A 57,671-nucleotide genomic window follows, 5' to 3' on the forward strand; every position below is an offset into this window, starting at 1 on the left:
GAACAACGGCTGGACTTCACTTTGAGCAAATAGCCTACGGATCTTGGCCTTCATGGCCGACATAACCGTATTCAGTTCGCCGGTTACAGATTTGTACTGTTCAACGGCGGTCGCAATGTTCTCAGAGAACTCGTCGTCCTTCTGTTCATGCTGTGGAACCGTCATTGCTGCCTCCTAGGTGCTGATCTGCTCGTTGCTTTAGTCCTTATACTTGCTCTCGCCGGCCGGGATTCTCTATGTGAAATTACGGACGGGAAAGACGCTTGGCCATGTCGTCAAACAACGGGGCCTTATCTTCTACAGGCTTGCCTGGCTTAGCCTTTGGCGCTGCAGCGGTCTGCGGATTCTGGGCGGTCTGGGTGTTTGCCTTGGCGCTGGCGGTTTTTGCATCAGCGCGTGCGCTGGCGGTTTTTGCATCAGCGCGTGCGCTGGCAATACCTTCGGCGCGAGCACGAGCCAGAGCGTCTTGATGCTGCTGTTCCAGTTCAGTCAAACGCTCGGACTCAGCAGTCTGCGCATCGGTCAACGCTGCACTGTATCCATCATCGTAAGCAACACCGTATTTCTCGGCGTTGGCCTGCTCTTCGTCGTATTCCAATTCAGCGCGAAGCTTCGAGGCTTCTGACTTCTTCTGGTACATGTGCACGGTCAAGTGAGTGATGGCCAAGAGAACGATTGGAGGCATGGCTGCCACAAGCGCCGAAACAACCGCTGGCACACCGTTTTCGATGGAATCAACGGTAAGAATCGCGTGGGTTGAGTTTGCGGCCGTGGATACCACTGCGCCGAAGAACAATAGTGACCATGGGTAGACCATGGCCTTGCGGCTAAAGCCGTTCAAGGCGACGATGGCCACGGTTGCGGCAACGATCATACCGTCAATGATGATTGGCCAGATCCAGGCTAGGCGGGGGCTAATTCCTGAACGTTCGGCGAGGTCGGTCAGTGCGGCGAACGACAAAACGAATGCGCCAATGGCGATCAGAACCGTTGCGCCGACAGCGGTACCTAGGACTGCCTTGTGCGGTTCATTCGGGATGTCGAGCTTATTTTCTTCCATGCTGCAGGGCAGACCTAACTTCTCAATATTCGGATATGTCGTCGAAAGCGAGTTTGATAGCCCCAAGTTACTGGTCAAAAAGCCATCAGTTCTTATTTTAGCCCCACATGATCAGTGCTATTGCGCCGGAGGTCTTATTGCTCGACGATCAATAAATCCGGTGCCACTAACCATGGCCGCCAGTCCCCGCAATTGTGAATCTGCAAGGAAGAATACCGTGCTAATTACCATGTACGCGGTGAGCACCATATTCAGTACTGGGTAGGGACTTAGATCGGTGATACTGGTGGAAATTTGGAAAAGGAAGGTAACCCCGCCGAAGCCAAGAACGCTTCGCAGTACCGCTCGCCAGGCCGGCGCCGGGCCACCGTTTTCTCCGGTAACCATGAGCCAGGCGCAACGCTGTCCGAGCGATGCGCGCCCTGGGGTGAGGTTGGGCAGCAAGAAGACGAAGAAGACAACCACTACTGGGATCCACAGATTCATCAGCTTTTCGTTGGTCACCGGCCCGCCTAGTTTTTCTACCAGTGAGCGTGCGCCTGAGATAACAAAAACGGCGCCGGTAGTGATCGCTAGATCAAAAACGTTGGCCAGTACTCGGCGTGCACGACTAACCCTGCGTGGAGCTGCGAATCGCGCGTCCCCTTCCCTTGGACCAGTCAGGAAGCTGAACACGGGCAAGTAGGCAAAGACTGCGCCAGCTAGTGTCCCGGCGGTATTCACGATTATGTCATCAACATCAGCTACGCGGTAGGCGCAGTCGTACAGTCCCCAGATGCCGGTGTACTGGGTCAACTCAATTGAAAGCGACGCTGCAAAGCCAAGCACGATGGCGGTGAAGATATTTCCTCTGAGCCAGCGCACGGCCAGAAGTCCTAAGGGCATGAACAAAATGACGTTGAAGATCACTTGCCACAGGGTAAAACTGGTCGCAAAACCACGCATCCCTTGCTCGGCGATAGTTAGTTGAAAGTCGTTAACAAAGTGCCCCGGGTTTAGCTGCGGAAGACCGCGCCCCGGAACGCAGGCCGTACTACGCGAGCTAGGCAGTGGCAACATGGTGTAACTGAATAAACCGAAGCAATACACCGCTGCCGCAGCAGTGGTAATGGTCCTACGCCAAGACAGTCGACCATGCCGACGGTACTGAAGTGCCAATAGGAAAATGCCTGCAGCGCCCAAGAAGAGGGCACCACCAAGCATGGCTATGGTCGCTGGCCAGAACATCGTTTGCATAGTTCAATCTAAGCCGATGCTCCACAGTAAGCCCTGTGCCCGGATGTGTGATCTTGACTATCTAGGATTTTTTGTTGCGGTGTTCCGCGCTGTCCAAGGGCCCGAACGGACCATCAAGAACCCGACGCGTAGTCGAATCAAAGCGGAAGAGCCCGACAAACAGCAATACAGTCAGCACACCAGCAAAAGTCTTCATCGTCCATGCTGTGTGCCATTGCTCTATGGAAAGCTGGTCAACAAAAACGGCAACCAGAATGAGGCTGGAAGCATAGATCATCAATTTTTCGGAGGTCCAAGACACCCGGTGCGAGATGGCGAAAAATGCCATGAGCCAAAGAATGTACCAAGGCTGAATGATGGGTGCCAGCAGGACCACTGCAGACAGGGACCAAGCTGTGAGGCGTACCGGATTTGAGATGTTCTTGGCCAACGCAAGACGAGCCACAATGGCCAGGGCAAATAGTTGGAACAGCTGAACGACAATGCTGTTCACTAGTAACGCGTTGCCACCAAGCAGTCCGGCCAGTTTGCTAAGGCTCCAACCGACCAGGCCCACCGGTGCATAGGGGAAGGCCGCATCGCCGGCGCTGAACATCGCAGGGATCCAACCGAACCAGAGGTTTGTCACCGCACCAATGATGGTCAACCAGATCAATGACAGGACAGAGACTTTGGCCCAGACCATCCAACGAGCACGTTTGGATGGATTTTTGTTCAGGAGAATCAAGCCGATAAATGGCAGTGCCAGAAGCACGATCGGTTTAACCGAAACTGCCATCGCCAAGGCCATCGTTGAGGCAACAGGGCGCCGATCATAGGCATAGGCCAACGCGCTGAAGACACCGGCAATCATTAGTGCGTCGTTATGCACGCCGCCAATCATGGTCAGCAAGAACAGTGGGTTACCTACAATTGCCCAATTGGCCCAGTTAGGATTCTGTCCCATCTTCTTGGCCAACTTTGCGGTGAAGTGATAACAGCCAAGTACACCCAGGGCCGCAACAATGCGAAGCAGGCCCACTCCGATTTCCGGAATGCCATTCGAGGCAAAAAAGATGATGCGGGCCAAAACCAAGAAGAAGGGACCGTAGGGCGACGGAGACTGCGCCCAGAGGCCGTCTGATCCTCCATCGAACCAGCCGGGTAGGGCTGAAATCCCTTCAGCGTAGGGAGACTTGTCGGCATGCAACATTCGTCCCTGAGCAAGGTAGGAATATACGTCACGGCTCAGAATGGGGAAACTCAACATGAGCGGTGCTGACCACATCGTGATGAGCTTGCCCAATTGTCCTGAAGTAATGTCAGTTGACTTCTGAACCCGTGGACGGGTGACAACCCACGTTCGGGTCAGCCAGACCATGCCCAAGGCCATGAGCACAATGCAGGTAATGACGCCGCTCGACTCGGTACGAAATTCGATGAAGAATCCACTCCGAGCTATCGGCGAGAGCTGATTGCGCGGAAACCAGCCAATCCCCCAGGACGCGACGGTGATCATCACCGACGCTGCAAAGCCCTGCCATCCAAGCGATCGCAGACTTTCCCCTGTAATTTCCGGCGAATTTCCAGCACTGTCACTAGGCCTTCTTTTCCTTTGTCAGCCAATTAGTTGAGCTCAAGAGGTCAGGGACAATTGACTTGGTTTTCCGATCAAAGAAGACAAGATAGACGGCGCAAGCGATGGAGGTTCCCCAAGAAATCATTTGTACGCGAGGCACCAGGGATTCTTGCAAGAATTGCCAGACGAAAATTTGGTCGGCAGCTTGGTAGGCCAAGAAGAAAATAGTGGTCAAGTGTAGCCACAGCATCTGCCAGTCATCGCGAAGTCCGGTGACCGCGAAGAACGGCAGAAGCCACAAGAGGTACCAAGGCTGAATGACTGGGGACAAAACCACAATGGCCGAATAGGCAATGGCCATGCGCTGAACCAAATGTGAGTACTTTCCACGGAACATCAACACCATGGCTACGCCAACACCGAGCAGACGACCAATGGTGCTGATGGTTGGGAGCACTCCGGTTGATTCAAGCCCAAACGAGTGGAAGATGCTCGTCATTGCGACGGTCATCAAACCCAGCGGGGCAAAGATTGAGAATCCAGAACCGGTGTAGTGAAGCATGACATCTAGCCAACCGAACCAGTAGCCGTTCAACCAGCCAACGAAGGTCATCAGTGCCAGGAAGATCAGACCTGAATAGACCCAATACAAGATACGGCGTGGCCATTTGGCCTCGGGCCCGGCCCAAAGCAGACCGATAAATGGCAATAGAACCAACGTGATCGGCTTGACTCCGATGGAAGCGGCCAACACAACGATGGCCCAGAAACCGTGACGCTTGCACGCTAGGTAAACGGCCCATACGGACAGTCCAGTCATCAAAGCATCGTTGTGCGCGCTGGCCACAAAGTTCACCAGGAACAACGGGTTTGCCACAGTCATCCAGGTAGCTTTTGCCCCCGATACCCCGTGAAGTTCAGCAAGCTTTGGCACAAAATGCAAGCAAAGAAGAACACCGATAAACGCGATAGCGCGGAACGCGAGGATGGCGGCGTCGGTAGAGCCACCAACCAGTTTGGCTACCAAGTATTCAATGGAAAGAAAGAGTGGCCCATACGGGGTCCCATCTTGAGCCCACATGGTGTCGGTCCCCAGCTGGAACCAATTGTTCAAACTTGAGATGCCATCAACATATGGGTCCTGACCGGCTACCACCAGTCGCCCCTGGCCAAGGTAGGCAAAAGCATCGCGGCTCATGATTGGCAGGGCCACAAACATGGGAATGCTCCACAGCCAGACCGCCCGGCGAACAATCTTCAGTGATCCTTCGCCCCAGTCGCGAAGCTTCTGCCCTAGGCGCCACCAGGAGCGAAAGAGCAACCAGCAACCAAGCGCCAAGAGAATCACGCAGAGGATCACGCCCGAAGATTCGGTGCGCAGCATAATGAAAAACGGATCCCGATTCAGCGGGGAAACGCTAGCTAGCCAGCCAGTGCCGAAAGAGCCAAAAAGTATCAGCGAAGCGCCAATGACGCCACTGAGCAGCGTCTTGTTCACTCCAGCGTTTGGCTGGGATCGCACTGCTTCTAAGTTGCTGGCTGACACACTGACACCTCGTGCTGTAGCGGACCAAAATTCGTGAATTTCAAGGCCTACGTCGTATCAAAAGCTCCCTGACAGAGGGTCTTTTGGTAGCCAGAATTCTCTGCCGATTTTAGCATTGTCTCTCCGCTTAGCTTGGGCAGGACACTGCTTGCACTCGTGCTTTCACCGCGTGCGCTCTCCCACAGGCGCGGTGCAAGTGTAGATTGGTTACGTGGCTAGTAACTCAGAAAAAATTGTATGGATCGACTGCGAGATGACCGGACTGGATCTGGTCAACGACGCACTGATCGAAGTAGCGGTACTGATCACCGATTCCGAATTGGAAATCGTTGATGAAGGAATTCAGGTTGTCATCAAGCCTGAAGATGCTGCTTTGGCACAGATGAACGACTTTGTGCGCAACATGCACACCGTCAGTGGCTTGCTCCCAGAGCTGGAACAGGGTTTGAGCATGGATGAAGCCCAGCGCATCGTGGTGGAGTACATCAAGAAGCATGTTCCTGAAGCCAATAAAGCGCTGCTCGGTGGCAACTCGGTAGGGACAGACAAGAACTTCTTGGCTCGGGATATGCCTGAAGTGATTGAGCACCTGCACTACCGGATCATCGATGTTTCCACGCTGAAGGAACTGAGCCGTCGCTGGTACCCGAAGGCGCACTATGCGGCCCCTGCCAAGACCGGCAACCACCGTGCCCTAGGCGACATTCAAGATTCGATTGATGAGCTTCGGTACTACCGAGAGACCATCATGGTTCCAGCTCCCTGACCAAGCACTGACGAGGCCAAAGCTGTAGCAGCTCAAATCGTTACCAGCGACGACCAGTAGTCGCGCCGGAACCCTTGGGGCGCAGAGTGATGCACTGCATAGCGCCCCTGGGGTTCCCGATTGGCTAATAGGTGAGAAATATGTGTATAGTATTTCTCGTTGCCAGATACGAAATCAGTTTTCAAATGCATTCTGACTAGTAATAAAGCAAACATGGTGGGTATAGCTCAGTTGGTAGAGCGTCTGGTTGTGGTCCAGAAGGTCGCGGGTTCAAACCCCGTTACTCACCCCATATCAAAAGGCTTGATTCGAAACTTAGGTTTCAAATCAAGCCTTTTCTTCGTTCACCCTCTTGCGAGCATCCGGTAATCGGCTGGCGACACCATTGCCCACGCTAGGCTTCCGCTTCTTTTGCGCGCAAGATTTGCCCACAAGGCTCGGATGAATGGCACACTTGCAAAGACGCCCGGTCGGCATTTCGACTCGAAAATGAGCCTCTGGTCACAAACCAACGGCTCACGCTTTCCTGATTAGTATTGAACGGCAAACTACGTGTATAGTATTTCTCGTTGCCCGATACTTAGTCACCAGCTCTAGAGCGTCTGACTAGTATTGAAGTGAACATGGTGGGTATAGCTCAGTTGGTAGAGCGTCTGGTTGTGGTCCAGAAGGTCGCGGGTTCAAACCCCGTTACTCACCCCATATCAAAAGACTCGATTCAGAACTTAGGTTCCGAATCGAGTCTTTTGCATTCTCAGTCCTATTGACGCAGCTCTGGTCCGCGTACTTACATCCATTCAGGGTTCAACAAACGCAACCCAAGAACCGCAGATGCGCAGTTTGCCTCACTTTGAATCAAAAGCAGTGGGCACTGACGCGGAACCTACGGCGAGCGCGTTCCTGATCACCCAGACCGCTCAATGCGGCGCACAAACCGTTGCTCGGTCCCCCACTCAACATGCTTTCGACAATGGGCACAGTATGTAACGTGAATGATTTGACGCCCGTACCTTTCGGAGCAATACCAGTTGGATGCACAGGTCCACGTGGTGCAGAGGAGATTTAGTCCAACCAACTAGCATCGAGGCCTCGCATTACCCTTAGGCCCGTTCAACGCTTGTCTACTCATGCGCATCGAAATACGGATCACCTGACTCGCGCACAATTGGTCGTTACCAGGGGCACCCCATAGAACAGCTGAACTAACCTACTCAGGCCCCTACGTTGCATCAACCGACCGACTCAGGAGGTTTTACCGCAGCTTCGGACTTCCGCACTTTGCGCTGAGTCTGGCTGGGGTTCGGCGAGCGCATGACGTTCCGCTCCAACACTTGTTGCCTTCTTGTCACATTTCAGCAAATTCAACACCATATTCGAAACTATGTTCGAATCTGTTGATTTTTGGGGTCTATCCCCCTGTTTTTCGAGACTTCTAGCGTTATTTTGCGACTTGATGCAAAGTTTTACAGCTCAAATAGGCGCGAGTTGGCTCGACCACCCATAATGGATGTTGTACTTTGGCAGGCCTCTGTGCTTTTTGCCTGCGTCCAATCCACCGAAAGGTACTCCCCTGTGAAACGCGCACTTCTTGAAGAGGACCACGAGCAGTTCCGTGAATTGGCAACGGAGTTCAATACTCGTGAAGTCTCCGGAAAATACGCCCAGTGGGAGAAGGACCACCAGATTCCACGTGAGGTTTGGCAGTCAGCCGGTGAGAACGGCTTGCTTGGGCTTGCTGTTCCTGAAGAGTTTGGCGGAATGGGAATCGATGACTACCGATTCCGTGTCGTTCTTGATGAAGAGTTCGTCCGTGCCGGGCACCTAGCCCTTGCCTTGGCCTTCCATCTGCACGATGATCTGGTTCTGCCGTACTTGATCAATTACGGTACCGATGAACTGAAGGCCAAGTGGCTTCCTCGCATGGTGGATGGTTCTACGATCACTTCTTGCGCCTTCACTGAGCCCGGAGCTGGTTCGGACCTACGCGCTGTGCGCACCAAGGCCGTACGTGATGGTGAGAGTTGGCTGCTCAGCGGTCAGAAGACCTTTATTGGTAATGGTGCATTCGGAGATGCCGCTTTAGTGCTTGCCCGTACTGACGGTGAAAGCGGTCGCGCCACGGCGCAGTCGTTCTCGTTGTTCATGGTTGAGCGTTCCGAGGGCTACAGCAACGGCACTCCCTTCGACAAGATGGGACTGCGTGCCTCTGACACCGCGGAGCTGTTCTTCGATGAGGTCAAGGTTTCTGATGCTGATCGCATTGGTGAGATCGGGCAGGGACTAACCTACGTCAAGGAACAGTTGCCTCAGGCACGCTTGGCTATTGCGGTAGCAGCATCTGCCATCGCCAGCGCATCATTTGAGCAAGCACTGGAGCACGCCTCCAATCGTTCAACCTTCGGGCAGGCCCTCACCGAGTACCAGAACACCCGCTTTGAACTGGCTAACCTGAAAACTGAGGCGCATGTCACCCAGACCTTTGTTGATCAGGCGGTTGTTGCGTTTAACGAGGGCGAACTTAGTGCTGAGGAAGCTGCCGAAGTGAAGCTTTGGGCTAGTGAGAGCGCGAAAAAGCTTTCGGACAAGGCGTTGCAGATCCATGGTGGTTATGGCTACATCATGGAGTACCCAATTGCTCAATCCTTCACCGCGGCTCGTTTGTTGACCATCTTTGGTGGCACAAGTGAGATCATGCGTGAAACTATTGGACGAGCACTTTAAGCACTTTTGAAAGGACCTGATCACGTGCCAATCCGGCAGATCACAGTTTATGGAGAACCTGTTCTTCATCGTCGCGCAGTAGAAGTCACCGAGTTTGATGATGAGCTACGCCAGCTTGTTGCAGATATGCACGTGACCATGGACGAAGCCCACGGCGTGGGACTGGCTGCTCCGCAGGTTGGTATCGGTCTACGTCTATTCACCTATGTCTACGCAGACCAGGACACCGCTCCTGAGCGTGGTGTCATCATCAACCCGAAGCTAACCCTGTCCAAGGTGTCGCAAGCTCCGGCAGACGTTGATGACGAGTCCGAGGGTTGCTTGTCGGTCCCTGGGCTGAACTACCCGCTCAAGCGTGCGGACTATGCCAAGGTTGAAGGTTTTGATGAGTTCGGAAATCCGATCTCCTTCGAGGCTCACGACTGGTTCGCCCGGGTGATGCAGCACGAATACGATCACCTTGATGGTTTCCTCTACGTAGATAAGCTCCAACCTCGCTGGGATAAGCGTTGGAACAAAGCCAAGAAGTCTTTGGGCTGGGGCGTACCTGGCATTACCTGGTTGCCTGGCACCGACGAGGACCCTTTTGGTCACTAACGCTTTGGCTGCCTAGTTTGCAGTCTTGAAGTCAAGATATCGCTGATGTAGCGCCGCACCGAGTGTATCGGTCGGCGCTACATTTGTATTCCACACTTGCGTGGCTCGTCCCCGTTCAATCCAGAATGCATTAAACATGCCGTTGGTAGCTGGCATGATCGCTTTCTGCATGGGTGCATCGGCGATCAGGTGCCGATCCGCGGTGGACAGGTAGTACTCGTCGAACGGGCCTAACAACCGCTTGGGTAGTTCCACCTCGCCAGAGCTCTCAAGCTCTTGATGCGTGGCAGAGCCGGCAACTACGAGGTAATCCTCACCCCGCTCGTCTTGCCCTACTGCCACAAGCTGATCGGCCACCTCATTGGCCGCCTTGCGCATCGTTGTCAGGGTTTGTCCCGTGTACCAAGCGGCACCACGCAAAGTCGCAGGTGCATGGGAGCCTAGGTAGCGAAGCAGCAATTCGTGCATCGGATCTGTAGGCACACGGTGATCACTGATCCAGCGATCTACCAGCACATAGTCTTGGGCGATCAGTTTGGCCTGCGCAGGAATCGGTCCCAAGCAGATCAGCCCGTTTTGTACCAGCACCAAGAGCACATGAAGTCCGCGCTGATTTTTAGTCGGTATCCCGTGACTCTCTAGCTCGGCAAAGATTGTGGCTCTACTGGCTCTTTGGCAGTCAATGAGCAGGTTGGTCACGATGGTAGAGGCGCGGTCAATGGTTTGCGAATCTATCTGCAAAGCGCGCAAATTAGTCGCAGCTGTTTTCAGGGTACGCTCTCTGGCCGCCTGCACCATCCACTTGGCGTCCTGTGCCCTACAGATATGCAGGGTGCCACGCATGGTCCACGAACGAACGAGCTGGCCATCATTGAACAGCTCATTAACCTGTGCTCGGTTCGGTTCGGACGCTACCCGCTGAGCCAAGGCATAACGTCCGGCGGTGAAGTCTTGAGCTTGAATCGCCAACATATGCTCGGCTGCACCCAGCAAGCTTTGTGCAGGCTCACGTAATTTCTGACTGCGCATCCGTGCGGCCAACAACCGCTCTCGTTCCACGTCTTTGCCCTATCTCTCGCACCTAGAGCCGAGCGTAGCAGGAACGGGCTGAGGCTTAAACGACTTTCGGGACCGTACCTCACGCATCATGCGCGAAGTATGGTCCCGAAAAGTCGTACAACTCTAGTTCTAGACGCTGACGGCTTCAGCCTTCACATCTGGAACAGCTACCGGGTGGGTGCCAGCGATCGATTCGATCACGCGCACTACCTGGCAGGAGTAACCGAACTCGTTGTCGTACCAAACGTAGACAACAGCGTTTTTGCCCGAAACGATGGTGGCCAGGCCATCAACGATGCCGGCACGACGTGAGCCAACAAAGTCGGTGGAAACCACTTCTGGGGAATCGATGTAGTCGATCTGCTTGTGCAGGTTCGAGGTCAGCGAGGTTTCACGCAGGTAAGCGTTCAACTCTTCCTTGCTGGTTTCGTTCTCCAGGGTCAGGTTCAAGATGGCCATGGAGACATCTGGGGTTGGTACGCGAATTGCGTTACCGGTCAGCTTGCCTTCGAACTCTGGCAGTGCCTTAGCAACAGCCTTGGCAGCACCGGTCTCGGTGATCACCATGTTCAGTGCAGCTGCGCGTCCGCGACGTTCGCCCTTGTGGAAATTGTCGATCAGGTTCTGGTCGTTGGTGAACGAGTGAACGGTCTCAACGTGTCCGTGGTTAACGCCGAACTTGTCGTTCAGCGCCTTGAGCACTGGGGTGATGGCGTTGGTGGTGCACGATGCTGCGGTGACAATCTTGTCTTCTGCAGTAATCCACGAATCGTTGATGCCGTGAACGATGTTCTTCAAGTCGCCCTTACCTGGAGCGGTAAGTAGAACGCGAGCAACACCCTTAGCTTCAAGGTGCTGGGACAGGCCAGCTTCATCGCGCCAGCGTCCGGTGTTGTCTACAACAATCGCGTTGTTGATTCCGTATTCGGTGTAATCAACGGTTGCTGGATCATTCGAGTAGATGACCTTGATCAGTGTTCCATTGGCGAGGATGGTGTTGTTTTCCTCGTCGACGGTGATCGAACCTTCAAAGCGGCCATGCACCGAGTCGCGGCGAAGCAACGAAGCGCGCTTGACGATGTCATCATCCGAGCCCTTGCGCACAACGATTGCCCGCAGACGCAAGCCGTAACCGCCACGCTCAATCAGGATACGAGCGAGCAAGCGACCAATGCGACCAAATCCGTAGAGTACTACGTCCTTTGGTTCTGCGTCGGTAGCGCCGGCCTTGCCGACCTTTTCGCCCAGTTCGTTGCTGATAAATGAGTTCAGGTCAACGGAGCCAGATTCTTTGAACTTCTTGTTCAAGCGGCCAAGATCAACGGCGACCGAGCCAACATTGAGTGTCTCGATTTCATCGAGAATTGCTTTGGTTGCCTTCAGGCTTAGCTCTTCGCCATCGATGCGGCGCACAACGCGGTGTGCTTTGATGATGTCGATTGAGGACTGATTGATCAGCTTGCGGCCATATACGGAGGGCACCACATTGTTCTTGCGGTACAAACGTCCGATCAGTGGAATCATGGCCTCGGCGAGCTCTTCGCGCCCGCTCCATTCTTGCTGGGCGACGACAGACTGCTGGGTCAAAGGAAAATCCTTCCAATTCAGCCGACTTGCAGATCCATAAAGTCGGTTGGCACCGTGGGAAGCACCATTGCTTTTGCGGTGGTACGAGGTCACAGGATCATCCTCGTAAGTACTAAGTACATTTTCCATTCTAAACTGCGCAGAAATTTTCCGGGCACCAAGATCTGTGAATCATCTCACTTGAGAAGTGAGGAAAAATATGGTGAATGGGATGGCCGATACGCCGGGTTTTGTCGCGCCGAAGCGGGACGGTCATCTATCTACGACTGCCGTTGCCGACAGCCTCTAGCGGTCCACCCGACTGCATGGTGCGAACAGCCCTCATAACGCAGTCTGTCTGACCTTGCTCCGAGTGGGGTTTACCAAGCCATCCCGGTCACCCGGGACGCTGGTGGTCTCTTACACCACCGTTTCACCCTTACCAGGAAACCTGGCGGTCTATTTTCTGTGGCACTAGCCTGCGGGTTACCCCGAGTGGGCGTTACCCACCACCCTGTTCTGTGGAGCCCGGACGTTCCTCGGGACAATTGCTTGCCACGCGACCGTCTGGCCATCCCATTCGTTAACCATTCTAGCCCCGGGACTTTGCCTGCCGTAACGCGCTGAGCGAGGTGTCCGACACGGAGATTCTCCAAAAATACCTAACCACGAACGATTTGATACGCACTGGATGCACGCGTAGCTCAAAGCATCAGCAAGTCTTCATCGACAAAGGTTGAGTGTTGAATTCCGATAGGCTGGAAGGCGTGCTTATTTTGTTGCCGCCTTCTGAAGGCAAGACAGCCCATACTCAAGGTGCTCCGTTTGAATTGGAAACACTCTCGTTTCCGGAACTAAATGATGATCGTCACCAAGTCATCGATTCTCTTGCGCAAGTTTCTGCTCGCGAAGACGCCATGGAAGTCTTAGGCGTTGGAGCTTCACTAGCTAACGAAGTAGCTCGCAATATCTCACTGCACACTGAACCGGCAGCCAGGGCACACGATATTTATTCAGGTGTGCTTTTTGAGGCTTTGAACTACGCGTCGTTGGATAAGCCAGCAAAGCTGCGGGCAGATCAAAGCATTCTGGTCATTTCTGCGTTGTGGGGCGCCGTCAGATTTGATGACCGGATCCCACCGTACCGACTTTCTATGTCCACCAAGCTTGAACCACTGGGCAGGCTCGGGAGCTGGTGGAAGAAACGATTAACTCCAGTATTGGACGAGATGGCCGGGAACCAGCTCATCATCGACACACGCTCAAGTACCTACACGGCAGCCTACAAGCCAAGCAACGGAAATAGCGTGGCCGTCAATGTTTTTCAGTTACGCAACGGTGTTCCGAAGGTCGTATCGCACTTCGCCAAACACACTCGCGGCGAAGTTGCCCGGTTCTTGGTTCAGCAAGAAGTCGAGCCCAAGACGGCGACGGAATTGCTTGAACTGATTCAATCTAAGTGGGAGGCCACCCTGGTGGACGACAAAAAGGGTCAAGCACTAAATATTCTGCTCCCCGAAGACCATCAGTTCACCACCACAAAGTAGTAAGAATCAGCCTCTCGTCTTGGCGCACACGACAAAAGAACAAACTTTCCCTCTTCCGCTTGTGATTCAATTCACATATGCTTCACGTATGACGTCCTACGTCATACGTCCTTCCAATTTTCAGGAACCATACCCCTGCGAGGAACCAGCCCATGCGAAGCCATTTTCGATACGAGCACCGTAGAATCCTGACCGCTGCACTGGCAGTCAGCCTGACCATTCCCCTTTTCAGCGCAAACGGGGCCCTAGCGGCCACCACATTAGAGGAAGCGGACCCTGCGGTGCCGCCGGGAACCTTCAAAGAAATAAATCTCGGAACCGACCGCACCGAAAACAACTTCTTCTATCGCATCCCCGCTCTCGCTCACTTGGGCGACGGGGTAGTTCTCGCCGCGTGGGACGGCCGTCCGGGAAACGCCTCAGATGCACCGAACCCCAATAGCATCGTGCAGCGCAAAAGCACCGATAACGGTGCAACGTGGGGGCCAGTAACCACTGTCGTGGCAGGCTTCACCGGCTCCCCCGAACAAGGAAAGCACGGCTATTCTGACCCCAGTTATGTGGTGGATGACGAAAGCGGAAAGACCTTCGCCTTCTTTGTCTACTCCAAGGATCGAGGCTTCGTAGGGAGCATTTGGGGCCATGACGATGCCAACCGGCAAGTGCTCAGCGCAGCTGTTGTCGAATCCACCGATGACCGAGCCACGTGGAGCAAGCCTCGACTGATTACCGATGTCGTCAAACCAGGAGACAGCGCGGTCCCCGGCACTGTACGTTCGACCTTCGCCACGTCCGGTCAAGGCATCCAGATAACCCGCGGCCAATACGCCGGGCGACTCGTTCAGCAATACGCCGGAGATGTCATGCAGGCCGATGGCACCCGAGCGATTCAAGCCTTCTCGATGTATTCCGATGACCACGGAGCGACGTGGAAACATGGAGAATTCACCGGACAGGCCATGGACGAGAACAAAGTGGTTGAACTTTCCGACGGGCGGCTTATGCTCAATTCCCGTGACAACGCCGGCGGTGGCTATCGAAAGGTAGCTATTTCTAATGATGGTGGCCACAGCTACTCGGAGGTCACCCAGGATAAGAACCTCCCCGATCCCACAAATAACGCACACATCACCCAGATGTTCCCGGATGCGCAGGCCAAAAAGTTGCTGTATACCGGAGCCAATTCACAAACTTCGCGCTCCAACGTTTCAGCTCGAGTTTCTTGCGATGACGGAAAACGTGGCCAGGTTTGCGCACCATTCGTCGTGGTTTCTCCGGGTACTCGGTAGCCGATGTCTTGGACAATGGAAAATTTGGCGTGTTCTACGAAGCTAACTACACCGACGCCATGCAGCTTGCTACGTTCGATGAAGAATGGTTGAACTACGTCTGTGCTCCGATGCAGGCAGAAGCGTTCACCGCCAGCTCAGGATCCACTCTTGACGTTCCAGTGACCATCACGAACCAGGAAGACGAGGAGCTCTCGGGCGCCATCGCGGTGGGCGCCTCAACGCAATTCAGCGCCACAGCAAAATCGGTCACCAATCTTGCCGCAGGCGCCAGCACCACCATCAACCTTCCAGTCACTGTCGCGTCCACCGCGCTTGGAAACCAGAGTCTACCGTTGCAGTTCACGAGTAGTACTGGAAAAACTTCGCAGGTATCTGTGTCCGCTCAGATCACCGGCGAAGAAACCACTGGACTTAACATTTCGGGTCAACGCACCGATATGAGTCGAGACTTGGCCGTGGACCCATATGCGGTCGGTGAAAAAGTTCCGTACAGCTTCCGTGTGAATAGCATTGGAAACATCGCTCAATGGGTCGTACCAACTGCGGGTAACTTCTCACCGTTTGCCGCCAGCCCAATTGGACAGCCCAGCCCGGCGGGCACTTGCCGCTACTCGAACCTGCCCGCGGGTGCTGGCTACACCTGCGCCACTCCACGCCATGAGGTAACCAGCAATGAGCTAGCCAACGGATTCTTTATTCCTCAAACGCACTGGACTTCTGGCCGGGTCGGCAGCAACGCCATCGTGGATGAATACACAATCACGGATCAAGAAGTCGACCTCGTCGATCGCCAACCTAGCTTTACCGTCGAGGCCTCACAGCAAGTTGCCGCTGAGCCTGCTTTGAATTCGTCGCCTAAAGCCGGTGACTGGATTAGCTATGAAGTCACGGTTACAAATACCGGAAACGTTCGACTCAGCGCCCTAGAAGGTTCGGAATTCAGCATTAAGGAGCTTGACGCAGGCGAATCGAAGAGCGCAACCATCACACGCCTTCGCACTAGCGCTGATGCCTCAAGCCGAAGCGCACAGGAAAAATCAAAAATTGCTACCGCTCGCAACGGCGATATCAAGATCCAGGCTGAGATTTCTCAATCCATCGCCCCGTAGGTTGAAAGTGCAAAACCTGACAATGCACTGAAGCAAAAGAAGACTGCCGTGGGCAAGACTTGGGAATTACTATTCCCGAATCCCACCCATGGCAGTCTTCTTTGTTGGTTGAACTTTTGTTGGTTGAACTAACTGCCACCTTGCCCATCAGCGGCGACGAGTTCAATTTCAAAGCCCTCGCCATTTTCCAGATACGCAGCGTAGTGCTGTTCTCCACCAGCGTGTGGATGCTGATCCGAGAACATCAAGGTAAATCCGTGGTCACTAGCCTCGCGTGAAATTTGCTCAACTAGTTCTTTGGACTCAACAGTAAAAGCCAAGTGGTTCAATCCTGGATTCAAGCGTTCGTGGCGTCCATGGCGCACATCAGGCCCGGACTCAAGAACGATATAAAAGTTTGAATGGGCGTAGCTGATCCCATTACTCCACTCAGAATCAATCCGGTAACCCAGACGCGTCAGCAACCATCCCAACGTTGCTTTACTGGCTGATAAGTCATCAACCCAGATTTCCAAATGATGCAGCATGCGGTTCCCTGCCTATGGGGTCAGGACAAAGTCCCAAGGATCCGAATTAATTTGCGATATTTCAATCTCTACCGAATGTCCCAGATCGTTGAGCACATTCTGCAAAGCGCGAGCGCCGGCTGAAAGCCAGACCCACTCGGAGGCAAAATGGGAAACATCAATCAAGTAAGGGAAGCCACCGTTGGCTGCTTCGCGTGCTTCACTGGCCGGGTGATGGCGTAGATCTGCGGTGACGTAGACATCGGCTTGGTGTGAGCGCACCGCATCAAATAACGAGTCACCGGCCCCACCGCATAGGGCGACCTTGCGGATGATCCCGGTGCGGTCACCTGCAACACGTACGCCACCGGCCACGGCAGGGAGCACGGTGTAAACGCGTTCAGCAAAATCTTCAAGCTTCATTGGCTTGTCCAGGAAGCCGACTCGGCCTAGTCCTTCTTCTGGCAATCCGTCCTTGGAATGCACCAGAGGCACACAATCCTTGAGGCCAAACGCGTCGGACAGGGCGTCGTTGACTCCCCCAATGGCGTTGTCAGCATTGGTGTGTGCCGTGAGCAAAGCGGTTCCGGTCTCAATGAGCCGGTGAATCGCTTCGCCCTTAAAGCTGGTTCCTGCTACTTGGGTGACACCACGAAGTAACAGTGGATGATGAGTGATGAGCAAGTCAGCTCCACGCGCGATGGCATCTTCGATCACCACAAGGGTCGGGTCTACAGCCATTACAACCTTGGTGATCTGCTGGGCGCTACGTCCGGTCACTAGACCAACGGCGTCCCAGTCCTCCGCCAAGGATTTTGGCCAAAGCTCTTCTACTGCCTCAAGCACATCGCCCAAAGTAGTTGCAGCCGGTTCCCCATCAACTGGCTGCTTTACTTCTTCGTCGGTCACTGGCTTGAGCGAAGCGGCGTCCGTAACTGACGGCTTCTTATCAGGTTCTTGCGAGTTATTTGCCTTGCTCTGCATGTCACCAACCCTACGCGTTGGGTACATCGATGGAACAGAATGCAACGCCGCATCGTTGTGAACTGTGTGAGTACTCTCAGCCTTCAATCACCGCATCAATTCAGCCCTACAATCGAGCTTCAGGGGGCCAAGCTGACAACCTTCGTGTTGGCAGGTGGCTGCTTCTGGTGCTTGGACGCCATCTACCAGCAAACCCGTGGCGTGCACGCCGTGATCTCCGGATACATCGGTGGGCACACCAGTGACCCGGACTATTATCAGGTCTGCTCCGGAACCACCGGGCACGCTGAAGGTGTTGCAGTCATCTTTGATCCAGAAGTTGTTCCAGCCGAGATCATCTTGGACATGTTCTTCACCGTTCATGATCCAACGTCGCTCAATCGCCAGGGTTATGACGTAGGCACCCAATACCGCTCGGCCATGTTCCCGCTGGATGAAGAGCAGCGGACGCTTTTCGCTGGGGCCATCGCAAAATTTGCGCCTTTATACCCTAATCGGATTGTCACCACAATAGAAGAGTCGAAAGATTTCTATCCTGCGGAGCAAATTCATCAAGATTACTACGCAGCTAACCAAGATGTCGGATATTGCCGAGTGATCATCGACCCGAAGATCGCAAAAGTCAGGAAATATTACGCACAATGGCTAAATGAAGCCTAGCTTGACGGCATGCCTACTAGGGTTAGAAATGAACCTCGAGATGTCCGAGCCATTTAGCCGGTCATCTGCAAGTAACTCGCCGCCAGCAATCGCGGCCGCAATGAGTCACGTAAGGACTGCATAAAACATGGGCAAGATTTACAACAACGTCACCGAAGTTATCGGCCGCACCCCATTGGTAAAGCTGAACCGACTTGACGAAGGCCTAGCCGGCAACGTCGCTGTGAAGCTGGAATTCTACAACCCAGCAAACTCCGTCAAGGACCGCATCGGTGTAGCAATCGTCGACGCTGCAGAAAAGTCGGGCGCGCTGAAGCCAGGTGGCACCATTGTTGAAGGTACCTCGGGTAACACCGGTATCGCTCTGGCCATGGTCGGCGCAGCACGTGGTTACAAGGTCATCCTGACCATGCCTGAAACCATGTCCACCGAGCGCCGCGTTATGCTGCGCGCTTACGGTGCTGAAATCGTACTGACCCCAGGTGCCGATGGCATGCGCGGTGCAGTAGAAAAGGCTAAGGAAATCGTTGCGACTTCTGAGAACGCCGTCTGGGCTCAGCAGTTCGCTAACTCCGCTAACCCTCAGATTCACGCGGACACCACCGGCCCAGAAATCTGGGATGACACCGAGGGCCAGGTAGACATCCTTGTTGCTGGTATCGGTACCGGTGGCACCATCACCGGTGCAGGTCGCTTCCTGAAGGAAAAGAACCCAAACCTGAAGATCGTTGCTGTTGAACCAAAGGATTCGCCGATCCTCAACGGTGGCAAGCCAGGCCCACACAAGATTCAGGGCCTTGGTGCTAACTTCATCCCTGAGGTTCTGGACACTGAACTGTACGACGAAGTTCTGGATGCCAGCATCGAAGATTCGGTTGCTACCGCACGCGCATTGGGCGTCAAGGAAGGTATCCTCGGCGGTATCTCCGCTGGTGCAGCCGTTTGGGGTGCACTGCAGATCGCTGCTCGCGAAGAAAACGCTGGCAAGCGCATCGTGACTATCATCCCTGACTTCGGTGAGCGTTACATCTCCACCCTGCTCTTTGATGACATCCGCGGCTAAATCAGTTTCGGAAAGTTAGAATAAATCGGCGCGAGCCACCGTTGGTCTAATAGAGACCTTAATCGGTGCAGCTCGCGCCGATTTGCTGTGTGTCGTCTTCGGATTCCTGCACAGCGAACTGCAACCCCTAAGGTAGTATTCATGAGTTTTTCTCCCGCCTGCGTGAAGACCTAGCCACAGCTCGACAGCACGATCCTGCGGCACGCAGCGATACCGAAAACTTTTTCGTGTATTCCGGGTTGCACGCTATTTGGCTACACCGCGCAGCTCACAAGTTGTGGCAGAACCCTTCCACCAAGGGAGCCGCACGACTGATCTCGCAGGCTGCACGTGCGCTGACCGGCATTGAGATTCACCCTGGCGCCACCATCGGCCGTCGCTTCTTCATCGACCACGGCATGGGCATCGTCATTGGTGAAACTGCTGAAATCGGCGAGGACGTCATGCTGTACCACGGTGTAACTCTGGGCGGTCGTTCCCTAGCTAAGGTCAAGCGTCACCCAACCATTGGTGATCGTGTGGTCATTGGCGCCGGAGCCAAGGTCCTCGGTCCGATCATCATCGGAGCCGATTCCGCCATCGGTGCTAACGCTGTAGTGGTCAAGAATGCACCAGAAGGCTCGATCGTTACCGGCATTCCTGCACAGAATCGTCCACGTACTCCAGAAGAGCGCAAGCCTGCTGTTGACCCAGCTGAGTACATCGATCCTGCGATGTGGATCTAGCTGCACGTAGTTCTTAAACTGATCGGGTCCGCACCATTTGGTGCGGACCCGATCAGTTTAAGTAAGAACGCTTACTCAGCGACTTGATGAGTTTCGGTGCGGCTGCCGTCAGCCAGCTCAACGATCTCATCGTCCTGGCTTTGCGGTGCGGTGCCCAGCTTGCCGTTGGTCAGTTTCTGCATGATCATCGCCATGGCTCCGTCACCGGTCACGTTGGTCGCGGTGCCGAAGCTATCAAGTGCGATGTAAGCGGCGAACATGAGGCCAACTTCAACATCACCGAAGCCGAGCATCTGGCCAAGCAGACCAGCTGCTGCTGCGATGGCGCCACCTGGAACACCAGGAGCGGCAATCATCATGACTCCGAGCATCAAGATGAATGGGAAGTAAGCACCGAAGGTGACTTCTCCGCCAGTGAGCAAAAGGACTGCGATCGAGAAGCAGGTAATTTTCACCATTGAACCGGAGAGGTGAATGGTCGCACACAGTGGAACAACAAAGCCGGCCACAGCGTCCGAAACACCATTTTTCTTCGTTGAAGCCAGCGTCACTGGAATCGTGGCTGCCGAGGACGAGGTGCCCAGTGCGGTGAAGTAGGCATCGCGCATACCCCAGAGAGCCTTCAGTGGGTTGCGCTTGTTCATGGCTCCAGCGATCGAGTACTGGGCCAGCAGAACAACGAGGGTCAGTGCGAAGGAAACCACAGCGACCAACAAGAACTTGGTCACCACAGTGATTGCGTTTCCGCTGGCGGAGAGATCCAAGAAGATGCCGAAGATGAAGACCGGCAAGGCAGGGACGACAACACGACGAATGACCATCTCAATGATGGTGCGGAATTCGACAACACCGCGGAAAAGTACCGTGGAGCGGAAAGCAGTCATGCCCAACCCGATGATGAACGCAAGGACCAGTGCAGTCATCACGTCCAAAGCTGGTGGCAGGACGATCTCGGTGGCCGAGTCCCCCGCACTACTAACCAAGGAAACGACGGGCTTAAATCCTGAGCCTTCACCTTCACCGATGGCTTCAAGTCCACCACCGGACAATGACTGGGTAAATAGCCAGCGGCTGACAAAGTACGCAAGTAGCCCTGCAGCCAAAGTTGATCCGTAGGCGAGCAGCGCAGTGATGCCCAACCATTTGCCTGCACCCTTGCCAAGTTCAGCAATAGCTGGCGAAACCAAACCAAAAATAATCAGTGGCACAACGAAGTTCAGGAAGCCCGAGAAGATCGAGTTATAGGTCAGGAATACGCTTCCTAGCCATACCGGCATTACTGGGCCAAGCAAAACGCCTAAGACGATTGCTATGAGCACCCAGCCAAGCAGTGGGATTGATTTCAACAGCTTCATGAAGGTCCTTCATTGGTTCGGGATCATAGCGACGCTTAAACAGCCATCGATGTGTCGCAGCACACGTCTCGACAATGATAGTTGGGCACATGGCAACCCGAAAACATTGTGAATCGCTCAGGGATTCCCACAGTACCGACAAATTTCGAACGTTTAGCTTCGCAGGACAAGTTTTCTTCGAGAAAATTCGAAATCGATCACGCGTACACCAGACGAGTGGAAGATCTGAGAGATCCGCATCGCGGGAAATCCTCTGCTGAATTAAGTGGCGCAACGTGACGACTGACAAGATCGGTTGTGGGTGCTCTCGGCGAGCGCCTGAGCATGTTCGGCCCACCGCTTGAACATGACCCTGACTTAACGTCCCTGATTTGTTGAAGCTTAGAGGAGCCTAGTACCCGATCTGGATACCTCTTAGTAATGTTGGGCCTATGAATGCGCATCCTGCCGATACCCACAATATGATCCGAGTCCGTCAAGCCCGAGAGAACAACCTCAAGGGTATTGATGTCGACATCCCCAAACGACGCATTACGGTTTTCACTGGGGTTTCCGGCTCAGGTAAGTCTTCACTCGTCTTCGGAACGATCGCTGCCGAATCACAGCGATTGATCAATGAAACGTATACCTCTTTTGTTCAGTCGTTCATGCCCTCGATGCCTCGGCCCGACGTTGAGGTTCTAGAGAACTTGTCGGCAGCCATCGTTGTTGATCAGGAGCGCATGGGATCCAATTCCCGCTCAACGGTTGGTACCGCCACCGATGCCTACTCATTGCTTCGTGTTCTTTACTCACGCTACTCAACTCCAAGTGCCGGTGGCGCGGGCGCATATTCTTTCAACCTCGGACAAGGAGCTTGCCCGGCCTGTGAGGGATTTGGTACGGAAGCAAGTATCGACCTTGACGAGTTATTGGATTGGGATAAGACCCTGAACGAGGGCGCCATCAAGGCACCAAACTTTGCTCCTGGCGCGTGGCTCTGGCAAACATTGACTGCAGGCACCGAACCAGATCTTGATATCAAGCTCAAAGATATGCCCAAGGACATGCTTGATCGCATGCTTCATGCCGAAGATGGCAAGGTCAAGCTCAACGGGGCGAACATGAGCTACTCGGGGCTCATCACCCGCATCAAGTCCAACTACATTCTTTCTGGTCGCGAAATCAAGCAAGCGCACATTCGTGAATGGATCGACCGGATCTCAACCACGGCACCGTGCACGGTGTGCGCCGGTTCCCGACTGAGTGAAGCTGCTAGAGCCTCAAAGATGAATTCACTGGGCATCGCCGATATGACGGCCATGCAGGTTTCTGAGCTTTCCGCGGAACTAGACAAACTTCAGATCCCGGACGCCGCTCCCTGATCAAGAACTTGATTGCGATTCTTGAGTCGATGGTCGAGTTGGGCTTGGGATATCTCTCGCTAGATCGACCCGCTGGAACACTTTCGGGCGGTGAAGCCCAGCGCGTGAAAATGATTCGTCATCTAGGTAGCGCACTCTCGGATGTCACCTACGTCTTTGATGAACCAACCGTGGGGCTTCACCCGCACGATATTCAACGCATGAATGGGCTGTTGGCGGATCTGCGAGATAAGGGCAATACCGTACTGGTCGTTGAGCATAAGCCTGAAGTTATCAAGATCGCTGATCACGTGATTGATCTTGGTCCGGGTGCTGGAACGCACGGTGGAACGCTGAGTTACAGCGGAGATGTTTCTGGCCTGTTGGCCAGCGATTCACTGACCGGTCAACATTTTTCTACGCGTGTTCCGCTGAAGCCCGCTACCAGGTCACCGGGTACTCCCTAGAAGTTCGTGGCGCTTCCACACATAACCTCAAAGACGTGAACGTAGATATCCCTACCGGTGTACTGTGTGCCATCACCGGTGTTGCCGGGTCCGGTAAGTCCACGCTCATTCACTCAACGATTTCCAAGCGTGAAGATGTGGCCGTGGTGGATCAACGAGCGATCCGAGGCTCGCGCCGTTCAAATCCTGCCACCTACACCGGAATCATGGATCCGATTCGAGCCGCCTTTGCCAAGGCCAACTCGGTCAAGCCGGCCTTATTCAGCGCAAATTCCGAAGGAGCCTGCCCAAACTGCAAGGGCGTCGGATTCACCTATACCGATTTGGCCTCGATGGCCGGAGTGGCTCTGCCCTGTGAAGTATGTGAAGGTACGCGCTTTACCGCTGAAGTCTTGAACTACACCTTGGACGGTTTGAATATCGGTGAAGTGTTGGACTTGAGCATGGAGCAAGCCTTAGAACAACTCAAGATCCCTAAAGCCAAAGCCATGCTGACCCGGCTGAACCAAGTAGGACTGGGGTATCTCAAGCTCGGGCAGCGCCTCAGTACGCTCTCGGGCGGTGAGCGCCAGCGCATCAAGCTTGCCATCAACTTAGGCAAGGGTTCTGGCACCTACGTACTGGATGAACCAACCACTGGTCTGCATATGGCCGATGTCCAAAACTTGCTGGGTCTACTCGACGAAATGGTTGACGAAGGAAACACCGTCATTGTCATTGAGCACCATCTAGCGGTAGTTGCCCATGCTGATTGGGTGATTGACCTTGGACCAGGGGCCGGGCATGAGGGCGGTCAGATTGTCTTTGAAGGAACGCCAGCAGAACTTAGTCAATCTGGCACGCTCACCGGAATTCACTTGAATGAATACGTCGGCGGCAGTCAATGAGCTTCACTTTGCGCAAACCCGTAGCTGATGACGCCGTTGAGCTGGCCGCTTTGCATGTTGAATGCTGGAAGCAGACCTACACGGAACTGTTGCCCGAGGGATTTTTTAGCACAGAGCATGCTGAGCATCGTCTCAACCTGTGGCAACGGATTTTAGCTGACCCGAACCCTGCGTTCTCTCTAGCTGTGGCATGCAATGAGCAGGAAGACTTGATTGGTTTCTCGTTTGCTGCACCGTGCACCAAGGACTCGGTCGATGTTCCGGCGGGAATTGACCGGCAACTATACAACTTGTATCTGCTCAACGATCAGCACGGCTCCGGTGCGGGCCAGGCCTTGCTGGATGCTGCACTTGGGGATCAACCGGCCCTCTTATGGGTGGCCGAACAGAATCCTCGGGCGATAGCCTTCTATCAGCGCAACGGATTCTCCTTTGATGGTCAAGTGCTTGATGACCCCACCGCACCGCTGATCACTGATCTGCGCATGGTGCGCTTGCCTGTCTGAGAATGATTCGCTGCGTCATCGCGACAGGTCATCATTAACGCATAACGGGTCCGAGCGGAAAATTTTCCGGTCGGACCCGTTAGTTGGTACCTGCTTAGTGCAAGATCAATTAGATGCGAACAAGCATCTTGCCGGTGTTTGCTCCGGCCATCATGTCCAAGAAGGCCTGAACGGTGTTCTCTACACCGTCAACGATGGTCTCATCGTAGGAAACCTTGCCTTCAGCGAACCACTGGCCCATGCGCTGGGAGAACTCTTCGCCGTAGTTCAGGTAGCTCGACAGGGTGAAGCCCTGAAGCTTCAGGCCACGAGTGATCAGGTTGGCCATGTTCAGTGGGCCTGGGGTTGGCTCGGTGGTGTTGTAGCTTGCGATAGCACCACACAGGGCTGCACGGCCACCGTCATTGAAAGCTGCCAGTGCTGCTTCGAGGTGATCGCCACCAACGTTGTCGAAGAAGACGTCGATGCCCTCAGGGGCAGCAGCGGCTAGCTGTCCACGAACGTCGCCGTCCTTGTAGTTGAAGGCTGCGTCGTAGCCGTACTTGCTGGTGAGCAGTTCGACCTTTTCAGCACTACCTGCGGAACCGATAACGCGCTTAGCTCCCATGAGCTTGGCGATCTGTCCGGCTGCGGTACCAACGGCACCGGCCGCACCGGAGATGAAGACGGTTTCGCCTTCAGCCAAGCCGGCGATTGCGTTCAAACCTACGTAGGCGGTCAGCCCGGTCATGCCCAAGATGTGCAGGCGCAGCGAGCTTGGAACACCTGGAAGGTCAGGGATTTCCTTGAAGCTAGCTGCTGGACCCTGAGCCAAGTCCGACCAGCCGAGCTGGTGAAGAACCAGGGTGTCTACTGGCAGGGAGCTGTCATTTGAAGCGATGACGCGTCCTACTGCACCGCCGGCGATCTGCTCGCCGATTTGGAATGGCTTGACGTAGGAGCGGGTGTCGTTCATGCGTCCGCGCATGTAAGGGTCAACCGAGATGAATTCGTTGCGAACCCGAACTTCGCCGTCCTTCAATTCTGCAAGTTCAACGTGCTCAACGGTGAAGTTTTCGTTCGTTGGCCATCCGGTTGGGCGGCTGGCGAGGTGGATCTGGGTGCTGGTGGTTTCGCTCATTATGTTGAGTACCTTTCCTTTTTCGAATTTTTTCGGGTTTGAAAATTTAGAGTGCTACGCCGATGATCAGTGCGATCACCGTCAGTAATGGGAAGACGCCTTGCTTGATTGCTGCCGAAGCCTTGGATGGGCTGGAAATGATTAGGACCAGTGCGGCCAGCAACATGGAGCCGGTTCCGGTGAAGATCAGGGTCGAGCCGATGGTTGCTTCTCCAGCCATGTGGAAGACGACGCCTGCCAGGGTGGCGATGGCCAGAAACAGGTTGTAGAAGCCTTGGTTGAAGGCCATCTCCTTGGTTGCTTCCGCATCTTCAGGCGTCGAGCCAAAGGTTGCTCGAACTTTGTCAGTGGTCCACCATAGGGACTCCATGAAGAAGATGTACACGTGAAGCAATGCAGCAAGGGTGGCCAGCACGAGTGCGGTGATGATCATGATTAACAGCTCCTGAAAGTTTTAGCAGAACAAGCATTCTGTAACGTCCATTTCAATATATACTGTAATGGTCGTTTCCGAAAGTAGAAAGGTATGTGATGGCAAGAACACTAGCCTTTGACAGTACCGCTGTCATCAAAAAAGCTCGCTCCCTATTCTGGTCTAGGGGCTTTGAAGCAGCGTCCATCCCAGAACTTGAATCAGCCACCGGCCTGAGCAGATCCAGCATCTACAACTCCTTTGGCTCCAAAAGAGGTTTGTTTGACGCAGCCGTGCAGAGCTACCTCGATGAGATTGTTCGCCCGCGCCTAGAACCACTGATATCTGATGACGTTAGCCCGCAAGCACTCACTGAGTACCTTGATGGTTTGATCTCCGTATTTGGTCAGCCCAAGGCGCTGCCAACCAGCAATGGTTGCTTGCTGATCAACACCGCCAATTCACCCCTATCAGCCGACTCCCACGTGTCGCAAGTGGTCCAGGCCTACGGAGAAGAGCTAGAAACTGCGTTTGGTCGCGGGATTAGCGCTGCCCGAAGCGATCTCGACCCAACCGTCCAACAACGATTGGCCTCAACGGTGACAGGTCTTGTTGTTGCCGCTTTTGCGCTGGTGCGAATCGCTCCAGCACAGGCCCGGACCCTGCTTGAAGATGCCAAGACGCTAGTTATCTGCGAGCACTAAGCCAACAGGTTCTTTCCGGAAACGACACTGAACCCCGCTGCCCCAGCTCATGAATGGGACAGCGGGGTTCATTAGTATGACAACCCTTTAGTTTATTTAGTTTTACTGACCGTCTGGGCCTCTGCCCATGCCGCCACCCATGCCGCCCATTCCGGATTCAAACTCCCCGGCGATTGCGGTGATAACCTCGGTTGCGTCGGTGATGCTACCGGTACCTAGACCCGCATCAACATCTACGGTACCTCCGGTGTAGAAGCTGTAGCTATCGCCGTCAACAATCTCGGAGCTGGAGTACACGACATTGGCGGTGGCCTTTGAGGTGACAAAACTAGCGACTACTTTTCCGCTCGAATCAACGATGTGGATAGCGGTTCCTGCTTCAACCGTGGTGCCAAGGGAAGCCTGAACGCCGGACTGCTTGGAAGTATCGCTTAGACCTTCAGCCATGCCGTCACTGCCAGCCGCGATAAGTACACCACCGTCAACCGAAATATCCCCATTAGAGTCGAGTGAGCCATTACCGCCGTTGGTTGGACCGTTGACTACGGTCGTACCACCGGTAACTGAGATGTCGCCATTGGAATCCAACCCGTCACCCTCCGAAGTGACCGTGACCTTGCCACCGGAAATGTTCAGGTGGGCATCCTGCGCGGCATCCATGCCTCCTCCTGCGCCACCTTGCGTTGTAGTCTCGCTGCTACCAGCGGTAGCGTTCACTCCGTCATCGGTAGCGTTCACGTTGACCGTCGCTCCGGCTAGGTTGATGGTCGGCGATTCCAGTCCCTCGTTAGACTTGCTGACCGTCGCGGTTCCACCGCTGAGCGTCAAAATCTGCTCCGCCTTGATTCCGTCGTCTCCTGCGTCAATTTTCAACGTGCCGCCGTACTGGTGTAGCCAGCCGCGATCAGCGTCAGTGTCATTGGTTGACTTGATGCCATCTTCGGCTGCAGTAATCTTCACATCGCCACCGAGTAGGGCTACGTAATCCTTACCCTTAATTCCGTCGTCGCTCGCGGTGACAGTGACGTCACCGGAGGCAAGAACTAGACCATCCTTACTAACGATGCCGTCCTGGTAATTTCCCTTCACGTCCAAGGAACCCTCACCTGCGATAGTTAGGTCAGCCATCGAGTAGATTGCCGCATTGGCAGCATCTTCGGCGGTATCAGCGTAGGTGCTCGCATCGGATACAGAATTGCTGGTGCCCTTTTCTAGATAAAGAAGGGTTTCATTGGATTCATCAACCTGGATTGCGGAACCGGTTGAACTGGTGATGGAGGCATCATCCATGATGACTCGAACAACGTCTTCCTCGCCGGCGGCGACGACAACCTTGCCGTCACTGAGCGAGCCAGACAGGCGGTAAGTACCAGCACCGGTGATGGTGACGGTATCCCCATCTACCGAGACCTTGTCAGCGTCAGTTCCTGAAGCTTTGGTGCCACCATCGGCCAGGTCCACAGTTGTTTCTTTGTCAGCGTCCCACTGCAGATCATCCTCATCAAAGTGCGTGTCTTCCGAAATGTCGGTTGCTGAGGCAGTTGAGGTGTTGCCCGAAGAGCTGCTGCTCTCTGCCACCGTGGATGCGCTACTTGCGTTGCTGGTTGCGTTGATGACATCGGAGACCGTTGTCCCGCCAGAGCCTGTCGCACACCCAACCATGGTCAGCGCCAGCGATAAAGCGGCAACTGAACTCAGTGCCTTGTTTCGAAATGAGCGTTTCATGAGCATTCTCTCTGAATTCATAATAGGATTGTCGGCAATTTATTTTTGCCTATCTGAGGGTATATGACTATCTTTCAATAGTTCCCTGTGGTGACTCTGTATTCACCAAATGCCGCGCTTGTGAATGTTGAAATGGGGATGACTTGCTCGACTTTTTCCGGAACAAGAACCGCTTTTGAACGGAAAAGCTCACCAAGAAGAGCACGATCTCTGTAATGATTTTTCCGAGTAATAACGGAATCCCGGACGAGGAAAGCAATGTGAGCAACTCGTAATTCAGGGCCAGTAGGACAATGGCCAGTAATGCATAACGACTTACTGTTGCGCGCAATGGAAGCGTACGACCTTCGGTAAACACCAGCTGTCGGTTGATCCAAAAGTTCACGGCGGCGCTGCCTAGACGAGCTAGGACCACAGCAGGTAGTAATTGGTGGAACGTCGCGGTGAAGATCAGGAGCAACACCGTGTCCACCGCGAATCCTGCCAATGACGAAGCGGAGAACTTCAAGAGTGGGGCGTAGATTCTTATCGAATCCCTGATGGGCCGGAAGTGTGAGCTTTCGTTGTCGTTCAGGTAAATGGTTTGAATCTTCACCCGCTGGAGCTCTATATTGTTCCGTAGTGCATCCAGCAGCATGTTCAGTTCGTACTCGTAGCGCTCGCCGGGCACCTTGCCTAGCCATGGAAGTATCTCTGCGGGGAATCCGCGTAGCCCGGTTTGGGTGTCGTTGAGCCATGTGCCTGTGGAGAGTGCGAAGAATAACGCGGTGGCCTTATTGCCCAACTTGCTGCGTAGCGGTACCTTGCCGGAGAACTCACGTTCTCCAAGAACAATGCTTTTCTTCTGACCCACTTCCCTGGCCACAGCGTAGATGTCTTCAGCAGCGTGCTGACCATCGCAGTCCGCGGTGACAACATCGTGGCCAGGGAAGTTTTCAGCGATAAAGCTGAATCCTGTCTTGAGTGCGGCCCCTTTACCCAAATTGACCGGGTGTTGAACGAGGATTGCTCCCTGACGCTGGGCATAAGCGAAGATTTCTGCTGACGTAGGTCCGCTGCCGTCATCAACAACGACCAGGACCGTTTCATTGCTCGTCAGCTGCAGGGACTCAATAAGGGTATTGAGCTTTTCATCTGGTTCAAACGCGGGAATCAGGAGAATCATGGTCTTACCCCTGTCCTGCGATGAACAGAATGTCGGAGGTTCCACGTTCTTGGTTGCGGCCCAGCGGATTATTGACCAGCTTGCCGTTGAAGTACATGGTCGAAGAACCGCCACCGTCAATGTTGTAGGCGGTTTTGCAGCCAAGATCCAGCATGATTTGGGCGAGCTCCGGCATGGTCACCCCGACGCTATATCCTTCTGAGCGACCATCGACCACAACAAAGACGTAGTGATTATCATCGATGATGCCGATCGCGGTGCGCGGTTGCTGGCCCTGGATGGAGTGGTTACCAAAATTGGTATCGACCTCAACGTCGTCGATGCCGTCAACCTGCTTGGAGTTTTTCACTACCGTCGGCCCGAACGACACTGTTTGCCATACGCCTTCTGAAACTAGGGTGTCTGCATCGGTGCTGGTCTCGTCGTACGCCTTGACGCTGCCGTCCTTGTAGAACGCCAGTCCCTCACGGGCCCCCTTGTCACGGTAGGCGACTCCGTTGCGGATGATGATGCCGGTGTCCCTGAAACCGTAATAGTCGCCGTTGATTGCAAAGATTGCGGAGTTGTTCTCGGCTATGGCGCTGGTGGTTTCGGTGATGTTTTCGCCGAAGCTGTCTTTTGCAAAAGCGGAGGCCAGTACGGTGCCGTCTTTGAGATTCAGATCGGCTGCGAAGTAGGTGACTTGGCTGTTGCCGCTGCCCGTGACGGTCTTAGCGATATTGATTTTGGCAAGATCTGAGGTGTAGCTGGTATCGGTAATTTTGGCTGCCGTGTCAGAGGCGGTGCTGGCAGTCGCCGCTGCGGCACTAGTAACCCCAGTTTGCTCGACGTGCTCAACAACGAAGCGGTCCAATGCCCAGCCGGCTCCGCCACCTGCGCCAGCTAGAACGGCGAGCGAGCCAATAAGCACCGTCCGACGTGATGGCTTTTTACTCTTGGATGCTTTTTCGGTGGCTAACTGCTGGGATCTGGTGTTTTGCGTTTCAGGTGAATTCGTCATGTGAAAATTTATATAGACGCTACCTGTCAGCAGATCTCGATCTACTTAGGTGTTTTCCATGAATGAGAATTCATGCCAGATAAATCCCGATAAATTCGGGCAAAAAGAACTTCTGTGACGCGGCTCCTATTAAGAAAAAACCGGCCTTCTTCCTAAGGAATTCCTTAGGAAGAAGGCCGGTTTTAGCTGTGAAAACTCTAGTGAGTGTCCTCAGCTGCGATCTCGGAACGGTCACCGCTCCACAAGGTGTGGAAGGTGCCTTCCTTGTCGGTACGGCGGTAGGTGTGTGCACCGAAGAAGTCGCGCAGACCCTGGGTCAGGGCTGCTGGCAGACGCTCGCTGCGCAGACCATCGTAGTAAGCCAACGACGAGGAGAAGAGCGGTGCTGGGATACCCAGCTGAACTGCAACAGCTACAACACGACGCCAAGCTGGAACAGCCTTGGTGATCGCTTCAGCGAATGCAGGTGCGAACAAGAGGTTCGCAGGCTTCTCATCGGCTGCGTAGGCAGCGGTGATGTCCTTGAGCAGGGCTGCACGGATGATGCAACCTTCGCGCCACAGGCCAGCGATCTCGTCCAGCTTCAGCGTCCAGTTGTATTCACCGGCAGCCGAGGTGAGCATATCGATGCCCTGTGCGTAGGAAACCAGCTTCGAAGCGAACAGTGCCTGACGCACGTCCTCAACGAAGTTCTCAGGCAGGGTAACCTCAGAGGTTGCTGCGCCCAGAACCTTCTGGCCCACGGCGCGGATATCGCGCTGGGAAGATAGTGAACGAGCGAAGACCGACTCGGCGATAGCCGAAACTGGCGATCCCATGTCCAGGCCGGACTGCACGGTCCAACGACCGGTGCCCTTCTGGCCAGCGGAGTCCTGGATGACGTCGATCAGTGGCTTGCCGGTGGAAGCATCGGTGTGACCCAAAACTTCTGCGGTGATTTCAATGAGGAAGCTAGAGAGTTCGCCCTGGTTCCACTCGTTGAAGATTTCGGCCTGCTTTGCTGGCTCGATACCTGCAGCGTTGCGCAGTAGGTCGTAAGCTTCGCCGATAACCTGCATGTCGGCGTACTCGATGCCGTTGTGCACCATCTTGACGAAGTGACCAGCACCGTCAGTGGAGATCCATGCGCAGCAAGGAGTGCCATCGTCAGCCTTAGCGGCGATCTTTTCTAGCATTGGGCCCAGAGCCTTGTAGGACTCTTCGGAACCACCTGGCATGATCGATGGGCCGAGCAGTGCGCCCTCTTCGCCACCGGAAACGCCAACGCCTACAAAGTGCAGGCCCTTCTCGTTCAACGCAGCTTCGCGGCGACGAGTGTCGGAGTAGTGCGAGTTACCAGCGTCAATGACGATGTCACCCTCATCAAGCAAAGGAACAAGCTGGTCGATGACCGAGTCTACTGGGCCGCCAGCCTTGACCATGATCAAGACGCGACGCGGGGTTTCGAGGTTCGCAACCAGTTCTTCTAGGCTCTCGGTGCGGATGAAGTCACCTTCATCGCCGTGCGCCTCAAGCAGTGCATCGGTCTTACCGACCGAGCGGTTGTGCAGGGCTACAGTGTATCCGTTGCGGGCGAAGTTACGGGCAAGGTTCGCGCCCATAACGGCCAGACCTGTGACACCAATCTGTGCAGGCATAAAAATAAGTCTCCATCAATTACGGGGAGGTGTGCCGTAAACAGAGACCAATTAAAGTGGCCCCTGAATCACGACCACGTGACCTCTATATCCTACTCGCCAATACCCTACGTTTCACAGCTCATAGCGGATGTTAAAACATATTTATCCCACCGAACTACAGCGCGTATCAAGGTATGAGACTAGTCCTTGGCTAAACTAACGGTATGTCAACTAGTCTGCACGCTCATGTGGTCGAGCACCTCGGCTCGCGCATCGTGGGCGGACAAATCCCCCGCGGATCGATTCTGCTGGCCGCTGAACTCGAGGAAAAACTCCAAGTCTCCCGATCGGTGATTCGTGAGGCCATTCGTGTACTAGCTCAATCGGGCTTAGTGACCAGCACCAAACGAGTCGGCATTCGTGTTCTGGGCGCTGAATTCTGGAATCCGTACGACTCCCATGTCATCCGCTGGCGTTTAGCGAGCGATCAAAAAGGTACACAACTTCGCTCATTGACCGAGCTTCGCATCTCAGTAGAGCCCATGGCCGCCGAACTGGCTGCCGAGGTTGCCCCTGAGGCAATGCGCAAAGAGCTCATGATGGTTTCAGCCCAGATGAGTCACTACGGTCGCCAAGGTGACCTGCACAAATTCTTGGAACTGGATATCCGGTTCCACTCCCTAGTCCTTGCAGCCTCCGGCAATGAGATGTTTGCCAACCTTGCCACCCCTATTGGTGCAATCCTGCGCGGTCGCACAGAGCTTGGGCTCATGCCCGAACGCCCGCACGAAGAAGCGCTGCTCTGGCACCAATCGGTATCTGATGCCATCTCCAACTCTGACTCCGCCAGTGCACGCAAGAATATGGAAAGCATTATGCGTCGTACACATAACGAGATCTGCAGCTTATGGGAGGGCCAAGCGCGCATATTCGTTGATCCACCCAAGGAAACACGCTAAGCACGAGCTCCAAAATCTTGTTTTAGATAGCAAAAAATCCTTCCTCTCTAACGATTGTTAGAGAGGAAGGATTTTTTGTGGTTACTAGTAACAGTAGCTACGCCACTGCGGTAGCAATACCGTATAGCACCATCACGAAGACGAAACCAACCACGGAAACCAGTGCCTGGCCAACGGTCCAAACACGCAGGGTGGTGGATACGTCCATGTTCAAGAAGCGCGAGACCAACCAGAAGCCCGAGTCGTTGACGTGTCCGGCGAAGACCGAACCGGCAGCCAGAGCCAGAACCATGGTGGCGATCTGGAAGGCGCTCAACGAGCTATCTGCCAACACTGCTGGCTGAACGATGGCAGCGGCGGTGGTCAGTGCCACGGTGGCCGAACCCTGAGCCAGTCGAACGATGGCAGCGATCAGGAAGCCCGCGATGATCAGTGGCAGACCAATAGCCTGCAACGAATTGGCGATAGCGTTACCAATACCGCTGGCACGCAGTACGCCACCGAACATGCCACCGGCACCGGTGATCAAGATGATCGAGCATACTGGGCCCAATGCGGAGTCGACCACGGTTTCGATAAGGGTCTTGTCCTTGCCCTTGCGGAAGCCAAGCAGAACCATGCCCAACAGCACGGTGATCAGCAGAGCTACTGGGGTTTCACCGAACAGACGCAACCAGGTAACCCATGAAGCCTTTGGATCAACAACGCCGGCGCTGCCGAGCATGTTCAATCCGGTGTTCAAGAAGATCAGGATCAGTGGAAGTAGCAGAAGGCTAAAGACGGTGCCTACTGAAGGCGAGGACTTGAAAGCATCCTTGTTTGAGCCATTGCCCAGAGCGGCATCCAAGATATTTGGAACAGGAATGTCGAACTTCTTGCCAACGAACTTACCGAACAGGTGACCGGCGAAGAACCAGGTAGGAACCGCAACAAGCAGACCCAAGACCAAAACGAGTCCTACATTTGCTTCAAGCAGACCCGAGGCCGCCACCGGACCTGGGTGTGGTGGTACGAAGACGTGCATCACCGAGAAGGCGGTAGCTGCAGGGATCGCGTAGTACAGTACCGAGCCGCCAAGGCGACGTGCGACGGTGAAGATAATTGGCAGCATGACCACAAGGCCAGCATCAAAGAAGATTGGGAAACCGAAGAGCAGTGAAGCTACGGACAACGCCAGTGGCGCCCGCTTCTCACCGAACTTGGAGATCAACCAGTTGGTCATCACCTCTGCGCCGCCACTGGTTTCCAGCATGCGACCGAGCATTGCGCCAAGGCCAACCAGCAAGGCCACGCTGGCCAAGGTTGAACCAAAACCGCCGGTTAGTGTGGTGATGACTGAGCCTGCTGGAATACCAGCTGCAATGGCTGTAATAAGGCTTGTTAGCACCAGAGCCACAAATGCGTGGACTCTAAAGCGGATAATAAGCACCAGCAGCAGGGCTACTGCAGCCACCGCCAGTGCAAGGAGGCCGGTGGTACCCAGCGTCCAATTCATTTCGAGCTCAGTTGTCATTGTCGTCCTTGATCAATGGTTATCCATGCCAGCATCTGGCAGATGGATTAGGCGTGGTTGACTACGGCGAGGTCAGCGACGAGCTGACGCACGATGTCTTCGGGAGAGTTAGAGATGTTTGCAGTGAGCACAGCTTCATCTGCCTCTGGCTGTTCCAGAGTGGCCAGCTGACTGTCGAGCAGCGAAGTTGGCATGTATTCGTGGGAGCGTGCGTTCATTCGATCACGAATCAGATTAGGAACGCCTGCAAGGTGCACAAACAGAGTTGCTGGTTCAAGACTACGGATCAAATCGCGGTAGTCGCGCTTGAGCGCGGAGCATGCGATGACCAGAGGTTCGCCCTGTGCAGTACCGTCGGCAAGTTTCTGCCCGATAACTCGCAACCATGGCTCGCGGTCTTGGTCATTTAGTGCTTGACCTGCCGCCATTTTTTGCCTGTTGGCATCTGGGTGCAAGCTGTCGCCGTCAATAAACTCGCGGTGCAATGCATCCGCCAGCATCTGACCAATGGTCGACTTGCCGCTACCCGAAACACCCATAACAACAATGGGCGGGACCAGTTCACTCATGTTTTCACTCCGTTGTGTGCAAACCTAATATCAGACTTAAGGAATATTTGGTTGGATAAAATCTGATTTAACAAGACTAAGAGCGCAATCGGGTGCTGTCAACCACTTCAAGTGCGCGAAGTAACATTTTCCTTTAAAGGACAGGTCAGATGTTGTTTAGGTGATGAAACCTTCACGACCTTCAACCAGTAGTCGAAACTCCTGTGTGAAAAGTATGAATTTCATCGTGGCAACTCTGGAAGCCCAGCTCAATGCCATGTATTGTCGCGAATGAGTGGTCAAACCCGGCCGCTGCAGATTCTGACCATTGGAGCGAATCATGGGATTCATTGGATGGATAGTTTTGGGCTTGATTGCAGGCGCTATCGCAAAGGCAATCCTGCCAGGCAAGCAAGGTGGCGGCTGGATCGCAACCCTGCTGCTAGGTGTCGTCGGCGCACTACTCGGCGGTTGGATCGGCAGTGCCCTCTTCGATAAGGGTGTCGGCGGATTCTTCTCCCTGTGGAGCTGGCTCCTAGCCATTGGTGGCGCCTTGATCGTATTGGTCATTTGGGGATTCATCACCAAGAGGCGAGCATAGCTCGTATCATCGGGTTTTAGTCCCTCGCACTAAGCAACAAGCCCGCCGGCTGCCGCTAATTTTACAGTGGCAACCGGCGGGCTTTTGTATGTCCTGCGTTCGCTTCTCAGCACAGGTTCACAACAGATATTTGTCGTAGACTTCAAGAACTGGGGATTACTCCCCGAGCACGACGTTAAGGACGCCCATGGCCATTGATCCCATGACCCCAGAGGCAGAAGTTCGAGCACCAAAGAAATTTCTGTCTATCGGTACCGAAAGAACTCGTTGGCGCGGCCTGATTCATGCATGGTCAACACCAGGAATCATCATCATGAACCTGGTTCTGATCGTGCTTGCCGACAGCGACCTCGCCGAGTGGACCAGCGCAGTATTTGCCCTGTGCTCCATCCTGCTCTTTGGCACTTCAGCGCTCTATCACCGTGGCAACTGGACCGATAAGGTAATGGGTCTGTTCCGCCGAGCCGACCACGCAAACATTTTCTTGCTGATCGCCGGTACCTACACACCTGTCGCCGCGCTTGTGCTGCCAGCCAAACAAGCAATCATTGTTCTGTCCATCATTTGGGGCGGCGCCTTGGCAGGTATCGTCATCAAGACCGTATGGCCTACCGCCCCGCGCTGGGTCGGCGTCAGCCTCTACATCTTGCTTGGCTGGGGCGCACTGATGCAGCTACCTACCTTCTGGGCCACAAATCCGGCAGTCATGATATTGATTCTTGCCGGTGGCCTGGCCTACACCGTCGGTGCGGTGTTCTATGCAACCAAACGGCCTAATCCCCTGCCAACAATCTTCGGTTTCCACGAACTCTTCCACGCATGCACCATCGTCGCGTTCCTCTGCCATTGGACCGCAGTGCTTTTGGTAGCCATCTAGAAATCAGCAACACACACAAAAAAGCGCAGTGGCCGCCAGCTTTCTCAAGCTGGCGGCCACTGCGCTTTCTCGGTTGGTCTATCGCTGTCCGTAACGGCGACGAACCACAAACAGTCCCACCAAAGAAATCACGGCGATCGCCATGTAGTAGAGACTCGGTGCATCCAAGGATCCGGTGATCTTCAACAGCCAGGTCAACACCAGCGGAGCAATTCCGCCGAGTAGCGTGACACCCACGTTGTAGGCCACCGAAAGGCCCGAACCACGAATGGCCGCCGGGAATAGGTTGGAGAGCAACGCTGGCAGCGGTCCGAAGTAGAAGGACATGATCACGCCGAGCAGCGCGATCACCAACACCATTACCGGAACGCTCGGCTTAGAAGTCATGAGCTTGAACATCGGATACGCCAGGACAAAGGCGGCGATGGCCGCATAGGTCATCACGTGTGCCGGACCAATTCGATCCGCCAGGTGACCTACCAGCGGCACCCCGCACAGGGTAATAACGCCCGCGGCGATCCCACCTAAGAACGCCGCGTCTCCCGGAATCCCAAGGTTATTCACGGCAAAAGTAGGCATAAACAGGATCAGGTAGACGGAGATTGTCGCTACGCCAATCACCCCAACGCCGGCCAGCAAACGACCGTAGTGCTGCTTGAACAGCGTACCCAGCGGGAACTTCTCCTTGATGGAGGAAGTGAATTCTTCGGTCTCCTCCAGACGAGCGCGAATGTACAAGCCCACTGGACCGATGAGCAAACCGACAAAGAACGGCACGCGCCAGCCCCAGGATTCCAAGGCTTCTGCGCTCAATCCCGTGGTCAGGAAATAGCCGAAGGCCGAGGCCAGCATCATGGATGCACCCTGGCTGGCTACCTGCCACGAGGAATAGTACGCCTTCTTATGCGGCGCAGTTTCAATCAAGAATGCGGTCGCCGTGCCAAATTCACCACCGGCGGAGAACCCCTGAATCAGTCGCGAAAGCAAAATGATCAAGGCACCGGCGACACCTACCGATTCATAGGGCGGGGCCACCGCCATGATCAGCGTGCCCACCATCATCATGGCCAGGGTCAGGGTGAGCGCCTTTTTCCTACCCCTACGATCGGCGTAGCTGCCCAGCACCATTCCGCCCAGTGGCCTGATCACATAGGAAATCGCGAACGTGGCAAAGGTAAGAATCAGCGCGAAGGTCGGATCCGAATCCGGGTAAAAGACTTTCGCGATGGTTGTCGCGAAGGTGGCATAAACGATGATGTCGAACCATTCAAGCGCCGCTCCAATGGAACTGGAGATCACGGCCCTGCGGGCCATCGCTACCTGTTGGGCAGTAACCTGCGTCCCGGCACTCATCGGCTCAGCTGTGCAATCAAGGAGTCGACGAAGTCCTCACACTCCACGAGCTGATCAAGCAACACGTACTCATCTGGTGCGTGCGCTTGAGCGATATCGCCAGGGCCACACACCACGGTAGGAATCCCGGCGGCTTGGAATAGTCCCGCCTCGGTGCCGTAGGTAACCTTCTCGTCGGTGGCGTGCGCGCCACAAGCTGCAGCAAAAGCGACGATGTCCTCATCTAGTTCGGTATTCAGCCCGGGCGCCCCGGCCTGCTGTTCCAGGCTCACCGAGCATGCAGGGTTTTTCTTCTGCATCTGCGCTTCAAGCTTTGTGGCTTCCTCACGGAAACGATTGGTCAACGCTTCACGATCAACCACTGCCAGCGAACGGTACTCGAAAAACACCACTGCCTGGGATGGAATGGTATTCACGGCAATACCGGCATCAAACTTGTTGACGTTCATGGTGGTGGTCGGTTCGATGAACGCATCATCACTCGGCCCGCTGGTGCGCAGCTCAGCGGAAACTTGCTCCACAAAGTTCGCAAAGCGAAGCGCATAGGAAATGGCGTTAACGCCTTCCGATGGCAAGGACGAGTGAGCCGCCACGCCATTAAACTGCACCTTGAAGACGTTCATTGACTTGTGCCCGCGAATAGCCCGCATGCTTGATGGCTCCCCCACAAAGCATCCACGCGGCGCCAACTTGTCAGCGACGATCTTTTCAACCAGGCTCACCGCACCAACACAGCCAACCTCTTCGTCGTAAGAGAGGGCAAGGTGGATTGGTTCGGCTAGTTTCGCTTCGGTCAGCTTGTCCAGTTTGGCTAGGATCACCCCGAGGAAGCCCTTCATGTCGCAGGTCCCGCGACCATACAGCTTATCTCCGCGAACTTCTGCGTTAAATGGTTCGCTGCTCCACTTCTGCCCGTCCACCGGAACAACGTCGGTGTGCCCGGAGAGCACGATGCCGCCGGTACGCGTTCCATCATGGGCCGGGATGGTCGCCAGCAGATTGGCCTTGGTACCCTCGCTGTTATGGATCAGCGAGGATTCAACTCCGTAGGCTTGAAGTTTTTCCACTACGTTTTCGATCAGCGGCAAGTTTGTGTCGCGACTGGTGGTGTCCACGGCAATCAGCTCGCGGATTTCTTTCATGCTTGCTTCGGACGGTGCAGCCACAACAACTCCTAAGTACTTGGCATAATTACACTGGTTTCATGCTGTCATACCAAGTCACCTATGCATAGAAGATTTCATTCTAAGGCTATGCGGGTTAATATTTCCCGACCCCGACCCCGATGCCGTGCAGGTAGGTGCGGATTCCCTGCTCAAAGGCATCGTCCCGATCAAGGGGCTGCTTCAGCTCGCTCAGTGTTCTCAGCAACTGCGGGTAGGCCCCCGTCTGCAATGCTTCGTTCACGGCCGAGGCTTCCTGTTGCTCATCTTGTTTCTGATCGTTAAGCGCAAACGCGGCGGTCAGCGAGTTCAGCATCGCGATGGTGTGCAGCTTAACGGCGGCGCTCAGTTCCGTATCCGCTAAGGCCAGCAATCCTCGCTCGAGGTATGCCATGGAGTTGTGGGTCATCACCTGTTTTTGTAGGACGATCAATGGCACCCATGGATGGCGCCGCATGATTCCCCGACCCTGGTGAGCGATGTTCACCAGCTGCTCAATTGCAGATCCAGTGCAGGCATCAAAGTCATACTCGGCGCTGATCCGATCAACCATTAGTTCGGTGAGCTGATCGTAGGACTTCACATATCGGTAGAGGGAGGCGGGACCCGTGCCGAGACTCGATGCTACCGCCCTGAGCGAAACGGCCTCAATTCCCTGTGCGTCGGCAAGATCAACGGCAAGCTCAACAATTTTTTCGCGCGAGTATCGGGGCTTGGGACCGGTGGTTTTCTGCGGTGATTTTTTGGCCATGGCGCGAACTCCTGAGGCTGTATAGTTAAACGCGAACACTGTTCGCAATTAACTTTACAGGAGAACCATGCGCGTACTGATGATCACCCCAGGCACCCGTGGCGATGTTGCTCCGATGGCAGGTCTAGGTCAGGCACTGACCGCGCAAGGTTTAGATGTATCGATCGCTGCTAACCCTGCCTACCAAGAACTTGTGAGCTCAGCGGGCTGCACCTTCCGCGAGCTGCCAGGTGACATGAGCGCGCTGGTCAACCCTGCGCCTCCTGGTACAAAGACCAGTCCCAAAGACCTGCGGAAATACCTCGCAGAATTGGGCGCATACTTCGAACAAGCCGCTGCCGGAACATTAAAGGCAGCCGAGCACGGGTCCGAGGTGATCCTAGCCAATTCGGTAGCGCCCTTCGCTTTTGATGTCGCCGAGGCACTGGGCATCCCGGCGATCAGCGCCCATTTGCAACCGTCCGAGCCCAGCGGGGACTACTCCCCTATGGTGCTAGGTACGGCCCGCAGTTTCGGAAAGCTAGGAAACAAAGCGCTGCATCAACTGATTTCCGCGTCCAAGGCACCCTACGATGCACCGACCGCACGCATTCGCGCAGAATTGGGATTGCCCAAGCGAAGCCGTGCTGCCTCGGAACGTCTGCGCCGAAAGGTTAGCAGTCCAGTTCTTAATGGTTTCAGTTCAACCGTGGTGCCGCGCCCCGCTGATTGGCACCAAAACATTATCAATTGCGGCTACTGGTGGCCGGCGGCCGATCCATCGTGGAGCGCACCTGCCTCACTGCGTGATTTCCTCAGCGCAGGTGAGCCACCGGTGTTCCTAGGTTTTGGAAGCACACAGGCACTCGAAGCTGACTTCCTTATCGACGTTGCCCGCCGTACCGGGCGACGAACCATCATCCAAGGCGCGGGAGAATTTTCCGAGTCAAACGTTCTGGGTGTCGGCGCAGTCCCGCATCATTGGTTATTCCCCCAGGTAGCTGCCGTAGTGCACCATGCTGGGGCCGGCACCACTGCCGCCGGTTTGCGCGCCGGTGTTCCAGCGGTGCCGGTACCCATCTTCACGGACCAGCCGTTTTGGGCTTCTCGGCTTCACCGTCTGGGCGCAGGTGTTGCCCCTATCGCCTATAAAAATTTGACCGTTAATTCCTTGGCCCAGGCCATCAATGAAGCCGAGAGCAACGAGAACTATGCTCAGGGTGCCAGATTGATCTCAACGAAACTAGCAGCTGAAGAGGACAGTGCGCTGAAGGTCGCAAGGTTCTTGGAGCGCTACTGATCACGAAGTTCAACGCATCAGAAGCTGTACGCAACAGCAACTTAACGCAACAAGGGCACCCACCAAAATGGTGAGTGCCCTTATTGAACTACTTGCTACTTATTGAAGTCGTCGCGGACGTCCTTAGCTGCGTCCTTGACAGCTTCACCTGCCTGCTTCGTCTTGGCTGCGGCCTGATCCTTCACGCCTTCAGCCTGCAAATCCTCATTGTTGGTTGCATCGCCGACAGATTCTTTGACCTTGCCGGATGCTTCCTGAGCCTTGTTCTTGAACTTATCGCCTAAACCCATAAGTCGTACTCCTTTTACAGTCGATCGAACAACGAACAAAACCCACGTTACATGCCAATTTCGGTAGCCAGCTGGTCAGCAACTTGAGGCCAGCTGAAAGATCTCGCAAATCCTGCTGAATCCACCAATGAAGTGTATGATCTTCGCGCACCGCACCCTGATCAATCCTCGGTAGACTTATTAACACCGGCCCACGCAACACATGGCTCATGCGCGGTCTCCAACGGGTGAGCACCGCGAAACGACAGGGCGTTCGGCCATCTGTACTGCACCCAGTGCTCTTGAACCATCTATTTCGTGGGACCACGAGGGGAAAGTTTCAGCGCCACATGGTTCTCGGCCAACGATAGACCGGCACCCAAAAAGGTAGTCCTCGTTGATGATCGACTGACCGCCGACGCCGCGATGCGTTACGCTTCGCGTGGAATCGCGATGTTGTGGCAGGGCGACTATCACAATGCCAAGCAACTGATCTCGGCCATGGACCGCCGGCTCAGCGCTACCCAAACCAGCAAGTCCTCCAAGAAGGAACAAGATGCTGGTCAAAAGTTCTACGCCATCCGTCAAGCTCGTGCACACCGCTCCCGGATGCTCTCCTTGGTCCTGGTGTCCCTGACATTCGAGAATTCAGAGCATGCCGCACAACTACGTTTGGCGCGCTCCCCACAGGTAGCCGAAGCAATCACCTTCGCCTACGAACAAGCCAAAGATTTTGCTGGCACGCAAGCCGTGGTGAGCCTGCAAGAACTCTCCGGGGTGCTCAGCGCGCATCAATGGTTCCTCAACGGTGTCAACGTGCCCGCGTTGGGGGCCACCATCCATCCGCGCTACGGCACCTTTATGCCTACCCGGCAAGAATACGTTCAGCTCGTAGCCCAGGCTCCGCTTAACGGTGCGCAGCTCGCCTTCGACATTGGCACCGGGACAGGAGTGCTGGCTGCCCTGTTGGTCTCACGGGGAGTGAAGACCGTGAAGGCCACGGATATCCATCAGCGAGCCGTTGATTGTGCCAATCAAAACTTCGCCCGCTTGGGTATGCAGGATGACGCACACGCCGAATTAACCAGCATGTTCCCCGCCGGGCAGGCTGAGCTGATCATCTGCAATCCCCCGTGGTTACCGGGCAGCGCTCCGAGCACACTCGACGCTGCCATCTACGATCCGGGCAGCAAGATGCTATTGCAGTTCCTTCGCGGGTTACCTAAGCACCTGACCGAGGACGGTGAAGGCTGGCTCATCATCTCCGACCTCGCCGAGCTGCTTGGTCTGCGCACCCGCGAACTACTCTTAGCCGCTATCGACGACGCTGGCCTGAGGGTTGTCGAGAAGATTGATGGACGTCCCACACACGGCCGCGCCCATGATCAGTCTGATCCCCTGCACGCAGCTCGTTCGAAGGAGATCACCACCTTGTGGCGCCTGAAGGTCAAGGCCTAAGCGCAGTCAATCCCCGGTCTAGCAAGATCTCAGGCTCGCCAACCTAGCGTTACTTTGCGCCAAGTACAGCCACGAGGAAATCATCGGCCGGCGCGTGAAAGTTCCACGTTGAGTAGCGTTGCTGAATCAGAAGATCAGCCCGCTGTGCGTCAGCTTCAAATTGCTCAAAGTCGTACCCCCTGTTGGCTCCGAATCCCACAATCAAGCGACCGTCGGGAGCAAGAAATTGACCCAGGCGTTTTAAGGCGGGCAAGCGTTCGGCTTCGGACAGGAACGTCAGAACGTTTCCTGCACAAACGATGACATCAAAATCAACCGGACCTGAGGTAATGTCTTGGGGACTAAAACTCGCCAGATTACCCAGAAACCACGCGGCGTTGGGATAGTCCTGACGGGCTACCTCGATCAGATCGGGGTCAAGGTCCACACCAACGACGTTATGCCCTTGTTCGGCGAGCCAACCGGCGATCCGACCGGTTCCACACCCAGCATCAAGAATTCGACTGCCGCGTTGTGCCAACGCATCAACGGCGCGGGCTTCGCCAAAAATGTCTTTTCCTTCGGCCACTAAGTTTCGCCAGCGCTGCGCATAGTTTTTTGCGTGATCTGGATTGGCGCGACGGGTCGCAAGCCAAAGATTTTCTTCCGGGGCACTCATGCCTCCAGTTTGCCACGAGTGAGCACCAGTCACGGCATACGAAAAAACCCGTTGTTTTCGATCTTGACGATCAAAAACAACGGGTTTTCGTTGGTGGGCCCTACCGGGATCGAACCGATGACATTCACGGTGTAAACGTGACGCTCTACCAGCTGAGCTAAAGGCCCTCCTACAGTGAAGGACCAAGCAAATTTCTTTGCTTCATTCATTCTCTGCAACAAGAAATAATTTAGTACATGCCGAACTGACTTGGCAAATTGAGAACGGTATTTTTCGCAAAGAGTGCCGAGCGTCACTCTCCGGAAGCTGCCTTGGCTACTAACGGCGACCCCTAAACTGTCGGCACCTTTTGCGATACTTTCCCTATGAAAAGATCACTGGCAGTTGCCTCTCTCGCCCTATGTTTTGCACTGTCCGCTTGTGGCGGCCAGGCGCCGGCCTCCACACCAAGTGCAACAAGTGCAACAACTACATCCAGCACCGCGCAGCAAGGTCAGCAGGCAGAGCCTGTAGACCTCAGCGGAAAGTGGAAACAGAAAAATTCCATGGACGAAGACGCCTACCAACTGGCCACCATCAAAGGGGACGTCATCAGCATTGACTGGGTGACGAACAACGGAGACACAAAGTCAATTTACTGGGTTGGCACGTTTAAGGCTCCGAAGGCTGGCGCCGAATCATTTACCTGGACTTCTCAGCGTGATCAAAAGGCGACGGATAGCGCAATTATGGCCTCGGGCGACGACAGCAAGAAGTTTACGTTTATCAACGGCGAGATTTCCTATGAGGCCGGGATCATGGGCACAACAACTACGATGCGCCTGAGCAAGCAGTAGCCACTAGCTGAACAATCTGCGTGGAAACAAAAAATCCTCGATCCATGTGGATCGAGGATTTTTATTTGGTGGGCCCTACCGGGATCGAACCGATGACATTCACGGTGTAAACGTGACGCTCTACCAGCTGAGCTAAAGGCCCTAACCATGTTCGCTTTTGCAAGCCAACGAGGAATAACTTTACATAGATATTTTGGTTCTCGCAAATCGAGAGACCGGTATTTCTTGTGAACTGGCACACACTATGCCATTTCCCGTGAGTTACCGGGCCTCAATAGCGGATTGGTAGTCATCCATACTTCGAGGTGCAGTCATCGAACTGCTGAAAACTTCTTGCACAATCCCGTCAACTACCCACAGTGAGACCCTAGTGGCAACGCCAACATTTTCGTCGAAGGCGCCAGCCTTCAATGCCACCTGACCATGAGGCCAAAAGTCAGCAAGGAGATCAAACTGGATCCCAAGGGATTCAGCGTAGTTGCGCAGCGTGAATTTATGGTCGACCGAAATGCCAACCACCCGCACCTGGTGATCGGTGAAGTATTGCTGTTCTTCTTGAAATGCCGCCAGCTCTGAACCGCAAACTCGCGAAAATGCCCAAGGATAAAAGACAACCAGCACACGACCCTTTGACAGATCGGTGCTGGTAATCGTCTCACCATATTGATTTGATAGCGAGAAATCGAACAGGCGCGAACCTGTTTGAATCATTAGTTCTTCTTACGTGGGGCGAGGCGAACTGCAGACCAGTCCTCCGAAACACCTTCACTGGTAGTCACATGCAGGCCAGCGCTAGGCGCCTCCTGCTGAATTAGTGCTGGGGACACATGTCCGTCGCGGCCCTGCTTAGGTGTCAGTAACCAAACGATGCCGGTTTCGTCCAAGCAGTTGAGCGCGTCCATCAATGCGTCAACTAGATCTCCGTCGCCATCGCGCCACCAGAAGATAACTGCGTCGACAACGTCATGATCCTCTTCGGTGAGCAGTTCTGAACCAATCAGTTCCTCGATCGAGTCACGCAGATCGTAATCTACGTCATCGTCGTAACCCAGTTCCTGAATAAGGTTGTCATTTACGAAGCCCATCTTTTTAGCGGACTCCAAGTTTGCCGATACGGCGTCGCTCACTTCATTCCTCCTGCTGGTGCAAAGCGTTACTACCAACGAAACACGGTTTTCTCGTTCCATTCAAGCGCTAAGGCAATAACACGCCGAACAAATATAACCCACGATCCGGTGGTCCACATCATACCGACAGGGTCATTGGAGCAATAGCACCTATACGATATTGCTCAAGTCACTTTAAAAGTCATACTTAAGCGGATTTTCGCTCGTAATCATGACCCCACGCACCGGCAATTGACACTAGAGTTGCATATGAACCGACAGTGCACATCACTCCAGTGTTACTGCACCCGTTGTCCCAATACCGTTGCATCGCAGTGCAAAACTGCAACGTAGCGGAGCCGCAATTCAATCAAGGAGCTTCCGTGGCTGTAGAGGAACACATCTCCCAGATCCGTAGCGGGTTGACTTACCAGCTTTCAGATCAGGATCCTGAGGAAACTCAGGAATGGATGGACTCATTTGACTCTCTCGTAGAGTCCCAGGGCACCGAGCGTGCTCAGTTCATTATCCGCTCGCTGCTGCAGCGTGCAGGTGCCAAGTCCGTGGGCGTGCCCCATGTGACCACCACCGACTACGTGAACACTATTCCTGTAGATCAGGAACCAGAATTCCCGGGCGACGAAGCCATCGAACGCCGCTACCGCGCCTTTATGCGTTGGAATGCCGCCATCATGGTGCACCGCGCTCAGAACCCAGCAATCGGCGTTGGCGGACACATCTCCACCTACGCTGGTGCAGCCACCCTGTACGAAGTGGGCTTCAACCACTTCTTCCGCGGCAAGAACCACCCAGGTGGCGGCGATCAGGTCTTCTTCCAGGGCCACGCTTCCCCTGGTATGTACGCTCGCGCCTTCGTCGAAGGCCGCTTGTCCGAAGAGGACATGGACGGCTTCCGTCAGGAACACTCCAAGGAAGGCCACGCGCTACCTTCCTACCCACACCCACGCTCGCTTCCAGACTTCTGGGAATTCCCGACCGTGTCCATGGGTATTGGCCCAGCTAACGCGATCTACCAGGCACAGCTGAACCGCTACCTGCAGAACCGCGGCATCAAGGACACCTCCGACCAGCAGGTCTGGGCCTTCCTTGGCGACGGCGAAATGGACGAGCCAGAATCCCGCGGTTTCCTTCAGCTTGCAGCCAACGAAAAGTTGGACAACCTGAACTTCGTCATTAACTGCAACCTGCAGCGCCTTGACGGGCCGGTTCGCGGTAACGGCAAGATCATGCAGGAACTTGAAGCCTTCTTCCGCGGTGCCGGTTGGAACGTTATCAAGGTAACTTGGGGCCGCGAGTGGGATGCACTGCTCGAAGCCGACAAGTCCAACGCCTTGGTCGACATCATGAACCAGACCCCAGATGGCGACTACCAGACCTACAAGGCTGAGTCCGGCGCCTTCGTGCGTGAGCACTTCTTCGGTCAGCGTCCGGAAACCAAGGAATTGGTTGCCGACATGAGTGACGATGAGATCTGGAACCTCAAGCGCGGTGGCCACGACTACCACAAGGTCTACGCCGCCTATAAGGCAGCCGTAGAGTTCAAGGGCAAGCCAACTGTGATCCTGGCCAAGACGGTCAAGGGCTACGGGCTGGGTTCGCACTTCGAGGCTCGCAACGCGACCCACCAGATGAAGAAGCTGACCATGGAAGACCTCAAGGGCTTCCGCGATCACCTGCGCATCCCAATCACCGACGAGCAGCTCGAAGCCGACCTGTACTCGCCACCGTACTACCGCCCATCCGAGGACTCGGATGAGTACAAGTACCTGATGGAGCGTCGTTCGGCTCTGGGCGGTGCGGTACCAAGCCGCCGCAAGGAGACCTCGGTTAAGCTTCCACTGCCAGGCGACAAGGCTTACGCCATCGCCAAGCGTGGCTCGGGCAAGCAGCAGGCAGCCACCACCATGGCCTTTGTTCGTTTGCTCAAGGACCTGATGCGCGACAAGGAATTTGGTCACCGCATTGTGCCGATCGTCCCCGACGAATCGCGCACCTTCGGTATGGACTCGTTCTTCCCGACCGCAAAGATCTACAACCCAGCAGGTCAGAACTACCTATCCGTAGACCGCGACCTCGTCTTGGCCTACAAGGAGTCCCCTCAGGGCCAGCTGATCCACCCGGGCATCAACGAGGCCGGCGCCGTCGCAGCATTCACCGCTGCCGGTACCAGCTACTCGACCCACGACGAACCGCTGATCCCGATCTACGTGTTCTACTCGATGTTCGGCTTCCAGCGCACCGGTGACCAGTTCTGGGCTGCCGGCGACCAGATGACCCGTGGTTTCATCATCGGCGCTACCGCCGGCCGGACCACGCTAACCGGTGAAGGCCTGCAGCACGCCGACGGTCACTCGCCAATCCTGGCCTCGACCAACCCAGCAGTGATCACCTACGATCCTGCCTACGGTTACGAGATCGGGCACATCATGCGCTCCGGCCTGGATCGTATGTATGGCGGAACCCACCAGGATCCAAACGTGATGTACTACCTGACCGTGTACAACGAGCCAATCAGCCAGCCAGCTGAGCCGGAAAACGTTGACACCGAGGGCATCATCAAGGGTATCCACTTGCTCAAGGAAGCTACCACCGACGGCCCACGCGCACAGCTGCTGGCCTCCGGCGTGGCCGTGCCTTGGGCCCTGGAAGCTCAGCAGATCCTGGCCGACGAGTGGGGTGTATCTGCCGATGTTTGGTCGGTCACCTCGTGGAACGAGCTGGCTCGCGACGGCATGAACGCCGACGCCGAGGTACTCATCGATCCTTCCAAGGCTCGCCGTACCCCGTACGTGACCAGCAAGCTGGAGTCCACCCCGGGCCCAGTCATCGCGACCACCGACTACATGCGCGCAGTGCCTGAGCAGATCCGCCCGTACGTTCCAGGTGAATTCCACACCTTAGGCGCCGACGGATTCGGTTTCTCAGACACCCGTGCAGCAGCTCGTCGCTTCTTCAAGATCGACGCTCACTCGCTGGTCGTCCAGACCTTGCAGTCGCTGGTTGAGCGTGGCGAAATCCCTGCGGACACCGCAGTGAAGGCGCACGCCAAGTACGATCTGAACAACCCAAATGCCGGCAAGTCCGGCAATGCAGGTGGCGACGCGTAAGTCTCGCACTTGTGGCACCCAGTGCCCGGGTTTCTCCCAGCCCCGCTACGATTTTCTTCGTAGCGGGGCTGGCCGCTTAACATCCCGGGGTTAAGCACCTCAGCCAAAAATCCGCCGCCACATTCACATCCCTGTACAAAAGTCACTAAGCTTAAAGTATGAGTCCCGAACTCGATGCCGCCGCGTCGAAAAACCGAAGCAGCCACCAGCAGCCTCCCAGCGCCCAAACGCTGAAACGGCTCCAAAGCCACATCGGGGTTCTGTCCACCACGGCGCTGAAATATCTGGATCAGCAGCTACCGTGGTATCGCTCGCTGGAGCCCAACGAACGCGCCGCGCTGGGGCTGATCGCCCAAAAGGAATCTCCACCTTTGTCTCCTGGTATGAGGATCCCACGTCCTCGCCGGCCTGGGTGGTCACCGACGTTTTTGGTGCCGCCCCCACTGAACTGACCCGTTCGATCTCGCTGCAAAAAGCACTGGGTCTACTGCGCACCATCGTGGACGTGGTCGAATCCCAGGTTCCAGATATTGCCACCGAGGCCGAACAAGGGGCGCTGCGTGAAGCGGTGCTGCGCTACTCGCGAGAGGTCGCCTTTGCCGCTGCGGAAGTTTACGCGCGGGCAGCCGAAACCCGTGGTGCCTGGGACTCCCGGCTGGAAGCGCACGTGGTTGACGCGGTGCTGCACGGTGAACCCCATGACTCGCTAGCCTCGCGCATTGCCGCCATCGGCTGGAAGTCACAAAAAAACATTCGCATTTTGGTGGGCACCACCCCGTCCTCCAACTCAGCAACTTTCGTCGCCACCCTGCGCCGGGTGGCCACCCGCTACTCCCGGGACTCATTAATCGGGGTGCTCGGGGATCGCTCGGTATTAATGCTCTCCGACACCAATTTTGAGGACGTCGATCTCTCCCGCTTCACCCGCTTTTTGGCCACGGCCCACTGGTCTACTCCCCTTGGCCCCGGCAGTCAAAGAGATGCACCATGCCGCGGTGGCCGCGGTGGCCGGATATGCCGCAGCCCGCGCCTGGCCGCAGGCACCCAACCCGGTGAGCACCGACGATTTGTGGCCAGAACGCGCAGCCAATGGCGACGAGCTGGCCCGCACCGCGCTGATCGAACAGGTCTACCAGCCCTTGCAGCAGGCCTCCAATGGGTTGCTCGAAACGCTCTCCAGCTATCTGGCCCTGGGCCACTCCTTGGAAGGCACCGCTCGCGAACTTTTTGTACACGCCAATACGGTGCGCTACCGGCTCAAGCGTGTCACCGAAGTCACCGGCTGGGACCCATTGGTCCCTCGCGATGCCTTTGTGCTGCAATCGGCCCTGCTCTACGGCCGACTTCACGAAGTTAACTTGTAGGCGTCAACTTGTAGGCTTCACCCAAAGAACCTACGAGACGCAGAACACTAGTTTCTGCGCGTATGGCGCATTACTTGGGAACTTTGCTCGACCATAAGATAAGCTTTTGTAGAGTTCCTACAAACACTTCCCATGAGCTTGGTGTGCAAATGAAGCGCCAAAAGCTCCTAAAATTTGGAAAGCTGTAAGAGTGTTAGCAATCGTTTGCCCCGGACAGGGCTCCCAGACCCCAGGTTTCCTCGCCGAATGGCTCGAAGTTGAAGGTGTAGCCGATCACTTGGCTACCCTGAGTCAGATCACCGAGCGCGACCTCACCGCCCACGGCACCGTCTCCGACGAAGAGACCATCAAGGACACCGCCGTCGCGCAGCCGCTGATTGTGGCCGCCGGCTTGGTGACCGCTCGTGCACTGTTTGGCGACAGCCTGCCAGCAGGCGTGATTGTTGCCGGTCACTCGGTTGGCGAGATCACCGCTTCGGCTCTGGCCGGTGCGCTTGATGAGGCCGACGCGATGAACTTTGTGAAGGTTCGCGCCAACGCCATGGCGCAGGCTGCTGCGGCTACCCCGACCGGCATGGCCGCCGTGCTTGGCGGAGATCCAGACGAGGTCCTGGCCGCACTGGAGAGCTTTGGGCTCACCCCGGCTAATGCCAATGGTGGCGGACAGATCGTGGCCGCTGGCACGCTAGAGCAGCTGGCAGCGCTGGGCGAAAACCCACCAGCCAAGGCTCGCGTGATCCCACTCAAGGTTGCCGGCGCATTCCACACCGCGCACATGCAACCAGCGGTAGGCACCTTGGCAGAACTGGCCGGGACCATCACCCCAAAGGATCCAGCCTCCACGTTGCTCTCCAACTTCGACGGGCAGCCGGTCGCCGATGGATCGGCCAACTTGGATTCTTTGGTCGCCCAGGTTTCGCGCCCGGTTCGTTGGGATTTGTGCATGGAGACCCTGGCAGCAGCTGGCGTGACCGGTGTGCTGGAATTAGCCCCTGCAGGTACCTTGGTGGGCTTGGCCCGCCGTGGCCTGAAGGGTGTAAAGACTCTCGCGGTGAAGACCCCGGCTGATCTAGAGGCCGCCCAAGCCTTCATCGCCGAGCACACCAGCAACTAGCTACGCGAACTCAAAGATTTGTGCGCCTTACCCGCAATGATGCGGCAGGCAGGCTCATCTCTGACCTAAGCTTTAAAGCGATGAAACTGCGGAGCATTTGATGCACCACGGTTTTAGCAAACCGGCTCGTGAAGCATCCTGGTAACAGGAGCGGATCGGCCACTACGAACACCGGAGCCCTCCGGTCACTGAAGAAAAGGAGCCATCCATGGCTAGCAACGAAGAAATCCTGGCGGGCCTCGCCGAAATCGTCAACTCCGAGACCGGCCTGGACGAAGCAGACGTGCAGCTGGACAAGTCCTTCACCGAGGACCTGGACATCGACTCGATCTCGATGATGACCATCGTCGTAGAGGCCGAAGAGAAGTTCGACGTTAAGATTCCGGACGAAGAAGTCAAGAACCTGAAGACCGTAGGCGACGCAGTTAGCTTCATCGCCGGCGCACAGGCCTAAGCCTTCGGCGTTTATCGCCACCACCGTTGCATGGGTACGCCGTGCACATCGGCCGGTACGTAAAGCCGGCCCCCTAAATTTCTTAATCGCACAGTAGAGAGTTTGATGATGGCGCGCAAAGTAGTGATCACCGGTCTCGGAGCCACCACCCCAATCGGCGGGGACGTCCCCACCCTCTGGGAGAATGCTTTGAAGGGCGTCTCCGGCGCCGCAACCCTAGAGGATGATTGGGTGAAGGAATACGACCTGCCGGTCACCTTCGCAGCGCGTGCTTCCGTACAGCCAGCCGAGGTCCTCAGCCGCCCCGAAACCAAGCGCATGGACCCTTCGACCCAGTTCGCTGTCATCGCCTCGCGTGAAGCATGGGCCGACTCTGGCCTGAACAAGGAAGAGATCGATCAGAACAAGCTGGCCGTGGCATTTGCTACCGGCATCGGCGGCGTCTGGACCTTGCTCAACGCTTGGGACACCCTGCGCGAAAAGGGCCCGCGTCGTGTGCTGCCGATGACCGTACCAATGCTGATGCCTAACGGCCCAGCCGCAGCGGTCTCGCTGGATCTGGGCGCCGCTGGTGGAGCTCACACCCCCGTGTCGGCTTGCGCTTCGGGTACCGAGGCTATGCACGTTGGCCTGGAACTGATCCGCTCGGGCAAGGCTGATGTTGTGATGGTTGGTGGCGCTGAAGCTGCCATCCACCCAATGCCAATGGCTGCTTTTGCCTCCATGCACGCTCTCTCGCGCCGCAACGATGATCCAACCAAGGCTTCGCGTCCGTACGACGTGGACCGTGACGGCTTTGTGATGGGTGAAGGTGCCGGCGCCCTGGTGCTCGAATCCGAAGAGCACGCCCTGGCTCGTGGCGCACGCATCTACGCCGAGCTTGCAGGTTCCTCGGTCACCTCGGACGCGCACCACATCACCGCACCGGATCCAGAGGGTTCCGGTGCAACTCGTGCGCTGAAGGCAGCGATGTACGACGGCCGCATTCAGCCAGAGGACGTGGTGCACGTAAACGCACACGCCACCTCCACTCCGGTGGGCGACGCTCCTGAGTACACCGCCTTGAAGAATGCATTGGGCGATCAGCTCGAAAACGTTTGGGTTTCGGCAACCAAGTCCCAGATGGGTCACCTGCTCGGTGCTTCCGGTGCAGTGGAGTCCGTGCTCTGCGCACTGGCCGTGTACCACCGCACCACCCCGGTGACGATCAACTTGGACAACCAGGATCCAGCGATCCCGCTGAAGGTTGTGACCGGCGCTCCTCAGGCTCTTCGGGCCGAGGGCACCATCGTCGCACTGAACAACTCCTTCGGGTTCGGTGGCCACAACGCCGTTGTAGCAATCCGTAGCGTCTAGTAGTTCTCTCCGGCTAAACACATTTGGGCTGGCTCCAGGAATTTATTTCCGGAGCCAGCCCATTTTTGCTCTCTTGTCCCGGCTCACCCCGATATTTCAGGTGCTAACCTTTGTCTAACCCTGATTTCTCTTCGTTCGCGACCGCGCAACTAACCTGCAGGTCATTTTGCGCGTCGCGACACTGACTACCAGCCAAGGAGCAACCGTTATGCGTCAGCTGATCGCCACTTCATTCATTTCCCTCGACGGTGTTGTTGAAGCCCCTGGCGGTGAAGCTGACTACCGCAATACGGGCTGGAGCATGAATAGTGTTGCGTTCGATCCGGCCGCCTACGAGCTCAAGGGTACCGAACAGGGCGAGGCAACCGCCATGCTGCTCGGTCGAGTCAGCTACCAGGCATTTGCTCCGGTGTGGCCGAGCATGGACGACCAATTTCCGCTGTACAACGCTATGCCCAAGTACGTACTTTCCACCACGCTTGATGACAAGGATCTTATACAGAACTGGGGTGAGACCACCATCTTGCGATCGGTGGCTGATGTTGCACGTTTGCGTGCCGGTGAGGGCGGGCCGATTAGCATTCACGGTTCGGCCACGCTGGTCCGTTCACTTCAGGAGCATCACCTGATCGACCGGTACAACCTTTTGGTGTTCCCGGTGCTCTTGGGCGAAGGCAAGCGGCTCTTTAGCCAGGAATCTTTGGACGCACAGAAGCTGAAGCTGGTTGACTCGCAGGCTTACCCCAACGGGGTCCAGAAAAACGTATTTGATGTTGTTCGGTAGGAGCTGCGGGGGTTAGCGCGAGCAAATTTAGCGCAAAAGCCAGAAGTAGGACCCAATTTAGTATTGGGTCCTACTTCTTTTGGTAACAACCCCGCACCACCCGGGCTCAACTGGATGCAGTCGAAAACTCACCCAGAGACTAATTAACCAGTTGTTATACCACCTGGTTAAGCCATCGAACTGGAGCTTCGTCCCCAGCATGGCGGAATGGTTCGAGTTCTTCGTCCCAGGCTTCGCCTAGGGCCACGGACATCTCTTGGTAGAAGATCGAAGGATTGCCTTCGCCCTTTTCATAGGCCCAACGGATGCGCTCTTCGCTGACCATGATGTTGCCTGCAACATCGATAGTGGCATGGAAGATTCCCAGATCCGGGGTGACTGACCAACGGCTGCCATCGGCGCCGGGGCTCGGGTCTTCGGTGATTTCAAAGCGTAGGTGCTGCCAACCATGCATTTCGCTGGTGAGCAGAGCGCCGGTACCTTGAGGGCCTACCCACTGGATTTCGGCGCGACAAAAACCGGGTGCTACCTGCTGTTCCGTCCAGTCCATCTTGACTGGCGTCCCAAGCACAGACCCAATTGCCCATTCCAGATGTGGGCACAGCGCTGCAGGGGCGGAATGTACAAAAATCACGCCTCTGGTCATCGGTGCAGACATGCCATCCTCCGTTGCGGTGTTGATCGTCTTCCCCTACGTCAACATCGAACACGTGCTTTTGCCGCCGATACTTCTATTTTGCCCGATGAAGGGCACTTTTCGCCACCCGGTACGTCACTTTTCCCAGATAACTAGCAAATAATCATGCCCGAGGGTGTGCTTGGCGGTAACTTTGCCGCAATCGTTCCACCGAAACATGGGTATAGAGCTGGGTGGTGGCCAAGGATGCGTGACCAAGGAACTCCTGAACTGCGCGCAAATCAGCACCGCCGTCCAATAGATGTGTGGCCACAGTATGTCGCAGGGCGTGCGGCCCACTAGCCGAGGTGTCCCCCAACGACCGAAGGGCGGTAGCTATCACTTCACGAGCTTGCCGCACGTTGAGCCGGGCCCCACGGACTCCCACCAGGAGCGCATCCTCGGCCTGTTCGACGGCTAAAACCCGACGGTGAGACCTGATCCAGTCAATGATGACCCGCTCTGCTGGCTTGCCAAAAGGAACCATCCGCTCCTTGTTACCCTTACCGAGAACCTTCAGGGTTCGACGTTCAAAATCAATGTCGGCAACATCCAACGCAACAAGCTCACTAATGCGTAGCCCTGAGGCGTAGAGCAATTCAGCAATCACCTTGTCCCGGGATTTGACCGCCCTCGCTTTGGCATCATCAGGCTTCGCCTCGGCACTTGTTTCGGAATCACCGGATGGTGGTTCAGCCTGCGCGGCGGTCGCGGAGGGATCGGAAGGCTCGGAAGACAACAGTCGATCGATCTGGCTTGGCTGAAGCACATGCGGTAAGCGACGTTCCTTTTTCGGAGCGGCCAAACGCAGCGCCGGGTCGGTATCAACGAGGTCATGTTTGAGCGCCCAAGCGAAGAAGTTTTTCACCGCGGAGATACGCCGTGCCAAAGTGGTGCGCGAAATCTGCGACTCGTGGAGCAACGCGAGCCAATCGCGCAGCATCTCAACCGAAATCTGTTTCAGGCCCGGATCTTGCGCGCGGTCCTTGAGGAACTGCCCCAAGTTTCGCAGGTCAACGTCGTAGGCGCGCAGGGTATTCTCGCTGCGTCCTCGTTCGTGTTGCAGATATTCCAAATAATCGGCCACAGGCTCGGCAAATTTCGCAGACAGGCCCGTTGGTGCGGTGGTGGAAGGATCATGCTTCATCACCACCGAGCTTACCTGAGTCTGCTCAGGCGGCCGGACGAACCAACTTCCACGTCCTACCATCGGTGCTCGCCATGCCCAGTGCTTCAAGCTGGCCCACCGCTTGCAAGGTTTGAATCAGCGGGACCCCGCTTCGAGCCGAGATCTCGTCGATGACAAGGCCGCGGGCGAAGGACATGCAGTCATATACCATGCCTTCATCCCGACCCAGCCGATCCGTGGGACGTTCAATGCTCAACTGCTCCTGCACCGGTTGTGCGACACTTTCCGCACCAACAAGCCGCAGGGCATCCTGCGGACTAGTGAGCAACAGGGCGCTGCCTTCAGAAATCAGCCGATGGCAGCCAGCCGAATTTGGTGCAAAAACGCTACCGGGGACGGCTGCCACATCGCGACTGAGCTCTACCGCATGGCTTGCCGTGTTCAGTGCTCCGGAGCGATGCCTGGCTTCGGTGACAATCACGAGTCGACTCAGTGCCGCGATCAAACGGTTACGGTTCAGGAACCTGAATCGAGCCGAGGTGGTTCCCGGAGGCACCTCTGAAAGCAGGACTCCACGAGCGATCACCTGGTTGAGTAGGTTGCTGTTTCCCGAGGGATAGAGCCGGTCGATCCCTCCTGCCATCACCGAAATGGTCGCAGGGTTGGGGTGCTCCCATTGATCCACACTCAGGGCGGCGCGATGAGCGCTGGCATCGATGCCATAGGCACCGCCCGAAACCACGGTGTAGCCACGCAACGCAAGGGTGCGCCCCAGATCAAAAGTCACCTGGTCGCCATAGTCACTGGCATCGCGTGAGCCGACAATTGCGACGTTGCGCGACAGCTGTTGGCCGCTCAGCAACTCGGGATTGTTCGCTCGCCACCACAGGCACAGTGGTCTACCGAGGTTCAGCTCATCAACCTGGCTAGGCCAGCCGGGATCGGTGTTCAGTAGGAGTCCGCCACCATGGCGCGCCGCCATGTCTAGGACCGCCTGCGGGTTACTCAGGGAAAGTCGCTTGCGCCAACGAGTCAGGGCAACTTTGAGATCTTGGGCCATATTCGAGGAAGGTTTAAACCCGAGGATCTGATCTACCTGAGCTTTGAGTCCCTGCGGCACAAAGTCCTGACGCTGAATCAGCGTGAGTAGTTCGGACGGCGACATTAGCTCCAGTAATGCGGTGGCGGTGAAGTCGTTGGGTTCGATGAGCTGGTTGAGGTGGGCGATGACCAGCCGCTGCGCGCTGGTATTGGTGGTGAGAAGTTCGACGTTCTGGTTGCGTTGCATCGGGTGGTTCCTAACTGTTTTCTAGGCTTTGGCGCAGATGCGCGGCAATGGCTAAGTCGTCTTGGGTGGGTGCGTCATGCTGTTGCTGATCGGCAACCGTCCACGCCACGCGCAGTAGGCGATGGATGCCGCGAGCCGATAGACCACGCCGGGTGGCCAGCTGTTCGAGGGCCACTTGGGTTTTCGCCGGGTAGCGCAATTCTTGGCGCAGTACCCGAGTGGGGATTTGCGCGTTGCAACTCACGCCAAAGGTTTTCAGCCTGCCTTGGCTACGCTCGCGGGTGGCCAGCACTCGATCGCGCACTTTTTCACTGGACTCGTTCGGGGCGTTTTGCAGTAGCTGAGCTTGGGGCACCGGGTTAACCCGCACTTGTAGGTCTACGCGGTCAAGGATCGGCCCGGAAAGACGGGCGAAGTATCGGCGGCGAGCCATCGGAGTGCAGGTACAACCGGTGCCGGTGCCAAAGTTGCGTCCACAGGGGCACGGGTTGGAAGCGAGCAACAGCTGGAAGCGGGCAGGCAGTCGTTGGTGCCCTTTAGCGCGCGCAAGGTTGATGTAGCCCTCCTCGATGGGTTGGCGCAACGCGTCGAGCACACCAGAATTAAACTGGGCGGCTTCGTCGAGAAACAGCACACCTTGATGCGCCCGAGTGATGGCGCCGGGAATCAATTGGGAGGTTCCACCGCCGATCAACGCGGATAACGAGGC

Annotated in this window: 51 protein-coding genes, 4 tRNA genes, 1 other RNA gene and 2 pseudogenes (2 of these 58 cut by a window edge); 26 read left to right on the forward strand and 32 right to left on the reverse strand. The window is 55.6% G+C overall.

All coding sequences use genetic code 11. The features are described 5' to 3' along the window. The 5 genes from N6V40_RS12170 to mptB (N6V40_RS12190) all read right to left on the reverse strand — a co-directional run. Positions 1-165 carry the start of a GTP pyrophosphokinase gene (locus N6V40_RS12170; RefSeq protein ID WP_131088135.1) on the reverse strand. Its footprint begins 933 nt before the window's first position, so 165 of the gene's 1,098 nt are visible here — the first part of the coding sequence; its start codon is at positions 163-165; the stop codon falls past the left edge of the window. A gap of 79 nt (positions 166-244) precedes the next feature. Then, positions 245-1,060, reverse strand: a complete 816-nt coding sequence (locus tag N6V40_RS12175; protein WP_131088134.1) for a DUF2637 domain-containing protein — start codon at positions 1,058-1,060, stop codon at positions 245-247. A gap of 117 nt (positions 1,061-1,177) precedes the next feature. Then, positions 1,178-2,296 (reverse strand): VanZ family protein, encoded by a 1,119-nt coding sequence (locus N6V40_RS12180; RefSeq protein WP_262197819.1) that lies wholly within the window; start codon positions 2,294-2,296, stop codon positions 1,178-1,180. 61 nt (positions 2,297-2,357) lie between these two features. Next, positions 2,358-3,848: a polyprenol phosphomannose-dependent alpha 1,6 mannosyltransferase MptB gene (gene mptB, locus N6V40_RS12185; RefSeq protein ID WP_315973808.1), complete on the reverse strand. Its 1,491-nt coding sequence runs from the start codon at positions 3,846-3,848 to the stop codon at positions 2,358-2,360. A gap of 25 nt (positions 3,849-3,873) precedes the next feature. Beyond that, positions 3,874-5,400 carry a polyprenol phosphomannose-dependent alpha 1,6 mannosyltransferase MptB gene (mptB, locus tag N6V40_RS12190; protein ID WP_242632436.1) on the reverse strand — a complete coding sequence of 509 codons (1,527 nt, stop codon included), beginning with the start codon at positions 5,398-5,400 and terminating at the stop codon, positions 3,874-3,876. Between the two features lie 211 nt (positions 5,401-5,611). On the opposite strand from mptB (N6V40_RS12190), the gene orn reads away from it, so the two are divergent. From orn to def, 5 genes are all read left to right on the forward strand, one after another. Continuing rightward, positions 5,612-6,166 carry an oligoribonuclease gene (orn, locus tag N6V40_RS12195; RefSeq protein ID WP_131088131.1) on the forward strand — a complete coding sequence of 185 codons (555 nt, stop codon included), beginning with the start codon at positions 5,612-5,614 and terminating at the stop codon, positions 6,164-6,166. Between the two features lie 216 nt (positions 6,167-6,382). Next, positions 6,383-6,458: transfer RNA gene (locus N6V40_RS12200), tRNA-His, on the forward strand. A 334-nt stretch (positions 6,459-6,792) separates the two neighbouring features. Beyond that, positions 6,793-6,868: transfer RNA gene (locus tag N6V40_RS12205), tRNA-His, on the forward strand. A gap of 870 nt (positions 6,869-7,738) precedes the next feature. After that, a complete protein-coding gene (locus N6V40_RS12210) occupies positions 7,739-8,887 on the forward strand; it encodes an acyl-CoA dehydrogenase family protein (protein ID WP_262197821.1) in 1,149 nt (382 codons plus the stop codon). A gap of 24 nt (positions 8,888-8,911) precedes the next feature. Further along, positions 8,912-9,484, forward strand: a complete 573-nt coding sequence (gene def / locus N6V40_RS12215) for a peptide deformylase (RefSeq protein ID WP_131088129.1) — start codon at positions 8,912-8,914, stop codon at positions 9,482-9,484. 12 nt (positions 9,485-9,496) lie between these two features. Here def and N6V40_RS12220 read toward each other — a convergent pair whose 3' ends face one another. From N6V40_RS12220 to rnpB, 3 genes are all read right to left on the reverse strand, one after another. After that, positions 9,497-10,543 carry a winged helix DNA-binding domain-containing protein gene (locus N6V40_RS12220; protein WP_262197823.1) on the reverse strand — a complete coding sequence of 349 codons (1,047 nt, stop codon included), beginning with the start codon at positions 10,541-10,543 and terminating at the stop codon, positions 9,497-9,499. A gap of 129 nt (positions 10,544-10,672) precedes the next feature. After that, entirely contained in the window at positions 10,673-12,130 is a 1,458-nt protein-coding gene (locus N6V40_RS12225) for a glyceraldehyde-3-phosphate dehydrogenase (RefSeq protein WP_131088127.1), read from the reverse strand. Positions 12,131-12,333: 203 nt separating this feature from the next. Continuing rightward, an RNA gene (rnpB, locus tag N6V40_RS12230) (RNase P RNA component class A) lies at positions 12,334-12,688 on the reverse strand. A gap of 188 nt (positions 12,689-12,876) precedes the next feature. On the opposite strand from rnpB, the gene N6V40_RS12235 reads away from it, so the two are divergent. The 3 genes from N6V40_RS12235 to N6V40_RS12245 all read left to right on the forward strand — a co-directional run bounded on the left by N6V40_RS12235 (position 12,877) and on the right by N6V40_RS12245 (position 16,057). Next, positions 12,877-13,656, forward strand: coding sequence for a YaaA family protein (locus N6V40_RS12235; protein WP_262199732.1), 780 nt, complete (start codon positions 12,877-12,879; stop codon positions 13,654-13,656). A gap of 152 nt (positions 13,657-13,808) precedes the next feature. Continuing rightward, complete coding sequence (locus N6V40_RS12240; protein ID WP_131088125.1) at positions 13,809-14,945, forward strand: sialidase family protein; 1,137 nt, start codon at positions 13,809-13,811, stop codon at positions 14,943-14,945. After that, entirely contained in the window at positions 14,906-16,057 is a 1,152-nt protein-coding gene (locus N6V40_RS12245) for a COG1361 family protein (protein WP_262197825.1), read from the forward strand. Before N6V40_RS12240 ends, N6V40_RS12245 begins: the two co-directional genes overlap by 40 nt. Before the next feature lie 128 nt (positions 16,058-16,185). Here N6V40_RS12245 and N6V40_RS12250 read toward each other — a convergent pair whose 3' ends face one another. Next, positions 16,186-16,584 (reverse strand): VOC family protein, encoded by a 399-nt coding sequence (locus N6V40_RS12250; protein WP_131088123.1) that lies wholly within the window; start codon positions 16,582-16,584, stop codon positions 16,186-16,188. Between the two features lie 12 nt (positions 16,585-16,596). Continuing rightward, positions 16,597-17,547: a Nif3-like dinuclear metal center hexameric protein gene (locus N6V40_RS12255; protein WP_131088122.1), complete on the reverse strand. Its 951-nt coding sequence runs from the start codon at positions 17,545-17,547 to the stop codon at positions 16,597-16,599. 132 nt (positions 17,548-17,679) lie between these two features. On the opposite strand from N6V40_RS12255, the gene msrA reads away from it, so the two are divergent. The 3 genes from msrA to epsC all read left to right on the forward strand — a co-directional run bounded on the left by msrA (position 17,680) and on the right by epsC (position 19,995). Further along, positions 17,680-18,207: a peptide-methionine (S)-S-oxide reductase MsrA gene (msrA, locus tag N6V40_RS12260; protein WP_262199733.1), complete on the forward strand. Its 528-nt coding sequence runs from the start codon at positions 17,680-17,682 to the stop codon at positions 18,205-18,207. Between the two features lie 127 nt (positions 18,208-18,334). Beyond that, positions 18,335-19,270 (forward strand): cysteine synthase A, encoded by a 936-nt coding sequence (cysK, locus tag N6V40_RS12265; RefSeq protein ID WP_131088121.1) that lies wholly within the window; start codon positions 18,335-18,337, stop codon positions 19,268-19,270. Between the two features lie 137 nt (positions 19,271-19,407). After that, positions 19,408-19,995, forward strand: coding sequence for a serine O-acetyltransferase EpsC (epsC, locus tag N6V40_RS12270; RefSeq protein WP_262199734.1), 588 nt, complete (start codon positions 19,408-19,410; stop codon positions 19,993-19,995). A 71-nt stretch (positions 19,996-20,066) separates the two neighbouring features. Here epsC and N6V40_RS12275 read toward each other — a convergent pair whose 3' ends face one another. After that, entirely contained in the window at positions 20,067-21,350 is a 1,284-nt protein-coding gene (locus N6V40_RS12275) for a dicarboxylate/amino acid:cation symporter (RefSeq protein WP_131088119.1), read from the reverse strand. 431 nt (positions 21,351-21,781) lie between these two features. On the opposite strand from N6V40_RS12275, the pseudogene N6V40_RS12280 reads away from it, so the two are divergent. Both N6V40_RS12280 and N6V40_RS12285 read left to right on the forward strand, forming a co-directional pair. After that, a pseudogene (locus tag N6V40_RS12280) lies at positions 21,782-24,047 on the forward strand (ATP-binding cassette domain-containing protein). Beyond that, on the forward strand, positions 24,044-24,553 hold the full coding sequence (locus tag N6V40_RS12285; RefSeq protein ID WP_131088117.1) for a GNAT family N-acetyltransferase: 510 nt from the start codon (positions 24,044-24,046) through the stop codon (positions 24,551-24,553). The pseudogene N6V40_RS12280 and the gene N6V40_RS12285 overlap by 4 nt, the downstream one beginning before the upstream one ends. A 109-nt stretch (positions 24,554-24,662) precedes the next feature. On the opposite strand, the gene N6V40_RS12290 is transcribed toward N6V40_RS12285, so the two are convergent. Both N6V40_RS12290 and N6V40_RS12295 read right to left on the reverse strand, forming a co-directional pair. Further along, positions 24,663-25,673, reverse strand: a complete 1,011-nt coding sequence (locus N6V40_RS12290; RefSeq protein WP_131088116.1) for an NADP-dependent oxidoreductase — start codon at positions 25,671-25,673, stop codon at positions 24,663-24,665. 46 nt (positions 25,674-25,719) lie between these two features. After that, positions 25,720-26,106, reverse strand: coding sequence for a DUF1304 domain-containing protein (locus N6V40_RS12295; RefSeq protein WP_262197828.1), 387 nt, complete (start codon positions 26,104-26,106; stop codon positions 25,720-25,722). Between the two features lie 98 nt (positions 26,107-26,204). On the opposite strand from N6V40_RS12295, the gene N6V40_RS12300 reads away from it, so the two are divergent. Beyond that, complete coding sequence (locus N6V40_RS12300; protein ID WP_262197830.1) at positions 26,205-26,789, forward strand: TetR/AcrR family transcriptional regulator; 585 nt, start codon at positions 26,205-26,207, stop codon at positions 26,787-26,789. A 102-nt stretch (positions 26,790-26,891) separates the two neighbouring features. Here N6V40_RS12300 and N6V40_RS12305 read toward each other — a convergent pair whose 3' ends face one another. The 4 genes from N6V40_RS12305 to gndA all read right to left on the reverse strand — a co-directional run bounded on the left by N6V40_RS12305 (position 26,892) and on the right by gndA (position 32,316). Further along, the gene (locus N6V40_RS12305; RefSeq protein WP_131088113.1) at positions 26,892-28,514 is read right to left on the reverse strand and encodes a carbohydrate-binding domain-containing protein; all 1,623 of its coding nucleotides are present in this window, start codon (positions 28,512-28,514) and stop codon (positions 26,892-26,894) included. Between the two features lie 67 nt (positions 28,515-28,581). Continuing rightward, the gene (locus N6V40_RS12310; RefSeq protein WP_262197832.1) at positions 28,582-29,679 is read right to left on the reverse strand and encodes a bifunctional glycosyltransferase family 2/GtrA family protein; all 1,098 of its coding nucleotides are present in this window, start codon (positions 29,677-29,679) and stop codon (positions 28,582-28,584) included. A gap of 4 nt (positions 29,680-29,683) precedes the next feature. Continuing rightward, positions 29,684-30,679, reverse strand: a complete 996-nt coding sequence (locus N6V40_RS12315; protein ID WP_131088111.1) for a phosphodiester glycosidase family protein — start codon at positions 30,677-30,679, stop codon at positions 29,684-29,686. A gap of 197 nt (positions 30,680-30,876) precedes the next feature. Next, positions 30,877-32,316, reverse strand: coding sequence for an NADP-dependent phosphogluconate dehydrogenase (gndA, locus tag N6V40_RS12320; RefSeq protein ID WP_131088110.1), 1,440 nt, complete (start codon positions 32,314-32,316; stop codon positions 30,877-30,879). A 206-nt stretch (positions 32,317-32,522) separates the two neighbouring features. Between gndA and N6V40_RS12325 the strand changes: the two genes are divergently transcribed. Then, positions 32,523-33,257, forward strand: a complete 735-nt coding sequence (locus tag N6V40_RS12325) for a FadR/GntR family transcriptional regulator (RefSeq protein ID WP_131088109.1) — start codon at positions 32,523-32,525, stop codon at positions 33,255-33,257. Positions 33,258-33,354: 97 nt separating this feature from the next. Here the strand turns inward: N6V40_RS12325 and N6V40_RS12330 are convergent, their stop codons facing one another. Further along, the gene (locus N6V40_RS12330; RefSeq protein WP_131088108.1) at positions 33,355-34,770 is read right to left on the reverse strand and encodes a GntP family permease; all 1,416 of its coding nucleotides are present in this window, start codon (positions 34,768-34,770) and stop codon (positions 33,355-33,357) included. A 47-nt stretch (positions 34,771-34,817) separates the two neighbouring features. Then, positions 34,818-35,339: a gluconokinase gene (locus tag N6V40_RS12335; RefSeq protein WP_131088107.1), complete on the reverse strand. Its 522-nt coding sequence runs from the start codon at positions 35,337-35,339 to the stop codon at positions 34,818-34,820. Positions 35,340-35,658: 319 nt separating this feature from the next. Here N6V40_RS12335 and N6V40_RS12340 point away from each other — a divergent pair, with 319 nt between their 5' ends. Together N6V40_RS12340 and N6V40_RS12345 are read left to right on the forward strand one after the other, a co-directional pair. Further along, on the forward strand, positions 35,659-35,919 hold the full coding sequence (locus N6V40_RS12340) for a GlsB/YeaQ/YmgE family stress response membrane protein (RefSeq protein WP_262197833.1): 261 nt from the start codon (positions 35,659-35,661) through the stop codon (positions 35,917-35,919). Positions 35,920-36,106: 187 nt separating this feature from the next. After that, a complete protein-coding gene (locus tag N6V40_RS12345) occupies positions 36,107-36,796 on the forward strand; it encodes a PAQR family membrane homeostasis protein TrhA (RefSeq protein ID WP_131088105.1) in 690 nt (229 codons plus the stop codon). A 78-nt stretch (positions 36,797-36,874) separates the two neighbouring features. Here the strand turns inward: N6V40_RS12345 and N6V40_RS12350 are convergent, their stop codons facing one another. The 3 genes from N6V40_RS12350 to N6V40_RS12360 form a co-directional block, all read right to left on the reverse strand. Beyond that, entirely contained in the window at positions 36,875-38,149 is a 1,275-nt protein-coding gene (locus N6V40_RS12350) for an MFS transporter (protein WP_131088104.1), read from the reverse strand. Then, positions 38,146-39,315: an acetylornithine deacetylase gene (gene argE, locus N6V40_RS12355; RefSeq protein WP_242632434.1), complete on the reverse strand. Its 1,170-nt coding sequence runs from the start codon at positions 39,313-39,315 to the stop codon at positions 38,146-38,148. Before argE ends, N6V40_RS12350 begins: the two co-directional genes overlap by 4 nt. Positions 39,316-39,409: 94 nt before the next feature. Next, a complete protein-coding gene (locus N6V40_RS12360) occupies positions 39,410-40,063 on the reverse strand; it encodes a TetR/AcrR family transcriptional regulator (protein ID WP_131088103.1) in 654 nt (217 codons plus the stop codon). Positions 40,064-40,130: 67 nt separating this feature from the next. On the opposite strand from N6V40_RS12360, the gene N6V40_RS12365 reads away from it, so the two are divergent. After that, positions 40,131-41,342 carry a glycosyltransferase gene (locus tag N6V40_RS12365; protein WP_262197835.1) on the forward strand — a complete coding sequence of 404 codons (1,212 nt, stop codon included), beginning with the start codon at positions 40,131-40,133 and terminating at the stop codon, positions 41,340-41,342. A gap of 95 nt (positions 41,343-41,437) precedes the next feature. Here N6V40_RS12365 and N6V40_RS12370 read toward each other — a convergent pair whose 3' ends face one another. After that, positions 41,438-41,632, reverse strand: a complete 195-nt coding sequence (locus N6V40_RS12370; protein WP_061952239.1) for a CsbD family protein — start codon at positions 41,630-41,632, stop codon at positions 41,438-41,440. 297 nt (positions 41,633-41,929) lie between these two features. Between N6V40_RS12370 and N6V40_RS12375 the strand changes: the two genes are divergently transcribed. Further along, a complete protein-coding gene (locus tag N6V40_RS12375) occupies positions 41,930-43,069 on the forward strand; it encodes a methyltransferase (protein WP_262197838.1) in 1,140 nt (379 codons plus the stop codon). A 49-nt stretch (positions 43,070-43,118) separates the two neighbouring features. Here N6V40_RS12375 and N6V40_RS12380 read toward each other — a convergent pair whose 3' ends face one another. Both N6V40_RS12380 and N6V40_RS12385 read right to left on the reverse strand, forming a co-directional pair. Then, positions 43,119-43,727 (reverse strand): class I SAM-dependent methyltransferase, encoded by a 609-nt coding sequence (locus tag N6V40_RS12380; RefSeq protein WP_262197839.1) that lies wholly within the window; start codon positions 43,725-43,727, stop codon positions 43,119-43,121. A gap of 91 nt (positions 43,728-43,818) precedes the next feature. After that, positions 43,819-43,894: transfer RNA gene (locus tag N6V40_RS12385), tRNA-Val, on the reverse strand. Between the two features lie 378 nt (positions 43,895-44,272). On the opposite strand from N6V40_RS12385, the gene N6V40_RS12390 reads away from it, so the two are divergent. After that, positions 44,273-44,563: a hypothetical protein gene (locus tag N6V40_RS12390; protein ID WP_262197840.1), complete on the forward strand. Its 291-nt coding sequence runs from the start codon at positions 44,273-44,275 to the stop codon at positions 44,561-44,563. 66 nt (positions 44,564-44,629) lie between these two features. On the opposite strand, the gene N6V40_RS12395 is transcribed toward N6V40_RS12390, so the two are convergent. From N6V40_RS12395 to N6V40_RS12405, 3 genes are all read right to left on the reverse strand, one after another. Then, positions 44,630-44,705, reverse strand: a tRNA-Val gene (locus N6V40_RS12395). A 119-nt stretch (positions 44,706-44,824) separates the two neighbouring features. Beyond that, positions 44,825-45,274 carry a redoxin domain-containing protein gene (locus tag N6V40_RS12400; protein ID WP_262197841.1) on the reverse strand — a complete coding sequence of 150 codons (450 nt, stop codon included), beginning with the start codon at positions 45,272-45,274 and terminating at the stop codon, positions 44,825-44,827. Then, positions 45,274-45,648 carry a DUF3052 domain-containing protein gene (locus N6V40_RS12405; RefSeq protein WP_131089758.1) on the reverse strand — a complete coding sequence of 125 codons (375 nt, stop codon included), beginning with the start codon at positions 45,646-45,648 and terminating at the stop codon, positions 45,274-45,276. Before N6V40_RS12405 ends, N6V40_RS12400 begins: the two co-directional genes overlap by 1 nt. A 404-nt stretch (positions 45,649-46,052) precedes the next feature. Here N6V40_RS12405 and aceE point away from each other — a divergent pair, with 404 nt between their 5' ends. The 6 genes and pseudogenes from aceE (at position 46,053) to N6V40_RS12445 (ending at position 53,869) form a co-directional block, all read left to right on the forward strand. Further along, on the forward strand, positions 46,053-48,797 hold the full coding sequence (gene aceE / locus N6V40_RS12410) for a pyruvate dehydrogenase (acetyl-transferring), homodimeric type (RefSeq protein ID WP_131088097.1): 2,745 nt from the start codon (positions 46,053-46,055) through the stop codon (positions 48,795-48,797). 158 nt (positions 48,798-48,955) lie between these two features. Further along, positions 48,956-50,161 (forward strand): annotated as a pseudogene (locus N6V40_RS17735) (PucR family transcriptional regulator). Positions 50,162-50,351: 190 nt separating this feature from the next. Beyond that, positions 50,352-51,275 carry an ACP S-malonyltransferase gene (locus N6V40_RS12430; RefSeq protein ID WP_262197844.1) on the forward strand — a complete coding sequence of 308 codons (924 nt, stop codon included), beginning with the start codon at positions 50,352-50,354 and terminating at the stop codon, positions 51,273-51,275. A 208-nt stretch (positions 51,276-51,483) separates the two neighbouring features. Then, entirely contained in the window at positions 51,484-51,729 is a 246-nt protein-coding gene (locus tag N6V40_RS12435; RefSeq protein WP_131088094.1) for an acyl carrier protein, read from the forward strand. A gap of 108 nt (positions 51,730-51,837) precedes the next feature. Continuing rightward, on the forward strand, positions 51,838-53,085 hold the full coding sequence (fabF, locus tag N6V40_RS12440) for a beta-ketoacyl-ACP synthase II (RefSeq protein ID WP_131088093.1): 1,248 nt from the start codon (positions 51,838-51,840) through the stop codon (positions 53,083-53,085). A gap of 208 nt (positions 53,086-53,293) precedes the next feature. After that, complete coding sequence (locus N6V40_RS12445) at positions 53,294-53,869, forward strand: dihydrofolate reductase family protein (RefSeq protein ID WP_262197845.1); 576 nt, start codon at positions 53,294-53,296, stop codon at positions 53,867-53,869. Positions 53,870-54,023: 154 nt separating this feature from the next. Here N6V40_RS12445 and N6V40_RS12450 read toward each other — a convergent pair whose 3' ends face one another. From N6V40_RS12450 to N6V40_RS12465, 4 genes are all read right to left on the reverse strand, one after another. Beyond that, the gene (locus N6V40_RS12450; protein WP_131088091.1) at positions 54,024-54,527 is read right to left on the reverse strand and encodes a DUF3145 domain-containing protein; all 504 of its coding nucleotides are present in this window, start codon (positions 54,525-54,527) and stop codon (positions 54,024-54,026) included. Positions 54,528-54,669: 142 nt separating this feature from the next. Further along, positions 54,670-55,698, reverse strand: a complete 1,029-nt coding sequence (locus N6V40_RS12455; protein WP_262197846.1) for a tyrosine recombinase XerC — start codon at positions 55,696-55,698, stop codon at positions 54,670-54,672. A 19-nt stretch (positions 55,699-55,717) separates the two neighbouring features. Further along, positions 55,718-56,962 (reverse strand): DNA-processing protein DprA, encoded by a 1,245-nt coding sequence (dprA, locus tag N6V40_RS12460; RefSeq protein ID WP_262197847.1) that lies wholly within the window; start codon positions 56,960-56,962, stop codon positions 55,718-55,720. A gap of 10 nt (positions 56,963-56,972) precedes the next feature. Then, positions 56,973-57,671: the 3' end of a YifB family Mg chelatase-like AAA ATPase gene (locus tag N6V40_RS12465; protein ID WP_262197848.1), read on the reverse strand. The gene runs 861 nt beyond the window's last position; only the last 699 of its 1,560 coding nucleotides appear in the window; its start codon lies beyond the right edge, outside the window; the stop codon is at positions 56,973-56,975.

This window comes from Glutamicibacter sp. M10 (assembly GCF_025452055.1).
Taxonomy (GTDB): Bacteria; Actinomycetota; Actinomycetes; order Actinomycetales; family Micrococcaceae; genus Glutamicibacter.

Coding starts and splice junctions, on each gene's coding strand:
- N6V40_RS12175 (WP_131088134.1), bottom strand. CDS start 1,060: ATGGAAGAAAATAAGCTCGACATCCCGAATGAACCGCACAAGGCAGTC.
- N6V40_RS12180 (WP_262197819.1), bottom strand. CDS start 2,296: ATGCAAACGATGTTCTGGCCAGCGACCATAGCCATGCTTGGTGGTGCC.
- N6V40_RS12240 (WP_131088125.1), top strand. CDS start 13,809: ATGCGAAGCCATTTTCGATACGAGCACCGTAGAATCCTGACCGCTGCA.
- N6V40_RS12250 (WP_131088123.1), bottom strand. CDS start 16,584: ATGCTGCATCATTTGGAAATCTGGGTTGATGACTTATCAGCCAGTAAA.
- N6V40_RS12255 (WP_131088122.1), bottom strand. CDS start 17,547: ATGCAGAGCAAGGCAAATAACTCGCAAGAACCTGATAAGAAGCCGTCA.
- cysK (WP_131088121.1), top strand. CDS start 18,335: ATGGGCAAGATTTACAACAACGTCACCGAAGTTATCGGCCGCACCCCA.
- N6V40_RS12275 (WP_131088119.1), bottom strand. CDS start 21,350: ATGAAGCTGTTGAAATCAATCCCACTGCTTGGCTGGGTGCTCATAGCA.
- N6V40_RS12285 (WP_131088117.1), top strand. CDS start 24,044: ATGAGCTTCACTTTGCGCAAACCCGTAGCTGATGACGCCGTTGAGCTG.
- N6V40_RS12290 (WP_131088116.1), bottom strand. CDS start 25,673: ATGAGCGAAACCACCAGCACCCAGATCCACCTCGCCAGCCGCCCAACC.
- N6V40_RS12295 (WP_262197828.1), bottom strand. CDS start 26,106: ATGATCATCACCGCACTCGTGCTGGCCACCCTTGCTGCATTGCTTCAC.
- N6V40_RS12300 (WP_262197830.1), top strand. CDS start 26,205: ATGGCAAGAACACTAGCCTTTGACAGTACCGCTGTCATCAAAAAAGCT.
- N6V40_RS12305 (WP_131088113.1), bottom strand. CDS start 28,514: ATGAAACGCTCATTTCGAAACAAGGCACTGAGTTCAGTTGCCGCTTTA.
- N6V40_RS12310 (WP_262197832.1), bottom strand. CDS start 29,679: ATGATTCTCCTGATTCCCGCGTTTGAACCAGATGAAAAGCTCAATACC.
- N6V40_RS12315 (WP_131088111.1), bottom strand. CDS start 30,679: ATGACGAATTCACCTGAAACGCAAAACACCAGATCCCAGCAGTTAGCC.
- gndA (WP_131088110.1), bottom strand. CDS start 32,316: ATGCCTGCACAGATTGGTGTCACAGGTCTGGCCGTTATGGGCGCGAAC.
- N6V40_RS12325 (WP_131088109.1), top strand. CDS start 32,523: ATGTCAACTAGTCTGCACGCTCATGTGGTCGAGCACCTCGGCTCGCGC.
- N6V40_RS12330 (WP_131088108.1), bottom strand. CDS start 34,770: ATGACAACTGAGCTCGAAATGAATTGGACGCTGGGTACCACCGGCCTC.
- N6V40_RS12335 (WP_131088107.1), bottom strand. CDS start 35,339: ATGAGTGAACTGGTCCCGCCCATTGTTGTTATGGGTGTTTCGGGTAGC.
- N6V40_RS12340 (WP_262197833.1), top strand. CDS start 35,659: ATGGGATTCATTGGATGGATAGTTTTGGGCTTGATTGCAGGCGCTATC.
- N6V40_RS12345 (WP_131088105.1), top strand. CDS start 36,107: ATGGCCATTGATCCCATGACCCCAGAGGCAGAAGTTCGAGCACCAAAG.
- N6V40_RS12350 (WP_131088104.1), bottom strand. CDS start 38,149: ATGAGTGCCGGGACGCAGGTTACTGCCCAACAGGTAGCGATGGCCCGC.
- N6V40_RS12360 (WP_131088103.1), bottom strand. CDS start 40,063: ATGGCCAAAAAATCACCGCAGAAAACCACCGGTCCCAAGCCCCGATAC.
- N6V40_RS12365 (WP_262197835.1), top strand. CDS start 40,131: ATGCGCGTACTGATGATCACCCCAGGCACCCGTGGCGATGTTGCTCCG.
- N6V40_RS12370 (WP_061952239.1), bottom strand. CDS start 41,632: ATGGGTTTAGGCGATAAGTTCAAGAACAAGGCTCAGGAAGCATCCGGC.
- N6V40_RS12380 (WP_262197839.1), bottom strand. CDS start 43,727: ATGAGTGCCCCGGAAGAAAATCTTTGGCTTGCGACCCGTCGCGCCAAT.
- N6V40_RS12390 (WP_262197840.1), top strand. CDS start 44,273: ATGGACGAAGACGCCTACCAACTGGCCACCATCAAAGGGGACGTCATC.
- N6V40_RS12400 (WP_262197841.1), bottom strand. CDS start 45,274: ATGATTCAAACAGGTTCGCGCCTGTTCGATTTCTCGCTATCAAATCAA.
- N6V40_RS12405 (WP_131089758.1), bottom strand. CDS start 45,648: ATGGGCTTCGTAAATGACAACCTTATTCAGGAACTGGGTTACGACGAT.
- N6V40_RS12435 (WP_131088094.1), top strand. CDS start 51,484: ATGGCTAGCAACGAAGAAATCCTGGCGGGCCTCGCCGAAATCGTCAAC.
- fabF (WP_131088093.1), top strand. CDS start 51,838: ATGGCGCGCAAAGTAGTGATCACCGGTCTCGGAGCCACCACCCCAATC.
- N6V40_RS12445 (WP_262197845.1), top strand. CDS start 53,294: ATGCGTCAGCTGATCGCCACTTCATTCATTTCCCTCGACGGTGTTGTT.
- N6V40_RS12450 (WP_131088091.1), bottom strand. CDS start 54,527: ATGTCTGCACCGATGACCAGAGGCGTGATTTTTGTACATTCCGCCCCT.
- dprA (WP_262197847.1), bottom strand. CDS start 56,962: ATGCAACGCAACCAGAACGTCGAACTTCTCACCACCAATACCAGCGCG.